At 64.1% G+C, this 57,200-nt stretch carries 51 protein-coding genes, 1 tRNA gene and 1 pseudogene (2 of these 53 running past the window's edge); 26 read left to right on the forward strand and 27 right to left on the reverse strand.

The genetic code is table 11. The annotated features are described in order from the left end of the window. Together tnpB and tnpA are read right to left on the reverse strand one after the other, a co-directional pair. A protein-coding gene (gene tnpB, locus V474_RS03555; RefSeq protein ID WP_059150138.1) for an IS66 family insertion sequence element accessory protein TnpB crosses the window boundary here: on the reverse strand, positions 1–228 show its 5' portion. 126 nt of this gene lie to the left of the window's left edge; 228 of the gene's 354 nt are visible here — the first part of the coding sequence; the start codon lies at positions 226–228; its stop codon lies off the left edge, out of view. Next, positions 212–664 carry an IS66-like element accessory protein TnpA gene (gene tnpA, locus V474_RS03560; protein WP_059150139.1) on the reverse strand — a complete coding sequence of 151 codons (453 nt, stop codon included), beginning with the start codon at positions 662–664 and terminating at the stop codon, positions 212–214. The genes tnpB and tnpA overlap by 17 nt, the downstream gene beginning before the upstream one ends. A gap of 203 nt (positions 665–867) precedes the next feature. On the opposite strand from tnpA, the pseudogene V474_RS24780 reads away from it, so the two are divergent. Both V474_RS24780 and V474_RS26480 read left to right on the forward strand, forming a co-directional pair. Further along, positions 868–999 (forward strand): annotated as a pseudogene (locus tag V474_RS24780) (transposase domain-containing protein); the annotation flags it as partial. A gap of 561 nt (positions 1,000–1,560) precedes the next feature. Continuing rightward, positions 1,561–1,953, forward strand: coding sequence for a helix-turn-helix domain-containing protein (locus V474_RS26480; RefSeq protein ID WP_236710602.1), 393 nt, complete (start codon positions 1,561–1,563; stop codon positions 1,951–1,953). Positions 1,954–2,041: 88 nt separating this feature from the next. Here V474_RS26480 and V474_RS03570 read toward each other — a convergent pair whose 3' ends face one another. Both V474_RS03570 and V474_RS03575 read right to left on the reverse strand, forming a co-directional pair. After that, positions 2,042–3,190, reverse strand: a complete 1,149-nt coding sequence (locus V474_RS03570) for a tyrosine-type recombinase/integrase (RefSeq protein WP_059150140.1) — start codon at positions 3,188–3,190, stop codon at positions 2,042–2,044. Positions 3,191–3,376: 186 nt separating this feature from the next. Continuing rightward, positions 3,377–3,466: transfer RNA gene (locus V474_RS03575), tRNA-Ser, on the reverse strand. Between the two features lie 235 nt (positions 3,467–3,701). Here V474_RS03575 and V474_RS03580 point away from each other — a divergent pair. The 10 genes from V474_RS03580 to mazG all read left to right on the forward strand — a co-directional run bounded on the left by V474_RS03580 (position 3,702) and on the right by mazG (position 12,831). Next, positions 3,702–4,658 (forward strand): lytic murein transglycosylase, encoded by a 957-nt coding sequence (locus V474_RS03580; RefSeq protein WP_201785999.1) that lies wholly within the window; start codon positions 3,702–3,704, stop codon positions 4,656–4,658. Then, positions 4,642–5,718 carry an SPOR domain-containing protein gene (locus V474_RS03585; protein ID WP_059150142.1) on the forward strand — a complete coding sequence of 359 codons (1,077 nt, stop codon included), beginning with the start codon at positions 4,642–4,644 and terminating at the stop codon, positions 5,716–5,718. The genes V474_RS03580 and V474_RS03585 overlap by 17 nt, the downstream gene beginning before the upstream one ends. Before the next feature lie 63 nt (positions 5,719–5,781). Then, entirely contained in the window at positions 5,782–6,939 is a 1,158-nt protein-coding gene (locus tag V474_RS03590) for a D-alanyl-D-alanine carboxypeptidase family protein (protein ID WP_059150143.1), read from the forward strand. After that, positions 6,936–7,586 carry a dTMP kinase gene (gene tmk / locus V474_RS03595; RefSeq protein WP_059150144.1) on the forward strand — a complete coding sequence of 217 codons (651 nt, stop codon included), beginning with the start codon at positions 6,936–6,938 and terminating at the stop codon, positions 7,584–7,586. Before V474_RS03590 ends, tmk begins: the two co-directional genes overlap by 4 nt. Further along, positions 7,583–8,551: an AAA family ATPase gene (locus V474_RS03600; RefSeq protein ID WP_059150145.1), complete on the forward strand. Its 969-nt coding sequence runs from the start codon at positions 7,583–7,585 to the stop codon at positions 8,549–8,551. Before tmk ends, V474_RS03600 begins: the two co-directional genes overlap by 4 nt. Positions 8,552–8,644: 93 nt before the next feature. Continuing rightward, a complete protein-coding gene (gene metG / locus V474_RS03605; protein WP_059150146.1) occupies positions 8,645–10,204 on the forward strand; it encodes a methionine--tRNA ligase in 1,560 nt (519 codons plus the stop codon). After that, positions 10,204–10,995 (forward strand): TatD family hydrolase, encoded by a 792-nt coding sequence (locus V474_RS03610; protein ID WP_059150147.1) that lies wholly within the window; start codon positions 10,204–10,206, stop codon positions 10,993–10,995. The genes metG and V474_RS03610 overlap by 1 nt, the downstream gene beginning before the upstream one ends. After that, the gene (locus tag V474_RS03615; RefSeq protein ID WP_059150148.1) at positions 10,992–11,774 is read left to right on the forward strand and encodes an MBL fold metallo-hydrolase; all 783 of its coding nucleotides are present in this window, start codon (positions 10,992–10,994) and stop codon (positions 11,772–11,774) included. The genes V474_RS03610 and V474_RS03615 overlap by 4 nt, the downstream gene beginning before the upstream one ends. Continuing rightward, the gene (locus V474_RS03620) at positions 11,771–11,956 is read left to right on the forward strand and encodes a hypothetical protein (protein ID WP_059150149.1); all 186 of its coding nucleotides are present in this window, start codon (positions 11,771–11,773) and stop codon (positions 11,954–11,956) included. Before V474_RS03615 ends, V474_RS03620 begins: the two co-directional genes overlap by 4 nt. Before the next feature lie 95 nt (positions 11,957–12,051). Beyond that, the gene (mazG, locus tag V474_RS03625; protein ID WP_059150150.1) at positions 12,052–12,831 is read left to right on the forward strand and encodes a nucleoside triphosphate pyrophosphohydrolase; all 780 of its coding nucleotides are present in this window, start codon (positions 12,052–12,054) and stop codon (positions 12,829–12,831) included. A 50-nt stretch (positions 12,832–12,881) separates the two neighbouring features. On the opposite strand, the gene hflX is transcribed toward mazG, so the two are convergent. From hflX to dusB, 7 genes are all read right to left on the reverse strand, one after another. Continuing rightward, positions 12,882–14,291 carry a GTPase HflX gene (hflX, locus tag V474_RS03630; protein WP_236710612.1) on the reverse strand — a complete coding sequence of 470 codons (1,410 nt, stop codon included), beginning with the start codon at positions 14,289–14,291 and terminating at the stop codon, positions 12,882–12,884. Positions 14,292–14,318: 27 nt separating this feature from the next. Continuing rightward, positions 14,319–14,924 (reverse strand): RNA chaperone Hfq, encoded by a 606-nt coding sequence (gene hfq / locus V474_RS03635; RefSeq protein ID WP_059150151.1) that lies wholly within the window; start codon positions 14,922–14,924, stop codon positions 14,319–14,321. A 185-nt stretch (positions 14,925–15,109) separates the two neighbouring features. Continuing rightward, positions 15,110–16,513, reverse strand: coding sequence for a nitrogen assimilation response regulator NtrX (gene ntrX, locus V474_RS03640; protein ID WP_059150152.1), 1,404 nt, complete (start codon positions 16,511–16,513; stop codon positions 15,110–15,112). A 64-nt stretch (positions 16,514–16,577) separates the two neighbouring features. Further along, positions 16,578–18,755, reverse strand: a complete 2,178-nt coding sequence (locus V474_RS03645) for a sensor histidine kinase (RefSeq protein WP_059150153.1) — start codon at positions 18,753–18,755, stop codon at positions 16,578–16,580. Between the two features lie 111 nt (positions 18,756–18,866). Continuing rightward, positions 18,867–20,336: a sigma-54-dependent transcriptional regulator gene (locus V474_RS03650; RefSeq protein WP_407938310.1), complete on the reverse strand. Its 1,470-nt coding sequence runs from the start codon at positions 20,334–20,336 to the stop codon at positions 18,867–18,869. Continuing rightward, positions 20,333–21,466, reverse strand: a complete 1,134-nt coding sequence (locus V474_RS03655; protein WP_059150154.1) for a two-component system sensor histidine kinase NtrB — start codon at positions 21,464–21,466, stop codon at positions 20,333–20,335. Before V474_RS03655 ends, V474_RS03650 begins: the two co-directional genes overlap by 4 nt. Further along, entirely contained in the window at positions 21,463–22,506 is a 1,044-nt protein-coding gene (dusB, locus tag V474_RS03660) for a tRNA dihydrouridine synthase DusB (RefSeq protein ID WP_059150155.1), read from the reverse strand. Before dusB ends, V474_RS03655 begins: the two co-directional genes overlap by 4 nt. A gap of 80 nt (positions 22,507–22,586) precedes the next feature. Between dusB and V474_RS03665 the strand changes: the two genes are divergently transcribed. The 3 genes from V474_RS03665 to V474_RS03675 are packed head-to-tail and all read left to right on the forward strand — an operon-like array spanning position 22,587 to position 24,844. Further along, on the forward strand, positions 22,587–23,768 hold the full coding sequence (locus V474_RS03665; protein WP_059150156.1) for a bifunctional 2-C-methyl-D-erythritol 4-phosphate cytidylyltransferase/2-C-methyl-D-erythritol 2,4-cyclodiphosphate synthase: 1,182 nt from the start codon (positions 22,587–22,589) through the stop codon (positions 23,766–23,768). A 15-nt stretch (positions 23,769–23,783) separates the two neighbouring features. Next, on the forward strand, positions 23,784–24,311 hold the full coding sequence (locus tag V474_RS03670) for a hypothetical protein (protein ID WP_059150157.1): 528 nt from the start codon (positions 23,784–23,786) through the stop codon (positions 24,309–24,311). A gap of 32 nt (positions 24,312–24,343) precedes the next feature. Further along, entirely contained in the window at positions 24,344–24,844 is a 501-nt protein-coding gene (locus tag V474_RS03675) for a CinA family protein (protein ID WP_059150158.1), read from the forward strand. A 165-nt stretch (positions 24,845–25,009) separates the two neighbouring features. On the opposite strand, the gene V474_RS03680 is transcribed toward V474_RS03675, so the two are convergent. Together V474_RS03680 and lipA are read right to left on the reverse strand one after the other, a co-directional pair. After that, the gene (locus V474_RS03680) at positions 25,010–25,456 is read right to left on the reverse strand and encodes a type II toxin-antitoxin system RatA family toxin (RefSeq protein ID WP_059150159.1); all 447 of its coding nucleotides are present in this window, start codon (positions 25,454–25,456) and stop codon (positions 25,010–25,012) included. A 4-nt stretch (positions 25,457–25,460) separates the two neighbouring features. Next, positions 25,461–26,414, reverse strand: coding sequence for a lipoyl synthase (gene lipA, locus V474_RS03685; protein WP_043973160.1), 954 nt, complete (start codon positions 26,412–26,414; stop codon positions 25,461–25,463). A 96-nt stretch (positions 26,415–26,510) separates the two neighbouring features. Here lipA and V474_RS03690 point away from each other — a divergent pair, with 96 nt between their 5' ends. After that, complete coding sequence (locus tag V474_RS03690) at positions 26,511–27,152, forward strand: carbonic anhydrase (RefSeq protein ID WP_059150160.1); 642 nt, start codon at positions 26,511–26,513, stop codon at positions 27,150–27,152. An 87-nt stretch (positions 27,153–27,239) separates the two neighbouring features. On the opposite strand, the gene V474_RS03695 is transcribed toward V474_RS03690, so the two are convergent. Beyond that, a complete protein-coding gene (locus V474_RS03695; RefSeq protein WP_059150161.1) occupies positions 27,240–28,586 on the reverse strand; it encodes an outer membrane protein assembly factor BamD in 1,347 nt (448 codons plus the stop codon). Positions 28,587–28,900: 314 nt separating this feature from the next. On the opposite strand from V474_RS03695, the gene gyrA reads away from it, so the two are divergent. Both gyrA and V474_RS03705 read left to right on the forward strand, forming a co-directional pair. Then, on the forward strand, positions 28,901–31,672 hold the full coding sequence (gene gyrA / locus V474_RS03700; protein WP_059150162.1) for a DNA gyrase subunit A: 2,772 nt from the start codon (positions 28,901–28,903) through the stop codon (positions 31,670–31,672). Next, the gene (locus V474_RS03705) at positions 31,669–32,016 is read left to right on the forward strand and encodes a DUF952 domain-containing protein (protein WP_059150163.1); all 348 of its coding nucleotides are present in this window, start codon (positions 31,669–31,671) and stop codon (positions 32,014–32,016) included. The genes gyrA and V474_RS03705 overlap by 4 nt, the downstream gene beginning before the upstream one ends. 462 nt (positions 32,017–32,478) lie before the next feature. On the opposite strand, the gene V474_RS03710 is transcribed toward V474_RS03705, so the two are convergent. Continuing rightward, entirely contained in the window at positions 32,479–33,159 is a 681-nt protein-coding gene (locus tag V474_RS03710) for a hypothetical protein (RefSeq protein ID WP_236710615.1), read from the reverse strand. Between the two features lie 75 nt (positions 33,160–33,234). On the opposite strand from V474_RS03710, the gene trmFO reads away from it, so the two are divergent. Further along, complete coding sequence (gene trmFO, locus V474_RS03715; protein ID WP_059150165.1) at positions 33,235–34,611, forward strand: methylenetetrahydrofolate--tRNA-(uracil(54)-C(5))-methyltransferase (FADH(2)-oxidizing) TrmFO; 1,377 nt, start codon at positions 33,235–33,237, stop codon at positions 34,609–34,611. Positions 34,612–34,615: 4 nt separating this feature from the next. On the opposite strand, the gene V474_RS03720 is transcribed toward trmFO, so the two are convergent. The 5 genes from V474_RS03720 to V474_RS03740 all read right to left on the reverse strand — a co-directional run bounded on the left by V474_RS03720 (position 34,616) and on the right by V474_RS03740 (position 38,907). Then, a complete protein-coding gene (locus V474_RS03720) occupies positions 34,616–35,071 on the reverse strand; it encodes an EF-hand domain-containing protein (protein ID WP_059150166.1) in 456 nt (151 codons plus the stop codon). A 72-nt stretch (positions 35,072–35,143) separates the two neighbouring features. After that, entirely contained in the window at positions 35,144–35,752 is a 609-nt protein-coding gene (locus V474_RS03725) for a hypothetical protein (RefSeq protein WP_236710617.1), read from the reverse strand. Positions 35,753–35,946: 194 nt separating this feature from the next. Then, positions 35,947–37,341, reverse strand: a complete 1,395-nt coding sequence (locus V474_RS03730) for a pyruvate dehydrogenase complex E1 component subunit beta (RefSeq protein ID WP_059150168.1) — start codon at positions 37,339–37,341, stop codon at positions 35,947–35,949. Position 37,342: 1 nt separating this feature from the next. Next, complete coding sequence (pdhA, locus tag V474_RS03735) at positions 37,343–38,425, reverse strand: pyruvate dehydrogenase (acetyl-transferring) E1 component subunit alpha (protein WP_059150169.1); 1,083 nt, start codon at positions 38,423–38,425, stop codon at positions 37,343–37,345. Between the two features lie 170 nt (positions 38,426–38,595). Continuing rightward, a complete protein-coding gene (locus V474_RS03740; protein WP_059150170.1) occupies positions 38,596–38,907 on the reverse strand; it encodes an FtsB family cell division protein in 312 nt (103 codons plus the stop codon). Between the two features lie 243 nt (positions 38,908–39,150). Here V474_RS03740 and V474_RS03745 point away from each other — a divergent pair, with 243 nt between their 5' ends. Next, entirely contained in the window at positions 39,151–41,031 is a 1,881-nt protein-coding gene (locus tag V474_RS03745; RefSeq protein WP_059150171.1) for an ABC-F family ATP-binding cassette domain-containing protein, read from the forward strand. Further along, positions 41,028–41,489, forward strand: coding sequence for a GreA/GreB family elongation factor (locus tag V474_RS03750; protein ID WP_059150172.1), 462 nt, complete (start codon positions 41,028–41,030; stop codon positions 41,487–41,489). Before V474_RS03745 ends, V474_RS03750 begins: the two co-directional genes overlap by 4 nt. Positions 41,490–41,599: 110 nt before the next feature. On the opposite strand, the gene V474_RS03755 is transcribed toward V474_RS03750, so the two are convergent. Both V474_RS03755 and V474_RS26485 read right to left on the reverse strand, forming a co-directional pair. After that, entirely contained in the window at positions 41,600–43,393 is a 1,794-nt protein-coding gene (locus tag V474_RS03755; RefSeq protein ID WP_059150173.1) for a DEAD/DEAH box helicase, read from the reverse strand. 170 nt (positions 43,394–43,563) lie between these two features. Next, complete coding sequence (locus V474_RS26485; RefSeq protein ID WP_236710619.1) at positions 43,564–43,965, reverse strand: hypothetical protein; 402 nt, start codon at positions 43,963–43,965, stop codon at positions 43,564–43,566. Between V474_RS26485 and V474_RS03765 the strand changes: the two genes are divergently transcribed. The 3 genes from V474_RS03765 (at position 43,964) to V474_RS03775 (ending at position 49,567) form a co-directional block, all read left to right on the forward strand. Beyond that, positions 43,964–45,742 carry a tetratricopeptide repeat-containing sulfotransferase family protein gene (locus tag V474_RS03765; RefSeq protein ID WP_059150175.1) on the forward strand — a complete coding sequence of 593 codons (1,779 nt, stop codon included), beginning with the start codon at positions 43,964–43,966 and terminating at the stop codon, positions 45,740–45,742. The genes V474_RS26485 and V474_RS03765 overlap by 2 nt on opposite strands. A gap of 131 nt (positions 45,743–45,873) precedes the next feature. Further along, positions 45,874–48,267, forward strand: coding sequence for a TonB-dependent receptor (locus V474_RS03770; RefSeq protein WP_169795002.1), 2,394 nt, complete (start codon positions 45,874–45,876; stop codon positions 48,265–48,267). Positions 48,268–48,271: 4 nt separating this feature from the next. Beyond that, positions 48,272–49,567 (forward strand): APC family permease, encoded by a 1,296-nt coding sequence (locus V474_RS03775; RefSeq protein ID WP_059150177.1) that lies wholly within the window; start codon positions 48,272–48,274, stop codon positions 49,565–49,567. Here the strand turns inward: V474_RS03775 and V474_RS03780 are convergent. Next, the gene (locus V474_RS03780; RefSeq protein ID WP_059150178.1) at positions 49,564–50,175 is read right to left on the reverse strand and encodes a TetR family transcriptional regulator C-terminal domain-containing protein; all 612 of its coding nucleotides are present in this window, start codon (positions 50,173–50,175) and stop codon (positions 49,564–49,566) included. The two genes, V474_RS03775 and V474_RS03780, sit on opposite strands and share 4 nt — an antisense overlap. Positions 50,176–50,211: 36 nt before the next feature. Here V474_RS03780 and V474_RS03785 point away from each other — a divergent pair, with 36 nt between their 5' ends. Both V474_RS03785 and V474_RS03790 read left to right on the forward strand, forming a co-directional pair. Next, a complete protein-coding gene (locus tag V474_RS03785; RefSeq protein WP_059150179.1) occupies positions 50,212–51,399 on the forward strand; it encodes an aromatic ring-hydroxylating oxygenase subunit alpha in 1,188 nt (395 codons plus the stop codon). Further along, positions 51,396–52,997, forward strand: a complete 1,602-nt coding sequence (locus tag V474_RS03790) for a phytoene desaturase family protein (protein ID WP_059150180.1) — start codon at positions 51,396–51,398, stop codon at positions 52,995–52,997. Before V474_RS03785 ends, V474_RS03790 begins: the two co-directional genes overlap by 4 nt. Before the next feature lie 13 nt (positions 52,998–53,010). On the opposite strand, the gene V474_RS03795 is transcribed toward V474_RS03790, so the two are convergent. The 4 genes from V474_RS03795 to V474_RS03810 all read right to left on the reverse strand — a co-directional run. Further along, positions 53,011–54,111 (reverse strand): glycosyltransferase family 2 protein, encoded by a 1,101-nt coding sequence (locus V474_RS03795; protein ID WP_082699583.1) that lies wholly within the window; start codon positions 54,109–54,111, stop codon positions 53,011–53,013. Positions 54,112–54,325: 214 nt separating this feature from the next. Then, positions 54,326–55,618 carry a Xaa-Pro dipeptidase gene (locus tag V474_RS03800; RefSeq protein ID WP_407938311.1) on the reverse strand — a complete coding sequence of 431 codons (1,293 nt, stop codon included), beginning with the start codon at positions 55,616–55,618 and terminating at the stop codon, positions 54,326–54,328. Next, a complete protein-coding gene (locus V474_RS03805; RefSeq protein WP_059150181.1) occupies positions 55,615–57,015 on the reverse strand; it encodes a M20/M25/M40 family metallo-hydrolase in 1,401 nt (466 codons plus the stop codon). Before V474_RS03805 ends, V474_RS03800 begins: the two co-directional genes overlap by 4 nt. Positions 57,016–57,155: 140 nt before the next feature. Beyond that, a protein-coding gene (locus V474_RS03810) for a hypothetical protein (RefSeq protein WP_059150182.1) crosses the window boundary here: on the reverse strand, positions 57,156–57,200 show its final stretch. Its footprint extends 363 nt past the window's final position; only the last 45 of its 408 coding nucleotides appear in the window; the start codon falls outside the window, past its right edge; its stop codon occupies positions 57,156–57,158.

Raw genomic sequence — 57,200 nt, forward strand, 5'->3', positions numbered from 1 at the left:
GAACTTGTCCTCCGTCAGCGCCTTGAGCACCAATACAAAGCCCGACCGGTCAAAAAACAGGAGCTTCATCCGGGTCCGGCGCCGGTTGCAGAAGGCGAACGCCGCGCGCTCGAACGGATTGAGGCCCATCGACTGCTCGACCAGGATCGCAAGGCTGTTGATCCCACAACGGAAATCGATCGGATCCCGGTGGAGATAGACGCGCAGATCTTCAGCGAGCCGGAACATTGCAATGCCCCAGCGCATCGATCATCACCGCCAGTAACTGCGCGTCACACCCCTCCAGCGTCAGCGATACGCCATTTGGCATCGACGCCTGCAGCCGCACTGACGGTACCAATCCCGCAGACCGGATCGCGATCCCACCAGTGTGTCGCTCCGCAGGCGCCAGAGACGTCTCCACCCGGATAAACGCCGACGGATCCGGCAACGGCCCCGTGCTCCGCTGCCCCTTCGCACTCTGCCGCTCCTGATACTTCCTGACCCATTTGCGCAGTTGGTTGGCGTTGACACCATGCTCCAGCGCAAGCCTCGCCACCGATATGCCCGGCTCGAGGCACGCCTCGACCAACCGTGACTTCCCCGCCCGACCATAATAGCGCCGGCCGTTACTCGTCACCCTTACAACCTCAAGCCCATAGGAGCCCATCGGTGCCATCTCCATGTGTCCACCTCTTCCTTGGTGGACACATCCTTCACACCGCGTCACTCAACCGAACAGGTGCGCGGAATTTCGCGCTTACAACTGAGGCGTGTCACTCAGACCTCGGCAAAAGCTCGCGTCAGGAGCCAGCTACGATATCCGACCTGCGACGGCCACCGCCTTCTTTGCGAATTCCAATTGAAGCCGGCCATGGATTCCGACGCGATCCGCATGCGTGGCTCGCATACGTCATCGCGACGATCTCCGATCATCCGCAGACCCGCTTGCACGAACTCCTGCCATGGAATTGGAAAGCGCGTCAGGCCAACCTTCACGCCGACGCTCAGGCAGCCTGACCCACTCTCAGCAAGGCTCAGGCCAAACCTGAAGGGTCTTCACCGAACGCATACGATCATGCTGATCAGGCGATCGGCTTTAACCGACGCCCTTGGGGAGACGGCACCCACCGGCTTTGCTGGTTGCTCGTCCGCAGCAGGGGCTCCCGTTGCCTGCAGGGCCAAGAACACATTTTAATGAGCGAACTCAGCGCTTCCGGTGCGACGAAGTTGTGGCTGACATGCGCAGCGACGATGTTTGCGGTCAAAGCGATCAAATTGCCCGTGTCGGCGGCCAATGCAGGCTCCTGATGTAAAATACCGTACCGCCGAATGCCTCGTTGCCGTGACCCTGTCGAACCGCGACCATTTGGCCTTGGATTACCATTCGCCGAGCGGCGAAACGACCTACGTAGCCCAGTTAAGCGCCGAACCATGGCCGACAACATACGCCATGCCTTGTTTTTGCACGCCGCTCTGCGACGAGGTAGCGAGACCCCTCGCACGCCCCAACCATCCGGGGATACAAGGTCCGCAACCCGCCTGCAACGCGGATTTGCACTTTGGAAATGGAGGAAGAACTTGCGGACGAGCGACTTCAAGCGGTATGCTTCGCTACCCACGGATAAACCCCTGCAGCCCACAATCGAGCACCTGCGGGGGACAGCCAATGTGGGGCCCGCGAATGAGTTTCTCCGGACGGGCTCAGCCCGCACCATTCCTCCACCGTCATGCAAGGCGGTGTCGGTAAGAATTCCAACTGCCGCCGCGATGCTGGGTATTGGAAAGACCAAGCTGTACGAGCTGATTTCCACCGGTGAAATCGATATGATCAAGATAGGCAAGGTCTCACTCATTGCTGTGAACGCTTTGGAAGCGTTCGTCGAAAGACAACGGCGTACGAACGATACGCCGCGGTGCCGTCCTGCCAGCCGAGGTCGCCCTCGCAAATCCTTCACCGAATTGATCCGCTGAGGAGATCGGGCAGATCGCAATCGTCGTTACCGCTGAAGGCGTCAAACCGCTGCGGCAATGAGGATCAATCGCTTTCAGCCCATCGGTGTCACGAGCAGCAGTAGTCTGCCCAGTCCTGCATCAGCACCTGCCGCTTTTTGAAGAAATCCGTTCGCAGATAGGCAGCCTTGGTCTTGTCCCCAACGCTGTGAGCGAGGGATGCCTCCGCCACCGCTTCCGCCACATCCGTCTCTTCCGCCGCCCAGTCGCGAAAACTGGATCGGAACCCATGGACGGTTACCCCGTGGCCCATGCCGCGAACCAGCTGCAGAAGCGCCATATCCGACAAGGCCTTTCCAGATCTGGAGTTCGGGAAAACGAGGTCATTGCCGTCAATGCGAAGCGCGCGGGCCCTGCGAAAAACGTCAGCCGCCTGCGCAGAAAGCGGGACGACATGCTCGACCCTCATCTTCATCCGATCTTCCGGGATCGTCCAAAGCGTAAGATCCTCATCAAACTCGGACCAGGTGGCCAAGCGAAGTTCTCCGGAGCGCACAACTGTCAGGATCACGGCCTCTAGCGCCAGGGTGCTCGCGCAGGCGACTTTTGCCCTTAGTTCGACAATGAACTGCCTGACCTGTGTATGCGGTAGTGCGGCGAAGTGCCCCTTCTTTCTGGATTGTCGAGGAAGCCCTTTCGAGATCGAGCGCATGGGCGCTTCGGTCTCGCGAAGTCCGTTGGCATAGGACCAATCCAGCACGGTGCCGATCCTCTGGCGCACTCGGCGCGCCGTCTCCGGAATATCGAGCCAGATTTCCGCCAGGGCATCGCGAATCAGCGGCCCGTCGATCTTGTCGACCTTCAGCTTGCCGAGCTTCGGGTAGGCGTAAAGCTCAAGGGTCTTGAGCCACTGCTTGGTGTGCTTGCGGTTCTTCCAGCTTTTCAACATCTCGGCGTGCACCGACTTGGCTGCCTGCTTGAACGTTGGAATCACCCGCGTGACCTTGCGGCGCTCTTCGAGAGGGTCGATCCCCGCAGCCGCCAGTTTTTTGGCTGCAGCGGCCTCCAGACGGGCCGTGCGAACGGGAATATGCCTGGCGTCACCAAGGCCGATGTCGCGCCGGGTCCCGTTCACTTGGATGCGCAGCACCCAGCTCTTGCCGCCGGATGGCGACACTTTGAGATAGAGCCCTTCACCGTCCGGATATCGGCCGGGATCAGCGAGCTCTTTGATGATCGTAGCGGTGAGCTTTCCCATGGCCACGAATCTACCACCGAATCGCGATTATCTGAAGCCCCTCGCTCGGCTCCAGTCCCACACCCAGTCCCACATTTGTTTTTGGACGACGCCGAATGAGGGCGGTCGACGTTGAACAATTGTCGTTGATTATCGGGCGTTTAGGCCAATTTTCCGGTCAGTGGCGAATGTCAGTGAAGGGGTTTTTGGCGGACAGGGTGGGATTCGAACCCACGGTGAGCTTGCACCCACGGCGGTTTTCAAGACCGCTGCCTTAAACCACTCGGCCACCTGTCCGCTCGGTTTTGCGCATAGCTCAATGTGGCGCTGGCGCAAGGGGGGCAATGCAAACCTCGTGTTCTTCGGTGAAGGGCACTGCATATGCGATGGCTGTCCACGGGTGAGCGCGGCGCCCCATTTGCAACCGGTAATCTTTGTGCGAAGTTCCCCTGTAATGACCTTCAGATCCCTTCTGCGTTCGCTGCGTATTCCATCCATGGCGCTTGGCCTCATCCTGGTGCCGATGCCGGCGATGCAGGTATCCGCCCAATCGGAGAGTTTTCCTGCCTATCTCCAGCAGGTCGCCTCCCATGCCCGTAGCCAGGGAGTGAGCGAAACCGCGATAACCAGCGTCTTGAGTGGGCTGACGCCGAACGAGCGGGTTATCGCTCTGGATACCGCACAGCCCGGTCGGCAGACCGCGCCGCCCGCGCTTGCCCCTTACATCTCTCAGCATGTCGGCAGTTCAATCATCGGCCGGGGCCGCGCGCGCTATACTTCGCTGGCTTCGATCTCTGCACAGATCGAGCGGCGCTACGGGGTGCCTGCGCCGATTCTCTTCGCGATCTGGGGACACGAGACGAATTTCGGCAGTTATACCGGAGACTTCGACCTTGCCCGCTCGCTTGCGACGCTGGCTTGGGAGGGGCGCCGCCGCGCCCTGTTCGAAGGTGAGTTGATCGCGCTGATGAAGATGGTCGACCGGGGCGTGCCGCGCTCGCAGCTCAAGGGCAGCTGGGCAGGGGCCTTCGGCTATCCGCAGTTTTTGCCAAGCGTGTACCTTCGCCTTGCAGCAGACGGCGACGGTGACGGGCGGGCAGACATCTTCAACAGTTCCGCCGATACGCTGGCGTCAATCGCCAACTATTTCCGCGATGCCGGATGGCGGCCTGGCCAGCCCTGGGGCGTGCGTGCGAGCGTGCCGGGCGGATTCAGCGTCGACAGCTATGCGACCAAACTGGCCGCTCCCAGCTGCGACCGGGTGCATGCCCGCCATTCCCAGTGGAAGACCGTCTCGCAGTGGCGCGCGCTGGGCGTCTCGCCGCAGGGCGCGATTGGCGGCAATGTTCTTGCCTCCCTGTTCCAGCCTGATGGGCCGGGCACACCGGCATATCTGTTAACCGGTAATTATCGGGTTATCCTCCAGTACAATTGCTCGAACTACTACGCCATGTCCGTGGGGTTGCTTGCAGATGAGATTTCCCGTTAACCACGCCCTGCCGCTTGCGGCGCTGATCCTGCTGGGAGCCGCTGGCGGCGCCTTTGCCGCAGACCGGAGGCAGCTGCCGCCCGATGTGCCGGTAACGGGCCCGGCTGCCGATTATCCCGTTGTGGTGGGCGAGCCTTTCACTATCGGCAGCACTGTTTGGACCCCTGTAGACCAGCTCAATTACGACGCGGTCGGCATGGCCATCGCGGGTGAGGGCGCTGGCGTCAGCGGAGCGCACAAGACCCTGCCGCTGCCCTGCTATGTGGAAGTGACCGCGCTCGATTCCGGGCGAACGATCCTCGTGCGGCTGGAACGGCGGGGGCCGATGACCAACGATGCACTGGTGGAACTGTCCCCCGATGCGATCGCGCAACTGGGACTGCCACCGGGCGGGCGCGGATCGGTGCGTGTGCGCCGGGTCAACCCGCCGGAGCAGGAACGTGCGCTGCTGCGCAGAGGCGGGCATGCTCCTGACCGGATGGAGACGCCGGAAGGGCTGCTCAAGGTATTGCGCCGAAAGTTGGCCGAACAGTCGCCGTTGCTGCCTCCGCCGTCCACCCCGCCAACCCCTCCGTCCTTGCCTGCCGGGGAGGCGGCCTCGCCGCTCAAGCCCGCGCCGGTGAAGCACGAGCCGGTGAAGCCTGCGCCGGCGATGAGTAAACCGGCGAAGACACCGACTGCCAAGCCGCCGTTAGCGGCGCCGTCAGTGCAGCCTCCCAAACGACCGGCACCGGCTGAGCCCAAGCTGCCGACAAAGCCCACGGCAAGCAGCACTGCGGCCCTCAAAGCGCCAGCGCCCAAACCGCCAGTGGCCAAGCCCCAGGCCGCCGGTCCGACCGCTACTGCCGCGAAGGGATCGTTCGTTGTCCAGGTAGCTGCATTCTCGTCCGAACCTTCTGCGCGCAAGGTTGCCGGGCAGCTTGGCGCAAGTGTCTCACAAGCCGGAAAATTCTGGCGCGTGCGCCTGGGTCCTTACAGCAACCGTGCACAAGCTGCGCAGGCGCTGGAGAAGGCAAAGGGTGCGGGTTATAGGGACGCACGAATCCAGAGCGCGGAGTGACCTTCATGGCTCCCGCGCGATAGAAAGCCAGGCGTCCGGTGGACGCGCGGGAGAATACGGGTCTTGAAGTCCAGTCTGAATGCTCTGAAGCTCGTCCTTGCCGCCGCGCTGCCCGCCAGCGCCGCCGGGGCCGCCGTTCCCACGCCGCCAGCCCAATTGGCACCGATCCCGGTCAGCATCCTTGTTGACCTCGGATCGGGCCAGGTGCTGGAACAGCGACACGCGGACACGCCTTTCTTGCCCGCCTCGGTGACGAAGGTGATGACCGCCTACGTCGCCTTCGAGGAGATCGGCGCGGGCCGCCTCAGCATGGAGCGCAAATTCAACGAGCGGCCTGAGACGGAGCGGGAATGGTTCGCGAAAGGTACGAATATGTACCTGACAACGAAAGATTTTCCGACAACGCGCGACTTGCTCCACGGCATCATGACCGCATCGGCCAACGATGCAGCAGTCGTGCTGGGCGAAGGCTATGCGGGCAGCGTGGCGGGATGGGCGGCAAAGATGAACGACGCCGCTCGCCGGCTCGGTATGACGCGCAGCCATTACAATACACCCAATGGCTGGATGGACGGCGGCAACACTTACGTCACCGCCAGCGATCTGGTGCGGCTGGCTGATGCGATGATCACCCGCTACCCCGACCTTTACCGTGAGTTTTCCGGCCACAAGCGCTGGCTCTGGCGCGATGTCGTCATGCGCAGCCATGACCCGACGGTAGGCGTGGTGCCCGGCGCGGACGGCATCAAGACCGGCTACACCCGCGAGGCGGGCTACAACTTCCTCGGCACTGCCGAGCGTGGCGGCCGCCGCATCGTCATGGTGCTGGCCGGTTCACCGTTGCCCAAGGTGCGCGATGATGCTGCGAAGGCGCTCCTCGAATGGGGCTTCGCCGCGTGGGATACGCGCCATCTGTTCGATCAGGGGCAAACCGTGGCGCAGGCCCGCATCCAGGGCGGAGACGCGCGCACTCTGCCGCTCGTCGCCAATCGCGAGGTTCATGCCACCATCGCGCGCGGTAGCCGGCCCAAAATCACCCTCGCGGTCCATTATCGCGGTCCGATCGTGGCCCCGGTCCGCAAGGGTGAGCAGGTTGGCGAACTGGAAATCCGGGTCGCTGGCCTCGCGCCGGGCCGCGTGCCGCTTTACGCCGGGCGCGATGTCGGCAAGGCCGGTACGCTGGACAGGCTGTGGAACGGGTTTATCAACCTCTTCACATGATGCAGGGAAGATTCATCGCGCTCGAAGGCGGGGAGGGGGCTGGCAAGTCCACGCAGGCCCGGCTGTTGGCTGACGCCCTGCGTGAACGGGGGCTGGAAGTCGTGACCACACGGGAGCCGGGCGGCACGCCGGGGGCTGAGGCGATCCGCGCCCTGCTCCTCAACGGTGTCGAGGGCGATCAGGGCGAAAGCTGGAACCCGCGCGCAGAGGCGCTGTTGTTCGCCGCTGCCCGTTCGGACCACGTCCACCGCCTGATCCGCCCGGCATTGGCACGCGGCGCCTGGGTTATCTGCGACCGTTATCTCGATTCGAGCCGGGCCTACCAGGGCGGCGGTAGCGGATTGTCCGACGCCGATATCGGCCTGCTCCACCAGATCGGAAGCGAGGGCCTCCTGCCCGACCTTGCCTTGCTGGTCGAAGTGTCTCCCGAAGTCGCGGTCCAACGTCTTTCTTTACGCGACACAGACGGATCGGACCGCATCGGCGGCCGTAACAGCGCTTACCACGCCCGCGTCGCCAGCGCCTTTTCGGCTTTTGCGACGTCCGAACCGGAGCGATTCGCCCGCATTGATGGCAACGGCGACCCGGCATCGACCCATGCGCTCGTGCTTGCCGCGCTCGAAGCATTGCTGACCGGGGACGCATGAACGCTGCTTTTATCGGCCAGGACGCGGCGTGGCAGGAATGGCTGTCTGCTATCGCCTCCGTGCGAATGCACCATGCCTGGCTGCTGAGCGGCGCCAAGGGACTGGGCAAGCGCGCCTTCGCCCGCGCTGCTGCCGCTGAGCTGGTTCGGATACCGGGCCAGTCGGTGCCCGAGGTTGATGGCCATCCCGATATCCTGATCCTCGAACACCTTCCCGCCAATGACGACGAGGCGAAGAAGAAGGCCGAGGGCAAGCCCTACCAGACCAAGCGCAACATCACAGTCGATCAGGTGCGGGCGATGATCCGCCGTCTCGTCACCAAACCTACGCTGGGCGAGAAGCGAGCGATCATCATCGATCCGGCCGACGACATGGAGAAGGGCGCCGTCAACGCTCTGCTTAAAGCGCTGGAAGAGCCGCCGTTCGGCACCTACTTCCTGCTGCTGACGCACCAGCCCGGGCGCCTGCTGCCGACCGTCCGCTCGCGCTGCCGGGTTTTGCGCTTCGCCGCGCTGGGCGCGGGGGAACTCGACACGATGATTCAGCAGGGCGCGCCCCATGCGGACGCCGCTGCACGCGCCGCCGCCATCGCCGCATCACACGGCTCGCCCGGCGTCGCGCTTGATTTCGTCGAACATGACCTTGGCGGCATCCACCGGCTGATGCTGCGTATTTTGCGCGAGGGCGACGCCCAGTTCCACTTGCGCGGTTTACTTGCCGACGAGATGGGCGCCCGCCCGGCCCGGGACCGCCAGATCGCGACGCTCGAACTGGCGCGCTCGGTGCTGGTCCACCAGCTTCGCGATGCTTCCCGCGCCCGGCAGATGAAAATCATCGAAGCGCACGGCGTGCTGACGAAGTTGTCGACTCAGGCCTCCACCTACAATTTCGACGCCGGGCTCCTCATAATGGAAATTGGCGGGTTGCTGGCCTCGACCGCGATGCCTAGAGAAGCGGCTCGCTAGCGTATTTTTGCGATGGGCCGAATGATGCGGCACCTTCTTCAGAAAATACATGAGCTTTGTACATTAAACATCAGATAGAAAGCGCGACGCCGCATGGGCGAGCCCTATTACATCACGACCGCGATCAGCTACCCGAACGGTAAGCCGCACATCGGCCACGCCTACGAGGCAATTGCCGCCGACGTCATCGCCCGCTTCAAGAAGGCGGAAGGTTTCGACGTCCGCTTCCAGACCGGCACGGACGAGCATGGCCTGAAAATGGCCCAAAAAGCGCGCGAACTGGACACGACGCCTGCTGACCTCGCGACGGAAATGTCTCAACATTTCCGTGATATGTGCGATACTCTTAACATCGGATACGATGTTTTCATCCGCACCACCGAACCGCGCCACCACGCTGCAACACAGAAATTGTGGAAGCGTATGGAGGCTGCCGGCGACCTCTATCTCGACCGCTACGAGGGCTGGTACTCGGTGCGGGACGAAGCCTACTACGACGAAAGTGAACTCGTCGCAGGCGAGGGCGGCGAAAAGCTGTCCCCCCAAGGCACGCCAGTGGAGTGGACCGTCGAGGAATCGTGGTTCTTCCGCCTTTCCAAATATCAGGACAAACTGCTCGAACTCTACGGATCGAGCGATTTCATCCGTCCCGACAGCCGCAAGAACGAGATCCTGCGTTTCGTCGAAGGCGGCCTGCGGGACCTCTCGGTATCGCGCACCAGCTTCGACTGGGGCATCAAGGTGCCCGGCAGCGACAACCATGTGATGTATGTCTGGGTCGATGCCCTGACGAACTACATCACTGGCCTCGGCTTCCCCGAGGAGGACGGCGATTACGCGAAATTCTGGCCCGCAGATCTGCATCTGATCGGCAAGGATATCGTACGTTTCCACACGGTCTATTGGCCGGCCTTCCTGATGAGCGCCGGACTGCCTTTGCCCAAGCAGGTCTTCGGCCACGGTTTCCTGCTGAACCGCGGCCAGAAGGAATCGAAGTCCTTGGGCAACGTCACCGATCCCATCGGTTTGGCTGAAACTTTCGGCGTTGACGCGGTGCGTTACTTCCTCCTGCGCGAAGTCGCGTTCGGCCAGGACGGTTCGTGGTCGCACGAGGCCATCGTGACGCGTGCAAACGCGGAACTGGCCAACAGCTTCGGCAACCTCGCGCAGCGCAGCTTATCCATGATCTTCAAGAACATGGATGGCGAAGTTAAGGCCGACTTGCCAGAAACCAAAGCCGACGCAGCACTGTTCGCTGCTGTCGACGAGGGCATTGCCGGACTACGCGCCGCCTTCGATGCACTCGACTTCAGCAACGGCCTGGACGCTTGGATGCGTGCGGTGTTCGCATGTAACCAGTACGTGGACGAACAGGCTCCCTGGACGCTGCGCAAGACTGATCCGTCCCGCATGGAAGCGGTCCTGATGACGCTTTTTCGCGTCGTGCGCGACCTTGCCATCGCCGTGCGCCCCGTGGTGCCCGCATCAATCGACGCCCTGCTCGACCAGATGGGGCTGGTCCCCGAAGCGCGCGATTACGCCGCGCTGGCGGACAAGGGCTGGTTGGCCGCACTGGTCGCCACGGGGTATAAGGTCGACAAGCCCGTGGGAGTCTTCCCCCGCCTTGAAATGCCGGAGGTGGCGCCCGTCTGATGCTGATCGATTCGCACTGCCATCTCGAATACGAAGGCCTCGTTGAGGATCAGCAGTCCGTGCTCGCCCGCGCCCGCGCAGCCGGAATTGCCGGGTTTCTCAACATCTCGACGCGGCAGCGCGAATGGGACCGCGTGGTCGCCACCGCCGCGCGTGAGCGCGACGTCTGGGCGTCGATCGGCATCCATCCGCATGAAGCCGATCAGCACGCGGATCTGGGCGAGGGCGCTTTGCTTGAAGCCGCAGCGCACCCCCGGGTGATTGCCATCGGCGAGACAGGGCTCGATTACTATTACGATAAGTCCGACCGTGCCGTGCAGCAGGCGCTGTTTCGCACTCACATCGCCGTGGCGCGCGAAACCGGCCTGCCGATCATCATTCACACGCGTGATGCCGAGGACGATACCGCCAGTATCCTCAAGGATGAAATGGGGAAGGGGGCGTTTCCGGCGCTGATCCACTGCTTCACCGCCAGCGCCGAATTCGGCCACAAGGTGCTCGATCTGGGGCTGACGATCAGCATTTCGGGCATCGTAACTTTCAAGAACGCCAAAGATTTGCAGGAGGTCGTGAAGGTGATTCCTGAAGACCGACTGCTGGTGGAAACCGACTCGCCGTTCCTGGCGCCGATCCCGCATCGCGGCCGCAAGTGCGAGCCGGCTTTCACCGCCGACACCGCGCGCTTTGTTGCAGACCTGCGCGGCGTGACCCTGGAGCAGCTGGGCGAAACAACCACGCGCAATTTCTTCGGCCTGTTCACCAAGGCAGCTTACGCGGACAGTCCCGCGTGAAACTGACCATCCTCGGAAGCGGTACGTCCACGGGTGTACCGCGTCTTGGCGGCGAGGACGGCAAGGCCGATTGGGGGCTGTGCGATCCTGAGGAGCCCCGCAACCGCCGCACCCGTGTCGCCATCATGGTCGAAAGCGACGCTGGTTCGCGGATCCTGGTCGATACCCCGACGGACTTGCGAGCGCAGCTTCTGGCGAACGAATTCCATCGCATCGACGCGGTGTTTTGGACCCACGACCACGCCGATCACTGCCACGGAATCGATGACCTTCGTCCCCTGCGCTACGGCCGTGCAGGGCCGATCCCGGGCTTCGCCGCATCGGAAACCGTGCGCAGGCTGCGCCAGCGTTTCGGCTATGTCTTTGCGGGCCAGTTCGGTTATCCCACATTGGTTTCGCTGGATAATCTTGACACTCTCCGGCTGTGCGAAGGTTTTCGGGTAGGCCATACCCAGATGCCTCACGGCCCAGCCGAATCCACCGGTTTTCTCTTCGATGCTGACGGAAAATCAATCGGTTACGCAACGGACTTCAGCGAGATCACCAAAGGCATGGTAGACTTGTTCTACGGCTGCGACGTGCTCGTCATCGACTGCCTGCGCCGCGAACCGCATCCGACCCATTCGCATCTGGCCATGTCGCTCGAACTGGCTTCCGTCTGCCGGGTCGGCATGGCGGTGTTGACCCATCTCGACAAGAGCATGGACTATGCAACGCTGAGCGCGCAGGTTCCCGAGAATGTCCATATTGCCTACGACGGGTTGGTGATCACGCCATGAGCCAGACAGCCATGTTCATGTCGGCTATCTCATTGATTGGTTGCCTGATCCTGGTGACGCGCAATTCCCAGCTTCACTCGCTTGGTGCGGGCAAAACAATGCGGCTTGTTGCGATATGGGCGGCGATCATCATCGGGCTTGTGCTGATCATCCAGTTGTCCGGTTTCCGGATACAGCCTTGACGGCGCTTCTCGGAACAATCGTGAATTTAACATAAGATATATTATCGGTTTCATCTGAGCCGGCAAGAACAGCGTTTTCTAATGGGCAGGAACAGATGACTGACAGCCGTCACCAGCAAATCGACCGCCTCCTTGCCATCATGGCTCGTCTGCGTGATCCGCAGACTGGCTGTGAATGGGATCGCGAGCAGACTTTCGCCACGATCGCCCCTTATACGATCGAGGAAGCCTACGAAGTGGCCGAAGCGATTGCCCAGGCTGATCTTGCATCGCTGCGCGACGAACTCGGCGATCTGCTGCTCCAGGTCGTATTCCATGCCCGCATGGCCGAGGAGCTTGGCCATTTCACCTTTGCCGACGTTGCTTCCGCGATTTCGAACAAGCTGGAAGCCCGTCATCCGCACATCTTCGGTGACGACGTATCCGGCGATGCCCAGACCGAGCGCTGGGAGGCGATCAAGGCTGAGGAACGTGCTGCCAAGGGTGCGACCAGCGCCATAGACGGCGTGGCGATTTCGCTTCCGGGTCTGATGCGCGCGGAGAAGCTGCAGAAGCGCGCCGCGAGAGTGGGCTTCGATTGGCCTGACCCCAGCGGCGCCGCTGACAAGGTCCGCGAAGAGATGGCGGAACTGGATGAAGCTTCGGCGGCGGACAAGCTGGAGGAAGCGGGCGACCTGCTGTTCGCGGCGGTCAACCTCGTGCGCCTGAACGGTATCGCCCCGGAGGACGCTTTGCGTGCGGCGAACACCAAGTTCGAACGGCGTTTTCGGGGTATGGAGACGTTGGCAGCAGGCGACGGCGTCGATTTTGCCAGCCTGTCGCTTGAGGAACAGGAAGCCTACTGGCAGGCAGTCAAACGTGCTGAAAAGGCGTGATTTGAAGTGAGTGCCCTCCCCATCGCTTCGCGACAGGGAGGGTTTGGGGCTCAAAGTGACGTAAAACGGCCCAGTTCACGCTCGGAGAGACGCGCCTGGATACGCAGCAGAGGCCCCTCCTCTCCTTCGCCCGCATCTTCCTCGGCCACGACTTCGCCGCGGGCGTGGAGGAAGGCAAGGCGCTGGCCATCGGCGGCCGGGATCACGAAGCTGTAGACCTTCGAACCCAGCGTCAGCGTGCGGCTGACGACGGCCAGCATATCGTCACAGCCCTCTCCGGTCAGCGCTGAGACGGGGATGATAGTCTCGCCGTCACGGTGCGACATCGCTTCGCGCAGCGCTTCGATCTGCTCGGGAGCAAGCAGGTCCCACTTGTTCCAGACCTCGATGATCGGGATCAAGGGAGCGGGCCCCTCCTCTTCCTCATCGTCGCGGCCCCAGCCTATGACGCGGTCATCCTGTTCCTTGCGGCGCAGGGCCCGTTCGTCGATCTTCGGCTCCATCACGCCAAGGTCGGCAAGAATGTCGAGAACCTGACGTTTCTGGGCCTCGGTATCGGGATTGGCCATGTCGCGAACGTGGACGATGACGTCAGCGGCGGTCACTTCTTCCAGGGTAGCGCGAAAAGCGGCGACGAGCTGGGTCGGCAGGTCCGAGATGAACCCCACGGTGTCCGACAGGATCGCCTTTTCGAGACCCGGCAGACGGACTGCGCGCATCGTCGGGTCCAGCGTGGCGAAGAGGAGGTCTTCCGCCATGACTTCCGCGCCGGTCAGGCGGTTGAACAGGGTCGATTTACCGGCATTGGTATACCCGACCAGGGCGACGATCGGCCAGGGCGCCTTCTCGCGCCTGTCGCGGTGCAGGCCGCGCGTGCGGCGGACCTGTTCCAGTTCGCGGCGGATCTTCGCCATGCGGTCGCGGATCAGGCGGCGATCCGCCTCGATCTGGGTTTCGCCCGGGCCGCCGAGGAAGCCGAAGCCGCCGCGCTGACGCTCAAGGTGGGTCCAGCTGCGAACAAGGCGACCAGCCTGGTAATCGAGGTGAGCGAGTTCGACCTGCAGACGGCCTTCCGCCGTCGCCGCGCGTTCGCCGAAGATTTCCAGGATCAGCCCGGTGCGGTCGATGACCTTACGCTTGAGCTTTTCTTCCAGATTGCGCTGCTGGATCGCGGTGAGCGAGCCATCGACGATGATCAGCTCGGCTTCATGCAGCGTGCAGGCGACCGAGATGTTCTGGATCTGGCCTTCGCCGAACAGCGTGGCGGCGCGCGGTTCGCGGATCACGATGGCCATCGCTTCGACCACTTCCAGCCCGATCGCAAGGGCGAGGCCCTTTGCTTCTTCCAGCCGGGCATCAACATCAAGGTCGGCCATCTGGCCCCGAGGGCCACGCATTTGCGGATAAACGACGAGGGCACGCGCACCGCGCGTGACCTCATCCATAAGTTCGTCGTTCAAATCAGTTCAGCTTCCAGAGTCGCGACGTCAATCGTCGGCTTCCTCATGCGCCTGAAGGTCGACCGGAGTCACGGGCTGAATCGTCGAAACGGCATGCTTGTAGGCAAGCTGTACGTACCCTTCGCGTTCCAGCAGCATGCAGAACAGGTCGTATGCTGCGACGCGGCCCTGAAGCATGACGCCGTTGATGAGGAACATCGTCACCTGCACGCCGGCGTTGCGGATGCTGGAAAGGAACACGTCCTGCAGGACACGCAGCTTCTTCGCGCTTTCCGAGCCGTTCGAGAACTGGCGCGCATCGACCGGGGTCGACGGCATGATGGTCGAGATCGCATGCTTGTAGACGAGCTGAGACTGGCCGTCGCGGCGCAGCAGGATCGAGAAATTGTCGAACCAGGTAACGATGCCCTGGAGCTTCACGCCCTTGACCAGAAACATGGTGACCGGGGTCTTGTTCTTGCGCAGGAGATTGAGGAACTGGTCCTGAAGGTTCTGTCCCTTGCCTGCGGCGGGCGCTGCAGGTGCCGACGTACCGGCGCTTACCGGAACTGCGGCGTTTACAGCGACTTCAGCCGGCTCAGCGGCAGGTGCCGGAGTGGGCTTGGGGCGCGCCGTGAGAGTTCGACCAGCCATTGTATTCTCCTTCTTTTTGGCGGCCGCTTATGCGGTCCGCGATCTGGCGCCGGATTCCCGGGCGCCGTTCTCGAATCAGAAACTACCGATTTGCTGCAGTGCAGTAAACGGCATTTTTGTAGCAAAAATGTTACAGCGCTAAAATTATCGTCCTGAAGGGCGCACTGATTGCAGTTTCCGAATCGTCAGAGCGCTTCGTCAACGTCTGTTTCGTCCTCGCGGCGTTCCGACATGCCAAGTAGCTTGAGCTTGCGATGAAGCGCCGATCGCTCCATCCCGATGAAGGCGGCCGTTTTAGAGATATTCCCTGAAAACCGCCGGATCTGGACGCGCAGGTATTCGCGTTCGAAGCTTTCGCGGGCTTCACGTAGCGGCGCGCTCATCATCACGGTGGCGCCGGCGTCCGCCCCTCCCCGGCTGTTGAAAATTTCCGGCGGCAGCATGTCGCCCTCGATCCGCGCCAGCTTTTCGCGCGGGGCCATGATGACGGTGCGTTCCACCACATTGCGCAACTGGCGCACGTTGCCAGGCCATTCGTAAGCCTGAAGCGCGGTCATCGCCTCGCTGCTGACCTGCGGCGGGGCCACGCCCTGTTCGTTGGCATAGCGGGCGAAGAAGTGGTCGATCAGTGCGGGAATGTCGTCGCGGCGCTCACGCAGTGCGGGAATGGAAACCGGGACCACATTGAGGCGGTAGAACAGATCTTCGCGGAAGCGGCGTTCGGCGATCTCTTTCTCGAGGTCGCGCGAGGTGGAGGAGACCACGCGAACGTCGACACGGATCTGGCGGCTGCCGCCAACCCGCACGAAGGCCTGATCGGTCAGCACGCGCAGGATGCGCGCCTGGGTGGAGAGCGGCATGTCGGCCACTTCGTCGAAATAGAGCGTACCGCCGTCCGCCGTTTCCAGCAGACCGGGGCGGATCAGGGCGCCGTCCGCCTCTTCACCGAACAGTTCCTGCTCGAAGCGTTCGGGGGTGATGCGAGCGGAATTAACGCTGACGAAGGCGTTGTCGGCGCGCGGGCTCCAGGCGTGGAGAAGGCGTGCGGCCACTTCCTTGCCCGAACCTGCGGGGCCGGTGATCAGCAGGCGGCTGCCGGTGTTGGCGATGCGCTTCAGCGTGGCGCGGACCTGGTTGATCGCGCCGCTGGAGCCGGTGAACTCCTCCGATCCGGTGAAGCCCTGACCCTGCTTGAGCTGCGCGTTCTCCCGGCGCAAGCGCTCGGTCTCGGTAGCCCGGCCGACGAGGTGGAGCAGTTTCTCGGCTTCGAACGGCTTTTCGATGAAGTCCACCGCGCCGCGGCTGATCGCGGCGACCGCGGTGTCGATGTTGCCGTGGCCCGAGAAGATGATGACCGGCAGTTCGGGTTCGCGCGATTTGATCGCGTCAAGTACCTCAAGGCCGTCCATCGGGCTGCCGTGAAGCCATACGTCAAGCAGGACGAGCGACGGGCGGCGCGCGTCGACCGCGGCAAGCGCAGCCTCGCTGTCGCCGGCAGTGCGGCATTCGTAGCCTTCGTCGCTCAGTACGCCGGCGACCAGTTCGCGGATATCGCGTTCATCGTCGACGATCAGGATTTCGAGTGCCATGGGCTTTTCTTCTTCGTCTTGAGGTCGTTTGTTACGGGGCTGGCAAGTACCGGAGTGCGGGCCGTCATTGCGCGGCCTCTGTCTTGCGGCCTTGGTCGAGGGCCATCGGATCGTGGGCGAAGCGCATCGTCACTGTGGTGCCGCCGCCTTGCGCGGCGGTGAACGTCATTTCGCCGCCGTGTTCCTCGATGATCTTGTTGACGATCGCGAGGCCCAACCCAGTGCCTTTTTCGCGGGTTGTCACGTAAGGTTCGATCAGGCGCTCCTTGTCCTGCGACAGGCCGATGCCGTTATCGGTGACCCGCACCAGGATCGAGTGGTCGTGATCGACAACTTCTACCGAGACCGCGCCGCGATAATCGCCCTCAGCCGTTTTCGATTTGGCTTCAATCGCTTCCACGGCATTTTTGAGGACGTTGGTCATCGCCTGGCCGAACTGGTGGCGGTCGCAGTCGATCGTCCCAATGTCACGGTCGCTGCTGAAAGCGAAATTGATGTCCGGGCGGGCGACTTCTTGCAGGAACAGTGCCTGGCGGGTGAGCGCGGCCGGGTCCTCGGCGCGGAACACCGGCTTGGGCAGGCGCGCGAAGGACGAGAACTCATCAACCATCTTGCGCAGTTCCCCGACCTGCCGGATGATCGTGCGGGTAAGGTCCTGGAACAGCTCGGGATTGTCGGTGATCTGCTTGAGGTATCGGCGGCTCAGGCGCTCTGTCGCAAGCTGGATGGGGGTGAGCGGGTTCTTGATCTCGTGGGCGATGCGCCGCGCCACGTCGGACCAGGCGGCGGTGCGCTGGTCCAGTAGCTGGCGGGTGATGTCCTCGAAGGTGATGACATGGCCGGTGGCGTCACGGCTCGTCTTGACCGCGAGCGTGAGCAGGTCGCCGCCGCGATTGTACTGGACGATACCATCCGACGAACCCTGCTCGACCAGAGCCGCGATCGGGGGCGCCAGTTCGCTGATCGGCATGCCTTCGGGCACTTCGCCGCTGCGGTCGGTCAGAAGCTTCTGCGCGGTGCTGTTCATCAGCAGTATCCGGCCCTGGTCGTCGAGCGAGACGATGCCCGAAGTGACCGATTCCAGAACCGCTTCGATAAACAGGCGGCGCTCATGAAGCTGGCGGTTTGCGCCCAGCAGAGCCTGGGTCTGCTTTTCGATCTGGCCGGTCATGCGGTTGAAGGCACGGTTGAGCAGGCCGATCTCGTCGGCGCCGGTGCGCCCCTCGATCCGCAGGGCATAATTGCCCGCGCCCACCCGCCGCGCCGCATCGACAAGCTCGTAGAGCGGCGCAACCTGGCGGTCGGCGAAGCGCAGCGCGACCCACACGGCAAGTCCGACAAGCGCCAGCGAGGCCACGAACAGCGCGACGTTGAAGCGCAGCTGCAGAACGCGGGCGCGACTGGTCAAAACCTCATAGGCCTGCACGATGTTTTCGGCCCGCTCGCCCTGGCCAAGCGAGAGCAAGTCGGAACTGCGGATGACGAGAAGGTAAACGCCGGTAGACCGATCAATCGGGCTCGTCGCGACGATCCGGTTGTCTTTTGCGTTCGCGACGTAGGGCTCACCCCTGCCCAGCTTGGCGAAATTATCGGCGCTGATGCGGTTGTTTTCGGCTTGGTTGGCGGGATCAACGACGATCAGCGTGCGCTGGTTGCCATCGGCATCGATCTGGATCAGCGCTGCAAAGGCCAGATTTCGGCGGACGACCTGCTCGGCAAGGAAAATCTGGAATTTACGGCTTGCGACCGGGTTGGTTGCCAGCACCTCACGCGAATCCTGTGCCATGGCGACGGATTCATAGCCGACGTCGCGCATGGTCTGTTCGTAGTACCCACGCGCCAGCTTGTTGGCGTTTTCCAGCAATCCGCGCGAACTGTCGGAGAACCAGAACTCGACGCCGGACTGAAATAGCCATGACGCAAAGACGACGACCAGCAATGTCGGCACGGCGGAAATGAGCGAGAAGATGAACACCAGGCGCACGTGCATCTGTCCGGTGCCACCAATGCTTTCGGCTGCGCGGCGCAGCGCCATGCGGCGGCCCAACAGTACCAGAATCGCCATCGCCGGCACCAGCGTGCCGATGAGCAGACTGGCCGTGAGGTTCGAGGGCAACAGTTCGCCCTTGTCGCCGCCGTTGTTCAGGGCGACCCATGTCGCCGCAGTCATCGTCAGGAACGCGGCAACCGAAAGCACTTCCATGAAGGCGAAAATGTTCGCCCGGCGCGCAGCTACCTGCATGCGCCGCCACCAGCGCGGCCAAGTGCGTTTCTGGGGTGAACTATCCGTCATCGTTGCAGCGTTACAACAGCACTGTGGCCGGGCTGCAAGAGGGAATCCACCAACTCGATATTACGGTCGACGAGTGAATTCCTCAGGATCGAGCGAAAGTTCGCCAAGGCGCTTGCGCAAGGTGTTGCGATTGATCCCCAGTGCCTGCGCGGCGCGCAGCTGGTTGCCTGCGGTTTCCTTCAATACTTCCGCGAAAAGCGGGCGTTCGAAGGCGGCCATGGCGCTGTCGTAGATTGTGCCGCTGGCCGGGCGAGTGGCCGAGAGCCACTGTGCGACCGCTACGGCGATGTCGCCCGGGCCATGAGCGTGGCCGTTCATCGGTTCGCCTTGATCGACGCCCTCGCCCATGCCGGACGCAGTGGCCGACGGTTCAGGTGTCAGCAGCGGCACGACCTGATCGACGTCGATCAGGTCCTCGCGCGCCAGCAGGGCCATGCGATAAATGAAATTCTTGAGTTCGCGCACGTTGCCGCGCCAAGGCTGGCGGCTGAGCAGTTCGGCGGCCTCAGCCGTCAGCTGGCGGCGCGGCAGGCCTTCATTCGCGGCGTGCTGAAGGAAATGGCGCGCCAGAACGTCGATGTCATCGCGCCGGTCGCGCAAGGGGGGCATGTGGATCGGCACCACATTGAGCCTGTAGTACAGGTCCTCGCGGAAGCGGCCGGCGGCGATTTCCGGCTCAAGGTCCTTGTTGGTCGCGGCGACGATGCGGGTATCGAGCTGGATTTCGTCGCGCCCGCCGACGCGGCGTACCGAGCCGGACTGGAGCGCGCGCAGCAGGCGGGTCTGGGCCTGCATCGGCATGTCGCCGATTTCATCGAGGAACAGAGTGCCGCCTGCCGCTTGTTCGAATTTGCCGACATGGCGCGCGACGGCGCCGGTGAAGGCGCCCTTCTCGTGGCCGAACAGTTCGCTTTCGATCAATTCGGCGGGGATCGCGGCGGTGTTCACGGCGATGAACGGACCGCCGCGGCGATTGCCGAGCTGGTGAATCGCCTCGGCGACAAGCTCCTTGCCCGTGCCCGATTCGCCCAGGATCAGCACTGTCAGGTCGTTGCGCAGTACCCGCGTGATCATACGGAAGACCGACTGCATCGCGGTGCTGCGGCCGACAAGCGGGAGGCCATCGGCAACCGGCTCTTCACCTTCCAGCGGGCTGTGTGTCGCCCCAGCTGCCTGGCGCACGGTGCGCGCCAGTTCGTCGATGTCGAAGGGCTTCGGGAAGTATTCGAAAGCGCCGGTATCGGTGGCGCGCACGGCGGTATCGAGGGTGTTCTGGGCCGAGAGGATCACGATCGGCATGTCGGGATGAAGCACGCGGACGCGGTCGATCGTCTCGATGCCGTCGCCGTCGGGCAGCATCACGTCGGTGACGAAGGCGGCGAAGCTGTGATCGGCCAGCTGCCGGTCGCGTTCTGCGATCGTCTGGCAATGGACGACGGCAAAGCCCTCGTCCTCCAGCGCGGCCGTGATGACGATGGCGATGGACATGTCGTCCTCGAGCAGCAGGACGTGCTGCGAATGGGGCATCATGCCGGGTCCCTTTTGACGCGGGTGCGTGTTTCCCGCGCGAGCGGCAAGTGGATACGAAAATGCGTCAGCCCGGTCTCATCGTCGCGGTCGTGGGTGATGCGGCCGTTCATGTCTCGCACCAGTTTGCGAACCAGCGGCAGGCCCAGCCCCTGCCCGGACTTCTTGGTGGTGACGAACGGTTCGAAGATGTGATCGCGCATGGCGGGGTCGATGCCGGCACCATTATCGCTCACCCGCACCTCGATTGGAAGGCGCAGCGGCGCGTCGGAATTGCCGGTCTGTAGCTGAAGGCCGCTGGCGAAACGGGTGCGGATAGTCACGCGCGGTTCGCCGCCGTCCCGCGCCGCATCCTGACAGGCTTCGGCGGCGTTCGAAAGCAGGTTTATCATGACCTGCACCAGGCCATCGGGGCTGCCCAGCACGGAGGGGAGCGACGGGTCGAACTCCTCGATCAGGCGGAACCGGCGCGCCCCCTCCCCATTCGCGGCGTCCAGCACGTCGATCGCGCGGCGGGCGGCCTCATGGAGGTTGCATGGCTCGACCGGAGGGGTGGTGCGGCCGCTGAGCTTCTGCATACGCTCGATCAGGGCGGCTATGCGGTCCACCTCCCCGGTGATGAGGTCGGTCAGCGCGCGGTCGCGTTCATCCAGCTTGCGGGCAAGAAGCTGCGCCGCGCCGCGAATGCCGGCGAGCGGGTTCTTGATCTCGTGCGCCATGATCTCGGGGCCGCGCAGGACCGCATTGTCGGGGCCGCCGGAATCGTCGCCCAGCGCATCGGCGGCGGTGTTGTCGTGGATGGTCAGCAGCCGCCAACCGGGTGTGTCCGCCACCGGCGCCACATTGATGTCGACCCGGCGCGCACCCTTGCCCTTGAGTTCGACGACGACTTCGCGTGCGGAAACCGGTGTTTCGTAATCGTCGAGGCGGTCGACCAGACGGCGGTCGGAAATCGATACGATCTCACGCAGGGGCACGCCGATAAGCCGGCGTGCGGACTGGCCGAAGAACTGCTCCGCCGCCGGGTTGAGCGCAGCGATTTTCAGACCCGGCTCCAACAGCACGACAGCTTGCGGCAGGCTGGCAAGCAGCCGCTGGGCTTCAGGGACGGACGTGCCGAGGTCCAGGCTCATGCGGCGTGAAGCTGCCCGTTACCGGATGCATCGCCGCCGTCGCGGTACGGCGCGTAGAATTCCGCGAGTTCGCGAAGGACTTCATCGGGATCGCTGATGAAGTTCACCTTGTTTCTGAACTCGGCAGAGCCGCGCACGCCCTTGATGTACCAGCCAAGGTGCTTGCGGGCCATGCGCACCCCGGTGTCGGCGCCGTAATGGGCCAGCATGTCCTCGTAATGGGCGCGCATGATCTCATACTGCTCGGCAATGGTGGGGTCGGCGGCGACGTCGGCGCCGCGCCACCATTGCATCACCTGCGCAAGGAACCACGGGCGGCCATAAGCGCCGCGCCCGATCATGAGGCCATCCGCGCCGGACTGTTCCAGCGCCTTGGAGGCATCTTCCACCGTGCAGATGTCGCCGTTGACGATGACCGGGATCGAAACCGCGTCCTTCACGCTTCGCACGAAGGCCCAATCGGCCTCGCCCTTGTACATCTGGTTGCGGGTGCGGCCGTGGACGGTAATCATCTGCGCGCCCAGATCCTCGGCGATCCGCGCCAGTTCCGGGGCGTTGAGGCTATCATGGCACCAGCCCATGCGCATCTTCACGGTAACCGGCACCTTCACCGCCTTGACGGTGGCCTCGATCAGCTTGGTCGCCAGCGGCACCTGCCGCATGAGCGCGGAACCGGCGTCGCCATTGACGACCTTGCGCACCGGGCAGCCCATGTTGATGTCGATGATGGCAGCGCCCTGCCCTTCGACCAGCTTGGCGGCTTCGGCCATCTGCTCGGGATCGCAGCCGACAAGCTGCATCGCGACGGGTTCCTCGATCACGTCCCACATCGCCTTTTGCAGCGACACCCGCGTCTCGCGGATGGCCGCGGGGCTGGCGATCATCTCGGTGACGTTGAGGCCCGAGCCGAAGCCGCGCACCATCCGGCGGAACGGCAGGTCCGACACGCCCGTCATCGGCGCGAGCACGACCGGGCAGTCGATCGTCACGGGACCGACCTGAATGGGCTTTAGTGCCGGGGGATTGGGCAAGTGAGTCATGGTTCGCGCAATACTGCCTAAAAAACAGGCAGCGCATAGTGGATTGCCCTTGTGCGGGCAAGCGATTACCGGCGAGAACAATGTCGCAATTCGTTTCAGAAGCCCCGAAACCTACGGGAGAGCGCGCGGTGGCAGCCGTTGCCGCGCTGGTCGTCGCCGCCGGGCAAGGCCTCCGCGCCGGTCAGCCGGTGCCCAAGCAGTTCGCCCTGTGGCGCGGCAAGCCGGTGGTCCGCCACTCGGTTGAAGCGCTGGCGGCGGCGGGTTGTTCGCCGATCCTGGTGGTCATTCCGCAAGGCGCGGACGCGATCGCGCGTGAGGCTCTGGCGGGGATCGCAGGGGTACAGTTTACCGCCGGCGGGGCGACGCGGCAGGAATCGGTGCGGCTTGGCCTTGAGGTGCTGGTCGCCGCCGCGCCGGACAGCGTGCTGATCCATGACGCCGCCCGGCCGCTCCTGCCCGGCGAGGTCGTCACGCGGCTGGTAGAGGCGCTGAACCATCACAAGGGCGCGATCCCGGTGCTGCCGGTGGTCGACAGCCTCGCCCACGCAGAACACGGCGATGTCATGGGCGCCCCTGCCCGTCGCGAGGATCTGCGCCGGGTGCAGACTCCGCAGGCGTTCCGTTTCGAGGATATTCTCGCCGCTCACCGCGAATGGGACGGCGCTGCCGCCGCCGGGGACGATGCGCAAGTGGCGCAGGCCTGGGGCATGGAAATCGCCTTCGTCGAAGGGGACGAAATCTTGCACAAGCTGACTTACGCCGCCGACTTCGCTCCCTTGCAGCCGCTGGTGCGGGTGGGCACCGGCTATGACGTTCACGCGCTGGAGGAAGGCGAGGAACTGTGGCTCTGCGGCGTGCGCGTTGCGCATACCCACGGTCTTTCCGGCCACAGCGACGCCGACGTGGCGATCCATGCACTGGTCGATGCGATGCTTGGCGCGGTGGGGGCGGGCGATATCGGCCAGCACTTCCCGCCCAGCGACCCGCAGTGGAAAGGCGCGGCCTCCGACCGCTTCCTTGGCCATGCCGGGAAGCTGGTGGCGGAGGCGGGCTATAGCCTGGGCAATGCGGACGTGACGATCATCTGCGAAGCGCCCAAGATCGGGCCGCACCGCGAGGCCATGCGCGCGCGGCTCGCGCAGGTGCTCGGCGTTGACATCGCCGCCATCAGCGTGAAGGCAACCACCACTGAGAAGCTGGGTTTCACCGGAAGACGCGAAGGCATCGCCGCACAGGCCGCCGTCAGCCTGATCCGGCTTTAGAACAGGACCATTTCCATGCACGCATTCGTCAGGACCATCGCCTTCGCGGCCAGCATGACGCCGGGCCTTGCCATGGCCGCCGAGCCGGTGTGCATCACCAAGAAGGAGGCGACCGCGCTGATCGCCTATGCCCTGCCGCAGGCCATCAACGGCACCGCCAAGCGCTGCGCCCCCTCCCTGCCCGCCGATGCCTTCCTGCGCCGTCAGGGGCCGCAGCTGGCCGCGCGCTATTCCGGGCAGAAGGACCGATACTGGGCGCAGGCCCGCCCCGCCTTCATGAAGACGCTGGGCGCCGAAGGTAATGGTTCGGCCGACATGGTGCGCAATCTTCCCGATGAGACGGTGCGCCAGCTGGCCGACGTATTCGTGGAAGGGTTCGTTTCGCAGCGCATCGCGCTCAAGTCCTGCACCAAGCTGGACCTCGCGATCGACCTGCTCTCACCGCTGCCGCCCGAGAACACCGCGGGCCTCATCGCGCTGAGCCTCGAAGTCGCCAGCGCGGCCGATCCCAAGCTGGGCAAAGTCGCGCTTTGTCGCAGCTAAATTCTTGGGCCGCAGCTAATTTAAGGACCACCATGGCCACCAACCCGTTCTTCCCCGAAGACCTCTTCGCCCTCGCCCAGCGCGTGATCGACGAGAACAAGGCGCTGGGCCGCACCGTGGCGCTGGCGGAAAGCTGCACCGGCGGACTGGTCTGCGCGGCGCTGACCGAGATTCCTGGCTCTTCCGCCGTGCTCGATCGCGGTTTCGTGACGTATTCCAACGAATCGAAGATGGAGATGTTGGGCGTCCATGCGGACATCATCGATTCGTTCGGCGCCGTATCCCCGGCGACGGCCTGGGCGATGGCGCAGGGCGCGATCAAGAAAAGCAAAGCCGACGTGGCAGTCGCCATCAGCGGTATCGCCGGCCCTGAAGGCGGCAGCGAAATGAAGCCGGTGGGAACGGTCGTCTTCGCCTGCGCACGCCGCGGCGAGGAAGACGTCAACGCCGAGCAGAAATTGCTCGAAGGAAAGACCCGCGCCGAAATCCGGCATCAGGCGGCGATTATCGCGCTGGAACTGCTGCTGCCCTGAGCGGGGACAGCTACCTGCCTGCAACATACTCCAAACCCCGCTCAGCCTGAGCTTGTCGAAGGCCATGCGCCCGGTCTCGGGGTCTTCGACAAGCTCACGCTGAGCGGGGCGGAGAGATTGTGGGGGGTATAGAGGATTGTTGCAGACGTGATGCGGGGCGCGCGCTCAGCCTTCCTGCGGAACCCCGTAAAGCTCAGATGCGCGCGTTTCGAACGCGGCGACCATCTTGCGGAAGGCCTTGTCGAAATATTGCCCCGCCAGTTTCTCGAACAGCGCATTGCGGAACGAGAACTTCACGTCGAATTCGATATCGCAGGCGTGATCGCTCACCGGATGGAAGGTCCAGCGGTTATCGAGATCGCGCATCGGGCCGTCGACATAATGGACGCGGATCTCGCGCGGGCGTTCCTTCTCGACGCGCGAGGTGAACTTTTCGCGCAGCGCCTTGAAGCCGACGAGCATGTCGGCGACCATCTCGGTGCCATCGTCCGATTTCACGCGGGTGGCGACAACCCAGGGCAGGAATTCCTGATAACGGCCGACATCGGCCACCAGGTCGAACATCTGCTCGGCGCTGTAGGGAAGGCGGTAGACTTCATGAATGCCGGGCACGGGATCAGGCCTTCACGCCGACCTGCGCCGCTTTTGCCAGCTTCGCTTCACGCGCCGCGCGCATTTCGGCGAAATCGGCACCGGCGTGATAGCTGGAGCGCGTCAGCGGCGAAGCGGCGACTTGCAGGAAGCCCTTGGCGCGGGCGATGGCGCCGTATGCCTTGAATGCCTGCGGGGTCACGAATTCCTTGACCTCGGCGTGCTTGGGCGTCGGGCGCAGGTACTGGCCCATGGTCAGGAAATCGATGTCGGCGCAGCGCATGTCATCCATCACCTGATGGATTTCGAGCCGCTCCTCACCCAGACCCAGCATCACGCCGGACTTTGTGAAGATCGACGGATCGTGGCGCTTCACTTCTTCCAGCAGTCGCAGCGAAGCGTAGTAACGCGCGCCGGGGCGGATCGTCGGGTAAAGGCGCGGCACGGTTTCCAGATTGTGGTTGTAAACGTCCGGGCGCGCCATGACGATCGCTTCGACGGCACGCTGCATCTTGTTGCGGAAGTCCGGCGTCAGGATCTCGATCGTGGTCGAGGGGGTCGCGGCGCGGATCGCCTCGATCACCTTCACGAACTGCGAGGCGCCGCCGTCGGGCAGATCGTCGCGGTCGACGGAGGTGATGACGATGTGCTCAAGGCCGGTCTTCAGCGCCAGTTCGGCGACGTTCGCGGGCTCGGCCGGATCGACGCGGCCGGGCATGCCGGTCTTCACGTTGCAAAAAGCGCAAGCGCGCGTGCAGGTATCGCCCAGGATCATCACCGTGGCGTGTTTCTTGGTCCAGCACTCCCCGATATTGGGGCAAGCGGCTTCTTCGCACACGGTGGTCAGCTTGAGGTCGCGCATGAGCTGGCGAGTCTCACCGTAACCTTTGCTGGTCGGCGCTTTCACGCGAATCCAGTCCGGCTTGCGCTGGCGCTGCGGTGTTTCTTCGGGGGTCGGCACGGAAGAAAGATCGTTCATGCCGTTCAGATAGTCACATGTGCGCGCGCTTGCCAGTGCGAATATCCGGGGTATGGGAAAGCGTAAAGTGTTCCCGCCCCGCAGGAGGCCCTATCCATGACCGAAGTGCTGAACCATCTTCTCGACGGCTACCACCGCTTTCGCACCACCGGATGGTCGCACAACCGGGAGCGCTGGGACCAGTTGGGCCAGGGCCAGGCGCCCGAAGTGATGGTGATCGCCTGCTCCGACAGCCGGGTCGATCCCAGCCAGATCTTTGACGTCGACCCCGGCACCATCTTCGTGGTCCGCAACGTGGCGGCGCTGGTGCCTCCCTTCGAGACGACGCCCGGCCATCACGGCGTCTCCGCCGCGCTGGAATTCGCGGTGCAGGTGCTCAAGGTGAAGGAAGTGGTGGTGATGGGCCACGGACTTTGCGGCGGCTGCAAGGCTGCGCTGACGCAGGACCTCAAGGGCGCCGAGGTCGGCCAGGGCGGCTTCGTGGCGGACTGGATCTCGATGCTCGACGACGCGCGCGAGCCGGTCGCCGAGGCTTACGGCACTACGGGCCGCGAGGCCGAGCGGGCGATGGAGCAGGCGGCGGTGAAGGTGAGCCTCGACAATCTGATGACCTTCCCCTGCGTGAAGAGCAAAGTGGCCAAGGGTGACCTCAAACTGCGCGGCGCGTTCTTCGCCATCGCCGACGGCGTGCTTCACCTGCTGGACGAAGATAGCGGCAAGTTCGCGCCGGTGGATTGAGGAGGTAGCTCCGCCCCCTTCACCCTTGCAGGCAAACAAAAAGGGCGGCGGTTTCCCGTCGCCCTTTTCGCTGGTGATCGAAGAAGATCAGTTGGTGGCGGCAGGCGCCGTGGCAGCAGCCGGAGCCGACTTGCTCTTGGCATAGGCCGACCACAGCTTGGCGACGGGCTGGCGGGTGCCGGTGACCTTCGCGAAGTTGGTCTGCGCATCAGCGTACTTGCCCGAAAGCGTCTGCGACATGCCAAGGCGCAGCGCGACCTTGTTGGCATCCACGCCAGGCATCGAGATCGCCTTGGCATAGAACGTCTCCGCCTTGGCGGGCTGGTCGTAGCTGAGGAACACGTCGCCGGCCGCAACCACCGTCGCGGCGGTGGCACCGGCCTTGTTGGCATCGCGCTCGGTGGCGGGCAGCGAGGCCTTGTCACCCGCGACGCGGCCCTGCGAGTTCGTCAGGTCGGCGCCGATTTCAGCCTGGGTCAGCTTGCCCTTGGCAAGGCCGTCCTGCATCACCTTGACCGCTTCGCCCGGGAAGGCGCGCGGGTCGACGTTCTCGATGTACTCGAAATAGTCGCGCTTTTCAGCCATGCCGCCGGTGACGAACATCAGGCGCATGAGATCGAGGTTCTGGTCGCGCGGCAGCGATGAAAGCTGGCGGACGACCGAGATCGAGGTGCCCCAGCTCGACGGATAGTACTGGCCGAGAAGCGCAGCATACTCGGTCGAGGGCGCAAGCTGCTTGGCGGTGTAGGTCTGCTGCAGCACGTTGCGCAGCGCGGTTTCCGAAGGCGCGGTGCCCTTGGCCTGAGCTGCGGCCACATCGTCCTTGGCCATCTGCAGCGCGGCTTCGGGGTTGTTGTTGCGCTTGTAGGAATCGGCGAGGACGAGGTCCAGCTGGCCCGACGTATCGGTATATCCGCCATCCTTGGCAGCCTTGAGGTACTTCGCCGCGTTGGCATAGTCCTTGAGCTGGTAGGCGGTGATGCCCGAATCGTAATTGGTGGTGCCCAGAGCGGCCGCATCGAGCTTGCCGCTTTCGAGCAGCATCATGTTGCCCTGCTGCTTGAGCGCGAGGTCCTTCGAAATGATGCCGAAGTTGCGCATCATCGAGCCAAGCGCGTTCTTGTCGTCCGGCGTGGTTGCGGTGGGGACAGCTGCCTGAAACGCGGCCTTGCCGTCACCGCCCGCGGCGGTGTCGAACGCCTGCTTGGCAGCAGCCATCGCTTCGGGGGTCTGCTGACCGCCCAGCGCGGCAACCGCAGCTTCCATGGCCTTTTGAAGCGGCTGCGCGACCTTTACGAATTCCGGCGAGAACTTGCCGCCTGCGGCTGCCTTCTCTTTCTTTGCAGCCATCGCGGGCGTTGCGGCCATGGCAACCAACCCGCTCGAAAGGGCGACGGCGAGAGCGACACGGGAAACAAGGAACTTGCGAGCCATCTAGGCTAACTCCTCTCAAGACAAAACAAATCCTGCGGTAGGCAGGCAATATCCTGCCCGAAAGCAGGACGAAAACGAGCGCCGCAGGGTTTGGCGGCGAATTGAACGATTGGCAACCTGCCCTGCGAAATAGGTGAGCGCCGTTGAACGCTCCTTGAATGCAATTCGTCGCACCCGTTCAGGGTTCCCGTGCATATGTGTGGAAAACGCCAGGCTGCCCCGCCCCGGCGGTGTGGTTCAGGTGGCATTCGCTCCGCGCATGTCCTAGGGCGGTCCATCACCCCTTTCCCATAGCAATCTGGCGACAGCAACGCGTGAGCGACGAGACCGACATCACCGAGCACACCGGCCCCGAGGGCGAGTTCACCCGCGTCGACATCGTCGACGAGATGAAGACGAGCTATCTCGATTACGCGATGAGCGTGATCGTGAGCCGCGCGCTTCCCGACGTGCGTGACGGACTTAAGCCGGTCCACCGCCGCATCCTGTTCGCCAGCCAGGAAGGCGGCTTCGTCGCCGGGCGGCCCTATCGCAAGTCGGCGAAGATCGTCGGCGACGTCATGGGTAACTACCACCCCCACGGCGACAGCGCGATCTACGACGCTCTGGCACGCATGACCCAGGACTGGTCGATGCGCCTGCCGCTGATCGACGGTCAGGGTAACTTCGGTTCGATGGACCCCGATCCGCCGGCCTCGATGCGCTATACCGAAGCGCGTCTGGCCCGGGTCGCCAATTCGCTGCTCGACGATCTCGACAAGGATACCGTCGATTTCGTCGACAACTACGATGGTTCGCGGCGCGAGCCCTCGGTGTTGCCCGCGAAATATCCCAACCTGCTGGTCAACGGCGCCGGCGGCATCGCGGTCGGCATGGCCACCAACATCCCGCCCCACAACCTGGGCGAGGTGATCGACGGCTGCTTCGCGATGATGGACAATCCCGCCATCACCGCGGAGGAACTGTTCCACATCATCCCCGGCCCCGATTTCCCGACCGCGCCGTTGATCCTGGGCCAGCACGGCGCGCGCAACGCGTCGTACACCGGACGCGGCTCGATCGTGATGCGCTGCCGCCACCACGTCGAAGAAGCACGCGGCGCCAGCCGGGGTGCCCGCTCGATCGTGCTGACCAGCATTCCCTATCAGGTCGGCAAGTCCAACCTGGTGGAGAAGATCGCCGAAGCCGCCAAGGACAAGCGGATCGAAGGCGTCTCGGACATCCGCGACGAATCGAACCGCGAAGGCATGCGCGTCGTCGTCGACCTCAAGCGCGATGCCTCGCCTGAAGTGGTGCTCAACCAGATCTGGCGCAGCACCCCGGCGCAGTCCAACTTCGCCGCCAACATGCTGGCGATCCGCGGCGGTCGGCCCGAGATCATGTCGCTGCGCGACATTCTCCAGGCTTTCATCCAGTTCCGCGAGCAGGTCATCACCCGCCGCACCAAGTTCGAACTGAACAAGGCCCGCGAGCGCGCGCATATCTTGCTCGGCCTGGTGGTCGCGGTCTCGAACATGGACGAGGTCGTGAAGATCATTCGCGGCGCGTCCAACCCGGCCGACGCGCGTGCCAAGCTGATCGCCAAGGAATGGCCGATCGGCGATATCGCGGCCTACATCCGCCTCGTCGAGGCGATCGAACCCGATGCCGAGCAGGCCGGCGGGACCTACCGCCTGTCCGAAGCGCAGGTGAAGGCGATCCTCGACCTGCGCCTCCACCGCCTCACCGCGCTGGGCCGCGACGAGATCGGCGACGAACTCAAGGAACTGGCGGTCGCGATCGCCGGATACCTCGAAATCCTGGCCGACCGCGTCAAACTTTACAATGTGATGCGCGGCGAACTTCAGGCCGTGCGTGATGCTTACGCCACCCCGCGCATCTCCGAGATCACCGCCGCTTTCGACGGGATCGACGACGAAGACCTGATCGAGCGCGAGGACATGGTGGTGACCGTCACCATGGACGGCTACATCAAGCGCACCGCCCTCTCCACCTTCCGCGCCCAGAACCGGGGCGGCAAGGGCCGCGCCGGCATGGCGACGAAGGAAGAGGATGCCGTGACGACGATGTTCGTCACCTCCACTCACAACCCGGTGCTGTTCTTCTCCACCGCAGGCAAGGTCTACCGCCTCAAGGCTTATCGCCTTCCAGAGGGCGGACCGACCACGCGCGGCCGGCCGATCGTCAACCTCCTGCCCGCGCTGGACAAGGACGAGACGATCCAGACCGTGCTCGCCCTGCCCGAGGACGAGACCGAGTGGAGCAAGCTGTCGGTCGTGTTCGCCACGGCCAAGGGCAACGTGCGCCGCAACTCGATGGATTCCTTCGCGAACATCCCCAGCAACGGCAAGTTCGCGATGCGTTTCGACGAAGGCAGCGACGATCGACTGATCGGCGTCGCCCTGCTCGCGGCGTCGGACGACGTGCTGCTCGCCACCCGCAAGGGCCGGGCGATCCGCTTCGCCGGCGATGATGTGCGCGAATTCACGAGCCGCACGTCCACCGGCGTTCGCGGCATGACGCTCAAGGAAGACGACGAGGTCATCTCGCTGTCGATCCTGCACCGCGTCGGCACTGACGGCGAGGAGCGCGAACAGTACCTGCGCTTCGCCCCGTGGAAGGGCGAGAAGGAAGGCGAGTCCACCCTCGCGCCCGAACGCATGGAAGAACTGGCCGCGCGCGAGCAGTTCATCCTCACCGTGTGCGCCAACGGCTATGGCAAGCTGTCCTCGGCCTACGAGTATCGCCGCACCGGACGCGGCGGCCAGGGCATCACCAATATCGACAACATCGGCCGTAACGGGCCGGTGGTGGCCAGCTTCCCGGCCACCCGCGCGCAGCAGCTGATGCTGGTCACCGACCAGGCCAAGCTGATCCGCCTGCCGCTCGATTCGCTGCGGGTCATCGGACGCGGTTCGGCAGGTGTGCGCCTGTTCACCGTATCGAACGACGAGCATGTCGTCAGCGCCGTGCGCCTCGACGAAGAGCCTGAAGTCGACGCCGTCGCCGCGCTTCCCGTGGTAGAGGGTGCGGCCGAAACGGAAACGCCAGACACCGAAACCCCCGAAGCCGAGGGCGACGAGTGAGCGCGGCGGATACCGTCGCCTACAAGATCCTGACCGGCGAGCAGCTTGCAAGGCTGCTCGCCGACGGAACGTTCGCCGGCGCTCCGGTGGATATCGCGGACGGGTATATCCACCTGTCCGCCGCACCCCAGGCGCAGGGCACCCTGGACAAGCATTTCGCCGGGCAGGACGACCTGCATATCGCCGTGGTCGACCTGACCGCGCTGGGCGATGCGGTGAAGTGGGAAGTCTCGCGCGGGGGCGCGTTGTTCCCGCACATCTATGCAGACCTGCCGCTCTCGGCAGTCCTGTCGCACGCCCCGGTATCGCGGGACGATGCCGGAACGCTGCAACTCCCTCATTGACAATTATAACCAATTAGGTTATAAGCTCCGACATCCGCAGCCCCGACGCGTAAGGGGAAGCGGTGTATCGGGTCGGCGCCGTGGGCCGGACGCGTGCGCAAGCCGTGGACCACGCCACCAGCGTCTGACCGGATCGGTTCACATACCCAGGTCCCCGCAATCGGCCCGCCTCCCACGAAGAGGGGGCTTCCCGGACGACCTTTTCGAGGCAGCGGCTTTTGCGAGTCCGCGTCGCCGCTTCGAACCGATCCGCAGGACCGAGCCGGGCTGTAGCAGCCACTAACCGGCCGTTCGCACTAAAGGCTGCCCTCCCTCGCGTCCTTGCACAGGACGCCCCGACGCCGACCCGATGATCCCTCTTCGGCATCCGTGTTTTCTTTCGGCGTTACTCCGCGCTCGCCAGCGGACGATCCCCCACGCCCGGTTGGTCCCCGCGCCTGTGCCGGGGAGGCGGGAAGGCAATTACAAGAAATCCTCGCGCATCCGCAACTCGCCGGTAACCCCCGTCGCCAGCACCAGGTTGCCCAGGTAGAACAGCGGCCACGCCGCCAGCGCCGCGGCCGGCCCCGAACCGCCTGACGCACCGCCAAGCGCGGCGATCCCCAGCACGTTCCCGGCCACGATCAGCGAAGCCCCCAGGCCTACCCGGGAGCGCGGGAACGTGCTGATCCACGCCGAAGCCGCCATGCCGCCCAGAGCCAGGCCCAGGAACAGCGGCACGCCAACCCCGGCCCGTTCCGCCGCGAAGTAGCACAGCAGAGGTGTCCCCAAAGTCAGCGCCAGCGCCGAGGCCTTGCGTCCGCCGTCCATTTCCACCCGGCGATGGACCAGGAACATTCCCAGGCCGATCAGATAAGCCACCAGCAGCGCATTCAGCGCGATCAGCGGCATATAGTCCATCAGCGCCGAGCCGATCGCCTGCAACACCAGCATGCCCGCCAGCGACCGCGTATCGTTTCCCCGGTGGCGCAGCACCGCATAGACCGCCAGCAACAGCAGCGGCGCTGCCTTGAGCAGCAACAGGTAAAGCCCCGGCGTCTCGCTGCCTTGCAGCCAGATCCAGGCCAGCGCCAGCACCATGCTACCCAGCAGCCAGGGTCGGCGTTCGATCAGGGCGCGCTTGGGCATCGTGGTCTTTCTCATCGGTTGGGTTCGCCTGCGGCTATGGCAGGTGAGCGGGGCCTTTTCCATGCCCGCCATACCGGCTAGGCGAGGCCCATGACAAAAGACTCCGGTACGACTTACGACGTTCACATTATCGGCGGCGGCCTGGCCGGCAGCGAGGCGGCCTGGCAGCTTGGCCGCCGGGGCTACTGCGTGCGCCTTTCCGAAATGCGCGGCGCCGGTCCAGAATGGCCGGGCGAGCGCAGCCCCGCCCACCAGGGCGACGGGCTGGCCGAACTGGTCTGCTCCAACTCGTTTCGCTCAGACGACAGCGACAAGAACGCGGTGGGCCTGCTCCACCACGAGATGCGCCTCTGCGATTCGCTCATCATGTCGGCCGCGGCCATTGCCGAGGTTCCCGCCGGTTCTGCGCTGGCCGTCGACCGCGACGTGTTCTCCGCCGAGGTGGAAGCCCGCCTTGCCGCCCTGCCCAACGTCGACATCGTGCGCGAACGCATCGACGCGCTGCCCGAAGGCCGCGTCATCGTCGCCACCGGCCCGCTGACCGCCGAGGCGCTGGCCGGGTCGATCGGTCAGGCGACCGGCGCGGACAGCCTCGCCTTCTTCGATGCCATCGCCCCGATCGTCTACCACGAATCGATCGATATGGACGTGTGCTGGATGGCCTCGCGCTGGGACAAGGGCGAGACCAAGGATTACATCAACTGCCCGATGAACGAGGAGCAGTACCTCGCCTTCCACAAGGGGCTGGTCGAAGGCGAGAAGACCTCGTTCAAGGAATGGGAGGCCAACACTCCCTATTTCGACGGCTGCATGCCCATCGAAGTCATGGCCGAACGCGGCGTGGACACCTTGCGCTTCGGCCCGATGAAGCCGGTCGGCCTCGACAATCCGCACTGGGCAACGCCAGAGCATCCGAACGGACGCTGGCCCTATGCCGTGGTGCAGCTGCGCCAGGACAACAAGCTGGGCACGATCTGGAACATGGTCGGCTTCCAGACCAAGCTGAAACATGCCGAGCAAGTGAAGCTGTTCCGCACGATCCCGGGCCTCGAAAATGCCGAGTTCGCGCGGCTTGGCGGCTTGCACCGCAACACGTTCCTCAACTCGCCGGTGCTGCTCGACCGGACCCTGCGCCTGAAATCCGCGCCGCACGTCCGCTTCGCCGGGCAGATCACCGGCTGCGAAGGCTATGTCGAAAGCGCGGCAGTCGGCCTCATGGCCGGGCTGATGGCCTGCGCCGAACTCGCCGGCCAGGAGTGGCAGGCGCCGCCGCGCACGACCGCGATGGGCGCCCTGCTCTCACACATCACCGGCGACGCCGAGGCCGAAACCTATCAGCCGATGAACATCAACTTTGGCCTGTTCCCGCCGCTGCACGATGTGAAGAAGAAGCAGCGCAAGGAAGCCTACACCGGCCGCGCCAAGGAAGAGATCGCGCCGTGGCTGGAAGGACTGACGCCGGCGTAAGCCCTCAGCAGCTGCACTTTGCTTTGGGCTTGGGCGGGGGCGCCGTGCGGCGAAATTCGGCGGGGGTAAGGTACTGGTCGTGGTCGACGTCGGCCTCGGCGAACTTGTCGACCTTGGCGACCGCCCACTCCTCGAAGGTCAGCAGGTTGTTGCCGTCCTTGTCCAGCTTGCGGAAGGCATCGGCGCGGGTTGAGAGCATTTCATTGCGCGATATCCGCTTGTCGCGGTCACGGTCGTAGCGGAAGAAGCGGCGCTGTTCGCGGCTGAGTTCGGTTGCTTGCGGCAATTCCGGACCGACCATGTCGCCTACATCCGCGCTGGGCAAGGGCGCGGGTCCGATGGACGCGCTGGCGCTGGGCGGAGGGGCGCCGGCTTCCACTTCGGCGCGGCCCTGAAGCCAGAACAGGCCAATCCCCATCATCACGAACACGGCAAGGCCGCCAAGCAGGAAACGGTTCATAGCAAGCCCCTTCATCAAGGCTCGCAGCCTTAGGGGCAGCGCCCATCCTTCCGGAAATTACAACGCTTTAATCTATAAGCCGAGCAGGCCAAGGCGCATGGCCTTGAGCACCGCGGCGGGGGATGTCGCCGCTTCCTCACCCTTGTCGAGACGGCGATAAGCGAGCCCATGAAGCACCATCAACGGGCGCAAGGGCCGCGAGAGACGCACGCCTTTGGCGCGGTCAGCCAGCGCCAGAGCGCGAGCCGTCTCGCGCTCGTTTTCATGGCCAAGGCGCATGGCAAGGTCGGCCAGCGCCCAGGAACGGGCCAGTCGCTGCACGGCGCGAAGTTCACCGTCACGGCCCAGCGCCTGCGCCAAAGTGGCGAAAGCAGCGGACCTTCCCTCAGCCATCAATTCCAGCGCGGATGCGGGAAGCGGCGCGCTTCCGGTCATGGCTTCCCAGCCATTGACGAGGCTGACGAGACCGCCGTGATGTCCATTCCAGGTGCGCAGAAGGGCAAGCAGCGGTTCGCCGTCTGGCCACTTGTCGGCAGGCTGGGACAGCGACTCGCGCCACCATGCCAGACGCAGCTGCGCCATCATCGGTTCACGGGAATTGCGCAGCAGACCAGCGAGCCGGGTATCGAGCGCCAGCAGCGCCAGCGTCTGTACCCGCGCGGACTTCGGCGCATAGGCCAAGGCAAGCCGCGATACCGTGGGCAGCGAGGCGACGAGGATATCCTCGTTCGAGGCGGGTGTCTGGGATGCGGGGGGGCTGGGTTTCGGTCACGCGGCATCCCTAGAGGGTGCGGCGACGGGAATAAACCCATCTTCCGCTCACCGGATCGCCGATAGCGCGGGCGGTGGCATCAACCATCGCCCGCGCCGTCAGATCAGCGGTAGCAGACCTTCTTGACTGCCTCGACGACGCGCTTTGCGTCGATCAGGGCCAGCTTTTCGAGGTTCGCGGCGTAAGGCAGCGGCACGTCCTCGTTGCAGACGCGCACGACCGGCGCGTCGAGGTCGTCGAAGCCTTCCTCCATGCAGATCGCCGAGATTTCGGACGCGATCGAGCAGACGGGGAAGCCTTCTTCCGCAACGACGAGGCGGTTGGTCTTGGCGAGGCTGGCCAGAACCGTTTCCTTGTCGAGCGGACGCAGGGTGCGAAGGTCGATGACTTCGACATCGAGGCCTTCTTCCGCCAGCGTCTCGGCGGCTTCGAGCGCGAGGCCGACGCCGATCGAGTAGGACACGATGGTCACGTCCTTGCCTTCGCGCATGACCCGCGCTTTGCCGATCGGCAGGACGTGGTCGTCAAGTTCAGGCAGTTCGAACGAACGGCCATAGATCAGCTCGTTCTCGAGGAACACGACCGGATCGTCACTGCGGATCGCGGCCTTGAGCAGCCCCTTGGCGTCCGATGCGTCGTAAGGCGCGATGACCACCAGGCCCGGTACGTTGGCGTACCACGGACCGTAGTTCTGCGAGTGCTGCGCACCCACGCGCGAAGCCGCGCCGTTGGGACCACGGAACACGATCGGGCAGCGCATCTGGCCGCCGGACATGTAGTTGGTCTTGGCGGCCGAGTTTATGATGTGGTCGATCGCCTGCATGGCGAAGTTGAACGTCATGAACTCGATGACCGGGCGCAGGCCGCCCATCGCCGCGCCGGTGCCGATGCCGGCAAAGCCGTACTCGGTGATCGGCGTGTCGATGACACGGGTGGGTCCGAATTCGGCGAGCAACCCTTGCGTCACCTTGTAGGCGCCTTGGTACTCGGCGACTTCCTCACCCATCACGAACACGCGGTCGTCGCGGCGCATTTCCTCGGCCATGGCGTCGCGCAGGGCGTCACGCACGGTCGAGGTCTTCATGTTGGTGCCGTGCGGCACTTCGGGGCCGCGAGGCGTCTTGATGTCGCTGTGGAGGTTGGCCGTGCCGCTTTCGGCGGGCTTCTTGTCCTCAGCGGGCTTTTCACCGGACTGGGGCGCTTCGGCAGACTCTTCGGCCTTGGCGGCAGGCGCCTCGACGGAAGATGCGTCTTCGCCTTCGCCGGCCAGAACCGCGATCACGGTGCCGACCTTCACGCCCTCGGTACCTTCGGCAACGAGAATCTTGCCGACCACGCCTTCGTCGATGGATTCGAATTCCATCGTGGCTTTATCAGTCTCGATTTCGGCGAGAATGTCGCCGGAGGAGACCTCGTCGCCTTCCTTGACCAGCCACTTGGCCAGCTTGCCCTCTTCCATCGTCGGGGAGAGAGCGGGCATCTTCAGTTCGATCGCCATCTCAGTAGCTCTCCACCAGAACGTCGGTATATAGTTCGGAAGCCACCGGCTCCGGCGAATTCTCGGCGAAGTCTGCCGACTGGGCGACCTGCGAGCGCACGCGCTTGTCGAGTTCCTTGAGGCTTTCCTCAGTCACGCCCATGCCCATCAGTTCCGCCTTGGCATGCTCGATCGGATCGCGCTTCTCGCGCACGTCCTGAACTTCCTCACGGCTGCGGTACTTGGCCGGATCGGACATCGAGTGGCCACGGTAGCGGTAGGTATTCAGTTCCATGAGAACCGGGCCATTGCCGCCGCGCACGTATTCGAGGGCGACTTCGGCAGCCTTGCGGACTTCCAGAACGTCCATGCCGTCAACCGACATGCCGGGGATCCGGAACGCGGTGCCGCGGCGGTGGAAATGCGTCTCGGCAGAGCCGCGCTTTACCGCGGTGCCCATGGCGTAGCCGTTGTTCTCGATCACGAAGATGATCGGCAGCTTCCACAGGGCAGCCATGTTGAAGCTCTCGTAGACCTGGCCCTGGTTGGCCGCGCCATCGCCGAAGTAGGCCATCGCGACGCCGCCGTCTTCACGGTACTTGTGCGCGAAGGCGAGGCCTGCGCCCAGCGAGACCTGCGCACCGACGATGCCGTGCCCGCCGTAGAAGCGATGCTCCACGGAGAACATGTGCATCGAGCCGCCCTTGCCCTTCGAGATACCGGCTTCACGGCCGGTCAACTCGGCCATGATGACCTTGGGGTCGATGCCGTAGGCGAGCATGTGGCCGTGGTCGCGGTAACCGGTGATGACCGAGTCCTTCGACCCGTCGAGCGCCGACTGCAGACCAACGGCAACCGCTTCCTGACCGATGTAGAGATGGCAGAAGCCGCCGATCAGGCCCAAGCCGTAAAGCTGGCCGGCCTTTTCCTCGAAGCGGCGGATCAGCAGCATCTGCTCGTAAAAGTGGAGCAGTTCTTCCTTGGAAGGTTCGTAACGCTTATCAGCGTCCAGAGCGGCCTGGAGGCTGTGCAGCGCGAAATCCTCGTCAGTTGAGGCGTCTGCGACAGTGGCCGTTTCGGCTACCGGAGTCTTTGCTTTGGGCAACGCTTGCTTCCCATCGTTGGTGCGATCGTTCGGAAGGGCGGTATAGGAACGCCGCTCGAAAAGCGAAAGCGCGGACGATCGAAATTGGCCTGCGAACGTGGACTATTTTGCAACTAGACTTGCAAAAATCGGCATTGTTACGTGCCAGTCACGACAGCGACACGCGCCCGTCAGGGCAGCTGCATCACCATCTCGTCCGGACGCGCGACATTGAGATGGCTACGAACAAGCTCACCTGCAAGGTCGGGGTCCATGTTCTGCGGATTGAGCAGCGCGACGCGATTCTTCAGACGGTCGCGCTCGGCCTGAAGTTCAACGAGCTTGGCGCGGCGTTCTTCGAGCAGATGTTGATTCTCGCCCCAGGCAAGCAGACCACTGGGCCCGGCGACGCAGTAGAGGCCCATGAGCAACAGCACGGCAAGGGCAAGGCCCTGCACGAGTCGCTCTCTGGCAATGTTCGCTTCCTGTCGCACGGTTCGCATGACTTTATAGAATCACATGTGATTCGTCGTTTCAAGCCCATTTCTTACTGGATTTCCGCCATTTGCGACAGGTGGAGGCGCGATCAGCAGTGCCATGGCCGTGGGTATAGGTGTTGATAAGTTTTTGTGTTCGGCCAGTGTGCGCTGCGCGGCGTAAATCCATGCCGTTGTCACCTCCAAATGCTGTGCCCGCAGGGAGGAACGCGGTTTCGCTTAACCGCGCGCCCTGCTAGGCGCAGCGCCATGTTGACCATACGTGACATCACCGTGCGCCTCGGCGGCCGCACCATTATCGACGGCGCGAGCGCGACTCTGCCCCAGAACGGCAAGATCGGCCTCATCGGCCGCAACGGCGCGGGCAAGTCCACGCTGGTCAAGGCGATCATTGGCGAACTCGAACCTGACGGCGGCTCGGTGGACATGCCCCGCCGTGCGCGCCTGGGCTATATCGCGCAGGAAGCCCCTACCGGCACCAAGACCCCGTTCGACGCCGTGGTGGAAGCCGATACCGAGCGTACGCAGCTACTCGCCGAAGCCGAGACCTGCACCGACCCGCACCGCCTGGGCGACCTTCACGAGCGCCTGATAGCGATCGACGCCTATACCGCCCCTGCCCGCGCAGCCCGCATTCTCGTCGGCCTTGGCTTCGACGAGGAAATGCAGGGCCGTCCGCTGGACAGCTACTCGGGCGGTTGGAAGATGCGCGTGGCGCTGGCCTCGCTGCTGTTCTCCGAGCCTGACGTCATGCTGCTCGACGAGCCTTCGAACCACCTCGACCTCGAAGCGACGCTGTGGCTGGAGAACTTCCTCAAGGGCTATCCCAAGACGCTGCTGGTCATCAGCCACGAGCGCGACCTGCTCAACACCGTGGTCGATCACATCCTGCACCTGCAGCAAGGCAAGCTGACGCTCTACCCCGGCGACTACGACAGCTTCGAGCGCATCCGCGCCGAACGCGCGGCCCAGGCCGAAGCGGCGCGCGCCAGTCAGGACGCCCAGCGCAAGAAGCTGTCGGAATACGTCGCGAAAAATTCGGCCCGCGCTTCGACCGCCAAGCAGGCGCAATCGCGCGCCAAGATGTTGGCCAAAATGCAGCCCATCGCCTCGATGGCCGAAGATCCCTCGCTCAGCTTCGACTTTCCCAGCCCCGACGAACTGCGTCCGCCGCTGGTTACGCTGGACCTTGCCGCAGTAGGCTATGAAGAAGACAAGCCGATCCTGCGCCGCCTCAACCTGCGCATCGATCCCGAGGACCGCATCGCGCTGCTGGGCCGAAACGGCAACGGCAAGACCACGCTGGCGCGCCTGCTGGCCCGCCAGCTTGATCCGATGGAAGGGTCGCTGACCTTCTCGCCCAAGATCCGCATCGGCTACTTCACGCAGTATCAGGTGGAGGAACTGCCCAGCAATTCCACGCCGCTGGAACTGATGACGCGGGCGATGGACGGCAAGCCCACGGTCGCCGTGCGCGGCCAGCTTGGCCGTTTCGGCTTCTCGGGCAACCGTGCCACTTCGGTGACCGGTACGCTCTCGGGCGGTGAGCGCGCAAGGTTGGCGCTGGCGCTGGTGACGCGCGACGCGCCGCACATGCTGATCCTCGACGAACCGACCAACCACCTTGACGTCGACGCCCGCGAAGCGCTGGTTCAGGCGCTCAACGCGTTCGACGGCGCCGTCATCCTCGTCAGCCACGACCGTCACATGGTCGAACTGGTCGCGGACCGGCTGGTGCTGGTCGATGGCGGTGTGGCCGAAAACTACGACGGCTCGATGGAGGACTACGTCGACTTCGTGCTGGGCCGCAACCAGCCCAAGTCCGGCGGCGCTGAAGGCAAGGCCAGTGGCGGCGCCAAGAAGTCCGGCGCCGTCGCGCGTGAGGAACTCAAAGCCCTGCGCAAGAAGGTCACCGCCGCCGAAACGCGCATGAAGCGCCAGCAGGCGCAGCTTGCCGAGATCGACGCCGCGCTTGCCAATCCGGGTTCGGGCAAGGGCGACCTCAAGGGCGTGGCGATCGGCGAACTGGGCAAGCGCCATGCCGCTTGCACCGCCGATCTGGAACAGGCCGAGACCGAGTGGCTTGAGGTCAACGAGGTTCTCGAAACCCTGATGGGCCGCGGCAAGTGAGCGTAGCTTTCCGCCGTGACGGGGACGAGGAGCACCTCGAGCCCAAGTTCGAAGTGCCCATCCCGCCGGGGCCGAACCTCGTCACGCAGCGCGGCCTTGAGATGATTGGGTCGCGGATCAGCGAGTTGACGGCCAAAGTTGCCGAGCTTTCGGAAGAAACCGCGCTGAACACCGCCAAGCGCGACTTGCGCTACTGGCGCGCGCGGCGGGATACGGCCAAAGTGCAGCCAGAACCTTCTGGCCCAAAAGCGATGTTCGGCTGCCGAGTGCGTTTCGCCCTCGACGGCAAGGCTCGCGAAATCACCATCGTCGGCCATGACGAGGCCGAACCGGCTGCGGGCCGACTTGCTTTTACTGCGCCGCTGGCCCGCGCGGTGCTGGGAGCGGAAGTCGGCGAATTCGTCGACTTCAATGGCCGGGAAGAGGCGATCGAAGTGCTGGAGATCGCGGTAGGTTGACCCGACCGTCCCGGACCTGATCCGGCACGACGCGATCTACATCAGACATGAAAAGCCCGGCATCACCAAGGTGATGCCGGGCTTTTCATTTAACGGGCCTGCCGGCCTGATCAGTCGCGGCCGCCCTTGCGGGGCTTCTTGTGGAACGGCTTGCCGCCGCCACCGGGTCCACCAGCGGGGCGCGGGCGGAAGGACGACTGACCCTCTCCGCCTTCGCTGCGCGGATAGCCATTGCCCTGCGGACGACGGCCACGCCCCTGCGGACCCTCGCGGTCGCGGCTGCGATGTTTGGCAACGTCGCGGGGTGCTTCGGCCGAACGCTCGATCAGGATGGTCGATTCGTATTCGCCGTCATCATGGCTGGCAGTGCGCTGCACGGATGCGGCGAACTGGTCGGCCAGGGCAACCGGAATCTGGAAGTGCGTCTGATCGGCCGAAATGCGGATCTGGCCCACGGCGTCACGGGTAACGTGACCACGGCGGCAAAGCACCGGCAGAATCCAGCGCGCTTCGGCGTTCTGCTGACGGCCCACATCCATGCTGAACCATACCACGTCGTCGAAACCGGGACGGTGACGCGGCTCGCGGCTTTCCGGCGTATTCCCGATCAGTTCCTCGGGCTGCGGCATGGCGGCGCGGTGCGCGATCACGAGAGCAGCGGCGAGATCCTCGGCGCTGACCTTTTCCAGCAGCACACGGGCGATCTCGCGATCGTCTTCCTCGGCCTCAACGGGGGCGAGGAGCTTTTCCATGAGACGCTCACGGTCCTGCGCACGGATCGATTCCAGCGTCGGCGCTTCGCCCCACTCTGCTTCGATGCGCGCGCCGCGCAGCATCATTTCGACCCGGCGGCGGCGCGGATACGGAACCAGGATCACGGCAGTACCCTTACGACCCGCGCGGCCGGTACGGCCCGAGCGGTGCTGCAGGGTTTCCGCATCGCGCGGAATTTCGACGTGAACGACGAGGGTCAGCGTGGGCAGATCGATACCGCGCGCGGCAACATCGGTGGCGACGCAGACGCGGGCACGGCGGTCACGAAGTGCCTGAAGCGCGTTGTTACGCTCGTTCTGCGAGTGCTCACCCGACAGGGCAACGGCAGAGAAGCCGCGCTCGACCAGGGTCGCGTGCAGGTGCTTCACGTTGTCGCGCGTGGCGCAGAACAGGATCGCGGTTTCGGCGTCGTGGAAACGCAGCAGGTTGACCACCGCGCGCTCGATGTCGGACGGGGCGACGGTGACGGCCTTGTAGGCGATGTCGCCGTGACCACGGTTTTCACCAACGGTCGAGATGCGCAGCGCGTTCTTCTGGTAACGCTGGGCCAGCGCCTCGATCGGGCGCGGCATCGTTGCCGAGAACAGCAGCGTGCGGCGGCCTTCCGGGGTCGCATCGAGGATTTCCTCGAGATCGTCGCGGAAGCCCATGTCGAGCATCTCGTCAGCTTCGTCCAGGACGATGGCGCGCAGGCCCGAGAGGTTGAGCTTGCCGCGCTCGAGGTGGTCGCGCAGGCGTCCCGGCGTGCCGACGACGATGGTCGCGCCGCGTTCGAGCGCACGGCGCTCCTTCACGGGGTCCATGCCGCCAACGCAGGTGACGATGCGCGCGCCGGTCTTGGCGTAGAGCCATTCCAGTTCGCGGCTGACCTGCTGGGCCAGTTCGCGGGTCGGGGCGATGGCCAGTGCCAGCGGACCTTCCGAGTAGGGAATGCGGCCATCTTCGAGCAATTCGTCGGCAATCGCGAGGCCGAAAGCCACGGTCTTGCCCGAGCCGGTCTGCGCGGAGACGACGAGATCGCGGCTGCGTGCTTCGTCCTCGGTCACCGCGGTCTGGACCGGCGTGAGCGTTTCGTAGCCATGCGCTGCGAGAGCCTCGGCGAGAGGCTGGGGGAGGTTTGTAAATGTCATAACGGGCAAATGAATCCTGCCGCAGTAAGCGGCCTAATGGAGCGTAGAAAGGGCTGCGAGGGCACCTTCATACGGCGCCAGTCGGCCGCCCATAGACGAAACCGCGCGAATTTGCGCGCACCAAATTCACTTTCGCGTGAAATCGTTGCTCATGCCCGCCGTGCGGAGGCTCACTTCCACTCCGGCCAGAGGCGCCGGGAAGGCGGTTTTGCATCCGAATCCTTCTCGGGCAACTGGTCGAAACTAGGCTGAAATCCGAGCAGGACGTACATTTCCCGCTCAAGGTACGGCGCCGCGTCGCCCGCGCTCATGTCGACCCGGGCGCATTCGCCCAGACCTGGCAGGATCGTGCGAAAAAGTCCTTTGCGTACAGTGCTTACGCGCATGACAGATACACCCCTGGATTTATTGGCCGGCTCATTGTGCGGGCCGCTAACGATCCGGCGACCGGCGATCAAGCCGGCCGGAAGACTGTCATATTCCCGCAAGAGAGGCAACAGGATAGGCCAGCGCCCCGCAGCGCCACATCCGCTTGAGATCGCCGCCCGTTCATGTCCATAAATATCAGGCATGAATCGTAACCCATCCTCAGCCCCGATCGGGGAACTCGTCGCCGCGGACCCCGCCCGCGCGCTTCCCGTGCTGCGAGATATCCTCCTGCGCGATGGAGATAACGCGCCGGCCTATCGGCTGCTGGGCCGCGCCCTGCGCGCACTGGGCCGGGAAGCGGAGGCTAGGCTGGCGGAAGCGGAGGCTGTGCGCGCTTCGGCGCATGACCCGGCGCTGATCGCCATTGCCCGTGCCATGATCGTCAATGACCTGCCCGCCGCAGAAGGCCTGCTGCGCCAGCGGCTGCGCGAACAGCCTACCGATGTCGCCGCGATCCGCATGATGGCCGAACTGGCGGGCAGAATCGGTCGTTACCGCGATGCCGAGGCTCTGCTGCGCCGCGCGCTGGAACTGGCGCCCGGTTTTGTCGCGGCGCGGGCGAACCTTGCCACCGTGCTCTACAAACAGAACCGCTTCCCCGACGCGGTCAGCGAACTCGACACTGTGCTGGCGCAGGGCGGCGATGATGCGGGTAACCTGAATTTGCGGGCAGCCGCGTTGGGGCGGACTGGCGATTACGAGGAAGCCCGGCGCATATATGCCGAACTGACCGAGACATTCCCCGAGCACGCAAAGCTGTGGATGAGCCATGGCCATATCCTCAAGACGCTGGGAAACCAGGCGGAAAGCATCGCCGCCTATCGCCGCGCACTGGCCATCGATCCGGGCCTTGGTGAAGTGTGGTGGAGCCTTGCCAACCTCAAGACCTGGCGCTTCGGAGACGATGACGTCGCCGCGATGGAGGCCGCTCTGGCTGGCGGCGGGCTTTGCGAGGACGATCGGCTGCACCTCCATTTCGCGCTCGGCAAGGCACGCGAGGATCGCGGCGAAGCGCCCGAATCCTTCGGCCACTATGCCCTGGGCAACCGCCTGCGCCGGGATCAATTGGCATACGCCCCCGAAACGGTGAGCGCGCAGGTAGACACCATGATCGCGGTATTCACGCCAAGCTTCGTAGAGGCCCGGCTGGGGGCCGGCGCGCCATCACCGGACCCGGTGTTCATTCTCGGCCTGCCCCGCGCGGGCTCGACCCTGATCGAACAGATACTTTCCAGCCACTCGCAAGTCGAAGGCACTATGGAACTGCCCGACATCCCTGCCATGGCCATGCGTGAGGCGCAGGCTGCCGGCGGCCGTCCCCGCGACTGGCCTCAGGCGCTGGCAGCGATGCCGCCTGAGCGCCTCTCCGAACTCGGCTCGGAGTTCCTTGAAAGAACCCGAATCCAGCGAAAGACCGGGAAACCGTTCTACATCGACAAGCTGCCTAACAACTGGGCCTACCTCGGCTTGATCGCGATGATACTGCCCAATGCGAAGATCATCGATGCGCGACGCCATCCGCTGGATTGCGGATTTTCCAACTTCCGCCAGCACTTCGCCAAGGGCCAGTCCTTCTCCTACGACCTGGAGCACATTGGACGTTATTACGCCGACTATGTGCGGGCCATGGCGCATTACGATCGCGTGATGCCGGGTCGCGTCCACCGCGTCATCCACGAGCGCCTGCTGGACGATCCCGAAGCGGAGGTACGCCGCCTGGTGGCCTATCTCGGCGTACCGTTCGAGGGGTCGTGCCTCCAGTTTTACCGCAACACCCGTGCCGTTCGAACGGCATCCAGCGAACAGGTGCGCCGCCCGATCAATCGCGATGGCGTCGGCCAGTGGCGAGCGTACGAGGCATGGCTTGGTCCACTAATTTCAGCGCTCGGAGAGTTGCCCGAGACTTACGCGCGGGAGTGAATGTCTGCAGCGCTGAATTGTGGCAGAAATGTCATACATTGCAGCGCACAATCGAGTTTACCCGGCGCTCCTATTGTCAAACCTCATGAATTATGGCGCCCTCCCCATAGAGTAACTACAGGGGGATACGGGTGATTTCTTCGCGTCTGACTTCGCGTCGCAGCGTCACAATCGCGCTGCTCGGCTCATCGGCTCTTGCTGCAGCGCAACCAGTGTTTGCGCAAAGCGAACCTGCCGGGGAGGATAGCAATGTCATCCTCGTCACCGCGCAAAAGCGTACCCAGAACATCCAGGACGTGCCTATCGCGATCACCGCGCTGGGCACTGAAAAGCTACGCGAACTGCAGGTCAAGGAACTGCAGGACGCGGTCAAGTTCATCCCTTCGGTCACCATCCAGACCATCCAGCCCGGCTTCAGTCAGGTCTATTTCCGCGGTGTCGCGTCCGGTGAGAACGCCAACCATTCGGCCGCGCTGCCGACGGTGGGCACCTATCTCGACGAAATGCCGATCACAACGATCCAGGGCGCGCTCGACATCCACGCTTACGATATCGCCCGGGTCGAGGCGCTGGCCGGGCCGCAAGGTACGCTCTACGGGGCCAGTTCGATGGCCGGCACGATCAAGATCGTCACCAACAAGCCGGACTATTCGGGCACGTACGGCGCCACCGATATGGAGCTGAACTCGGTGACCCACGGCGACATCGGCGGCGTGGCCCAGGGCTTCGTCAATCTCAAGCTGTCGGACCGTTCGGCCCTGCGTGTCGTGGGCTGGTATCGCCACGACGGCGGCTACATCGACAACGTCGCCGGCAGCCGCACTTATCCGACCTCTGGCGCAACCCAGACCAACGCCGATCTCGTCGAGAAGAACTACAACGATGTCGATACCTACGGCGCCCGCATGGCTCTGGGCATCGAACTGGACGATAACTGGACCATCACCCCGACGCTCATGGGTCAGGTCCAGAAGACCAGCGGCAGCTTCGCGCAGGAACGCTCCAGCGCGGTCAGCAAGAAGCTCCAGACCGTCCAGTACAACCCTGAAAGCAGCAAGGACGAGTGGTATCAGGCCGCCCTCACCATCGAGGGCAAGCTGGGCAACTGGGATTTGGTAGCGACGGGCGGTATCCTCAACCGCAAGGACCACACCGAGTCCGACTATTCCGACTACTCGTACTTCTATGATGCGGTGCTGGGTTCCGGCGCGTACTTTACCGACAATGCCGGCGACCCGGTCAATCCCAACCAGTACATCCGGGGCAAGGACAAGTATAAGCGCCAGTTCGGCGAACTGCGCATCACCTCGCCGCAGGAGAACCGGATCCGCCTGATGGCTGGCCTTTTCGCGCAGCGCCAGTCGCACCTGATCAGCCAGGACTATATCATCGACGGCATTTCCGATGCGATCACTGTGCCGGGCACCGACAGCGACATCTGGCTGACCAAGCAAAAGCGCGTCGACCGTGACTATGCGGTTTTCGGCGAACTCAGCTTCGACATCACCGACAAGCTGACCGCCACCGGCGGCGGCCGGCTTTACAAATACAAGAATTCGCTGGTCGGCTTCTTCGGCTACAGCGACGGCTATTCCAGCCGCACCGGCGTGGCGGCCTGTTTCGCCGAGGCGGTGATCGCCGGGTCGCCCTGCACCAACCTCGACAAGACGACGTCGGACAGCGGCGCCATCTTCAAGGCGAACCTCACCTATAAACTCACGCCTGACTGGCTGGTCTATGCCACATGGTCGCGCGGCTTTCGTCCCGGCGGCATCAATCGCCGCTCCACCCTGCCGCCCTACGGCCCGGACAAGCTGGACAACTACGAGTTCGGCTGGAAATCGCAGATCGGCGCCTTCCACTTCAATTATGCGATGTACCGAGAGGACTGGAACAACATCCAGCTCTCGTTCCTGGGTGAGAACGGCCTTACTCTGATCCGAAATGCCGGCGTCGCCCAGATCTATGGCGCCGAGTTCGATGTCGGTTATCGCAAGGGCGGCCTCTCGCTCAGCGCCGCGGGCAGTTACAACGACGCCAAGATCCGCAAGGACTTCTGCGCCATCGCCAACGCCGGTTTCGATTGCTCGCTGGCGGGAAGCGACGGGGCCGAGAACGCGCTGCTCGCCAAAGCGGGCACTCGACTACCGATCACCGCCTCGTTCAAGGGCAACGCCGTTGCGCGCTATGAATTCCCGGTCGGCAACTGGCAGGGACACATTCAAGGCGCCGTCAACTATATCGGCAAACGCCGCAGCGACCTTCGCGATACGGAAAACAGCATCAAGGGCAAATTCGCCGCCTACACCACGGCGGATTTCAGCATCGGGATGAAGAACGATATCTGGCGCGTTGAAATCTATGCCAATAATGTGTTCGACAGCAACGGCGTAATCAACAGCTCGGTCCAGTGCCTGGAAACCACCTGCGGCGATCCCGACGGTGTCACCAGCACTGGCGGTGTCTTCTACGACTACGTAATTCGCCCGAGGGTAATCGGGCTGAAGATCGGCAGGGATTTCTGAGCCTTTGAACTTCAGGAGAGAAAAGCACGCCGGGGTGGCCGATGGCCGCCTTGGCCTTGTGGCGGCAATGGCGCTGGTCATGGGCAACATGATCGGCTCCGGCGTGTTCCTCCTGCCCGCAACGCTCGCCCCGTTCGGATGGAACGCGGTGGCCGGGTGGGTCCTGACGACGGCAGGTGCTGTGGTTCTGGCGCTCGTCCTCGCCCGGCTGACCCGCGCCCTGCCCGAAGCCGGCAGCCCGTCGGGGTTCGTGACGGCCGCGTTCGGGCCGACCGCGGGGTTTTTCATCAGCTGGATCTATCTCGTTTCGGTCTGGACCACGGTAGCCACGATCGCGGTGGCGGCGGTGAGCTACCTGTCGAACATGTTTCCTGCTCTTTCGGCACAGGCGTTCCGCCCTGCGCTGGCGGCGCTCGTGCTGGTCTGGGGGCTGGCACTGGTCAATCTTCGCGGCGTGAAGGCGGCTGGGAATTTCCAGATCGTAACGACCGCGGTCAAGATCATTCCATTAGTGGTCGTCATCGCCATCGCCGCCGTGCTGTTCGCCACCGGCAAGGCGCAGGTCTTGCCGGTAGATGCCGTTCCGGTGAAGCCCGCCTCGATCAATGCCGCCGCCACGCTTACACTATGGGCGCTGCTAGGCTTCGAATCTGCTAGCATCGCCGCTGCCCGGGTGCGCAATCCCAAGGTCAATATCGCGCGCGCCACGCTATGGGGAACGGCGTTGACCGGCGGGCTCTATCTACTGGTCTGTTCGTCCATCGCGCTGCTGCTGCCAATGCAGGTGGCGGCGGCATCGCCTGCGCCTTTCGCCACGTTCGTTGCGCGGTACTGGAATCCGGCTGCAGCTGCGATGGTGACTGTCTTCGCGGTCGTCAGCTGCATCGGCGCGCTGAACGGGTGGACCCTGCTGCAGGCGGAGATGGCGCGCGACATGGCGGAGCGCCGCCTGCTGCCGAAATGGTTCAGTGCCACCGATGCGCGCGGAACGCCGTTGCGCGCGATGCTGATCTCGACCGGCATCGCCAGCCTGTTCGTCGCCATGAACGGCTCGCGGTCGATGCAGGGGCTGTTCGAATACCTGCTGCTGCTGTCCACTTCGGCGACGCTGTGGCTTTACCTCGCCTGCACGCTGGCTGCCTGGCGCTTGCGTATCGGGCGCGTTCTGGCACTGGTCGGCGCGGTCTATGCGCTGTGGACGCTATGGGGCGCGGGCATCGGTGCCAGCGGCATGAGCTTCATTCTGATGGCGCTGGGTCTTCCGGTCTGGTTGTGGATGCGCTGTCGCGAGCGGATCTAGAGTAATGCGTCGAGCCATTTTTCAACCAGCCCTTCGGCCTCCAGCGGCGTAAAAGGCGCATGGCCAAGGCTCAGTTCCAGCCATAAGCCGTCGATCAGCGCCGTAAGCGCCACCGCCTGAAGCCGCGCATCTGAAAGGTCCGGGCGCAGCGCAAGGATCAGGTCCTGGATACCGCCCCGAAACTCGCCGTAGATTTCGCCGTGAAGCGCGCCGATATCGCCGTCCACGGGCGTCATGCTCCAGAACGCCAGCCATGTTGCCAGCAGTTCGGGATCGGCGATGGGGGAACGAAAGCTGGCGGTTAGATAGGCAAGCAACCGGGCGCGCGGGTCATCGCCCGCACCGGCCACCGCCTCCTCCAGCGCATGCGAAACGCGCAGCCCGGTCCAGCGATAGGCCTCGGCAATCGCCTGCCCCACACCGCCGAAGTAGTGCCGCAGCAACCCCGGCGAGACCCCCGCCGCCGCGCAGATCGTGCGCACCGAAGTACCTCCGGCGCCGTTCTTCGCAAGGCACCGCGCGGTAGCTTCGATGAGGCTCTGCCGTCGCTCGTCCGGATCGGAGCGCCGCCGGAACGTGGGCGCGGTGGAGGATTGATGCTGGCTCATGATCTTGTTATACGACCGTATAGCAAGGAGCCGAAGATGGCAACGAAGGCTGCCCATCACACCATGACCGATCCGCTGGAAGGCTGGAGTCTGCCGGCCTGGACCTACTCCGACCCGGATTTCTTCAAGGCCGAGAAAGAACGGATCTTTGCCCCCAGTTGGCAGGTCGTCTGCCACGAAAGCGACGTGCCGGCCGTAGGTGACTGGCACACCCTCGACTATCTGGACGAAAGCGTCATCGTCGTGCGGGGCGTCGACGGCACCCTGCGCGCCTTCACCAACGTCTGCCGCCACCGTGGCTCTCGCCTGGTCGACGGTGCCAGCGGCTGCACGAAGAAGCTGGTGTGTCCTTACCACGCCTGGGTCTACGACCTTGATGGCCGCCTCTCCGGGGTTCCCGACAGTGCCAGCTACCCCGCCTTCGAGCGCGCCCGGCATGGGCTGTCGCCGGTCCAGATCGACGTGTGGCGCGGTTTCATCTTCGTTCGCCTCGTCGACGACGGCGGCCCCTCCGTGGGCGAGATGATGGCGCCTTACGAGGCGATGGTCGCCCCCTACCGCTTCGAGGAACTGGGAGCGCTGGGCCGCGTCACCCTGCGCGAGCGTGCGGTGAACTGGAAGAACATCGGCGACAACTATTCCGACGGCCTGCACATTCCCGTTGCCCATCCTGGCCTTACCCGCCTGTTCGGCCGCAGCTACGGTGTAGAGGCGAAGGCCAGCGTCGACAGGATGTGGGGCGACCTGATGGACGCCCCTTCGCGGAACTGGTCGGAGCGGATGTATCAGAAGCTGTTGCCGCCCGTGCCGCATCTGCCGGAAGGCCGCCAGCGCCACTGGCTCTACTTCAAGCTCTGGCCCAACGTCGCTTTCGACATCTACCCCGATCAGGTGGATTTCATGCAGTGGCTCCCCCTCAGTGCGACCACAAGCCTGATCCGCGAGATCAGCTATGTCCTGCCGGACGCCTATACTCCCGGCGAAACACGCCGCGAGATGCGTGCCGCGCGCTACCTCAACTGGCGCATCAACCGCCAGGTCAACACTGAGGACACCGCACTGATCACCCGCGTTCAGGCCGGCATGGCCTCGCGCAGTTTCTCGATCGGGCCACTGTCCGACAAGGAAGTGTGCCTGCGCCATTTCTGCGCCCGGATCCGCCACATCATTCCAGAGGCGCGCTCCGAGCACCGCCCTGCCCCCGGCTGGAGCCCTGCAGCATGACCACGAAGTACGACGCGATCATCATCGGCGGCGGCCACAACGGCCTCGCCTGCGCCTTCTACCTCGCCCGTGCCGGACTGAAGGTGCGCGTGTTGGAGCGGCGCGACGTCGTCGGCGGGGCGGCGGTGACCGAGGAATTCCACCCCGGCTTCCGCAACTCCGTCGCCAGCTACACCGTCAGCCTGCTCCAGCCCAAGGTCATCGCCGACATGCGGCTGGCCGAGCATGGCTACCGGGTGATCGAGCGGCCGATCAGCAATTTCCTGCCGCAGGAAGACGGCGGCTACCTCAAGCTGGGCGGCGGACTGGAACGCACGCAGGCAGAGTTCCGCCGCTTCTCGGCACACGATGCGCAAGTGCTGCCCGCCTATTACGACGCTCTCGAAGGCGTGGCGGGGGTTCTGCGCGACCTTGCGCTCAAGACTCCGCCCGAGGCTGGCGGCGGCTGGCGGTCCCTGATTGATGCGGTATTGCAGGGCCGCAAGCTGGCTGGCCTGTCGATCGAGGCGCAGCGCGATGTGCTGGACCTGTTCACCAAGTCCGCGCGCGGCCTGCTCGACGGCTGGTTCGAAAGCGAGGCGGTGAAAGCCGCTTTCGGTTTCGACTCGGTAGTCGGCAATTACGCCTCGCCCGATACGCCGGGCAGCGCGTATGTGTTGCTCCATCATGTTTTTGGTGAGGTGAACGGCAAGAAGGGCGCTTGGGGCCATTCGGTCGGCGGCATGGGCACGATCACCCAGATCATGGCCAAGGTCTGCCGCGACTTTGGCGTCGAAATCAGCCTCGAAACGCCTGTCGAGCAAGTGCTGGTCGATGGCGGCAAGGTAGCTGGCGTACGGCTCGAAAGCGGCGAGGAGATCGCCGCCCCGCGTGTCATCGCCAATGTCGGGCCAGCGCTGCTCTATGGCAGGATGATTGCCGCCAGCGACCTGAACCCGGATTTCGCGCGCCGTATGAAGGGCTTCAAGACCGGTAGCGGCACGTTCCGCATGAACGTCGCCCTGTCCGAACTTCCTCGCTTTACCTGCCTGCCGGAGCCGGGCGAACATCACCGCTCGGGCATCATCATCGCGCCCACGCTCGACTACATGGACCGCGCTTTCATCGATGCGAAGCAGTATGGGTGGTCGAAGGCGCCGATCGTAGAAATGCTCATCCCCTCGACCATCGACGATACTCTTGCGCCCGAAGGCCAGCACGTCGCGAGCCTGTTCTGCCAGCAGTTCGCGCCCGAACTGCCCGGCGGCAGGGACTGGGACGCCGAGGAAGGCAAGGCCGCCGACACGATCATCGATACGGTCGAAGCGCATGCGCCCGGCTTCCGCGCCTCGATCCTGGGCAGGCAGGTGCTCAGCCCCAAGGGCCTGGAGCGCAAGTTCGGTCTTGTCGGCGGAGACATCATGCACGGCAACCTGACGCTGGACCAGATGTGGTCGGCGCGGCCTGTGCTTGGTCATGGCGCTTATCGAGGGCCTATCAAGGGCCTTTACATGTGCGGAGCGGGTGCTCACCCCGGCGGCGGTGTGACAGGCGCGCCCGGCCACAATTGCGCTCACGAAGTCATCGCCGACAAGGGCCGCTTCGCCCGATTCCGCTAAAGATAGCGCCTGCCTAGTGGAACTGGCCTTGCAGCCGCACCGCGCCGCGAAGGATCGGATCGCTGCCATGTGGGAGCGGGACGCGGGTGGCCGCAGCGGCGCTTTCGGCCGAAACGAACTGCCGGGCCCTTGCCGTGCCCGATGAGCCGACCATCCGCTTGTAGGCGCTGCGGACTGCGCGAAGCATCGCGGCGGGGGCGAACAGCATCGGCAGGCCGAGCAACCACAGTCGGGGCATCGCCGCATAACGACCGATCAGGTAGATCGCCGCATCCAGCCTCTCTCCGGAATCTTCCCCGCCTGTCCTTGCATTGACGATGCGGGCAAGGATGTGCGTATCGAACACCCGCTTGCACATCGCCCGGTGTGCGATGCAGTCGCCAGCAAAAAGCAGGTCTGCGATCTCGTCATAAGCACGCACGTCGATTTTCAAGCGCTCCAGCCAGCCGACCCTGCGCTTGAGCTGATCGTTGCCGGATCGGAATCCGATGCAAGGCTCGTTGACGATGCCCCACCCACCGTCAGCGCCCACCGCGCGGCCCAGGATGTAGACCGGCGAGTAGAGGTTCTTCATGGCGCGCGCACTGGGATCGGCGCTGGCCACGTTCCACTTGCGGCGATCCACGACGGTCCCCGATATGTAGCCGAGCAAGTCCGCCGTGCGGCTGAAAACCGCCGCCGCGCCTTCGATCATCTGCGTCCTGGGCATGACTCGCAGGCCGGTGACATGGCGAAGGGTCACGTCGTAATCGACCACACCAAGCGTCAGTCCGACCACTCCCGGCCAGCGCTCGATAGCATCCATCACCCGGCGGGCACCGCCCGGTTCCAGACGATCGTCATCGCCGATCAACCAGATGTAGTCGCCCGTCGCGGCTTCCGTGACGGCCCGAATATTACGGTCGACGCCGATATTGACCGGCTGGTGCAGGAAAGTGAACCGCGCGATCCTCTCGCCATAGCGCCGCGCGAGAGCGGCAGTGTCGTCCGGCGAGCCATCGTCGCTGACGACGACTTCGATCTCGGGCATGTCCTGAGCAATGATACTGTCAAGAAGTTCAGCGAGGTAGTGGGAGCGGTTGTATGTCGGAATGCAGATCGAAAGCGTGGGCATAGAAGCTCCGGCACGACAGCGGGTAATCGCCTGAGCAAAACTACATCACACTCGCGAAATATCGTCCAGATAACTTTCCTTAACAGAAGCATAGGCAAGAGGCATTACTGGCACTTTTCCGGCAATGACGGTGCTATAAACTTATTTTACGTGGAGAATTATCAGGACACGAAATTCGCAAGAATTTGTCTTTGCCAGCCGACCGCTCAGCGCGTCATTTTGCGATCGCGCCGCCCTTCATGACATGAGCCGCGCTTTCCAGCGCACGCACGTCTACCAGGGGGTCGCCCTGCACCGCGATCATGTCTGCGAACTTGCCCGGCTCTATCGAACCCAGTTCCTTCTCATGACCGATCAGCGTGGCGGCGTCGATTGTTGCCGAACGGATCGCCTGCGCGGGCGTCATGCCATAACGGACCATGTAGGCGAACTGGCGCGCGTTGAAGCCGTGTGGATAAACGCCTGCATCGGTCCCGAAGGCCAGCTTGACGCCGCGCTTCACCGCCTTGGCGAAACCATCGCGCTGGACCTGGGTTGTCTCGCGGTTCTTGCGCAGGTATTCCTCGGGCCATCCTTCCTTCGTGCCCTGCTGGTCGATCCAGTCTCCGTCGTAGATATCCATGATGAGCCAGACGCGGGCCTTCTTCGCCATGGCGAGACCCTCGTCATCGATCAGACTTGCATGCTCGACGCTGTGGACCCCGGCGCGGATGGCCGCCTTGATGCCCTCGGCCCCGTGAGCGTGGGCGGTGGCGTAGCTGCCGTGAGCCTTGGCGACCGCGACGACGGCACGCATCTCGTCGTCCGAGAGTTCGACCTTGCCCGGCTCGGTGCCGATGGCGAGGACGGCGCCGGTGGCGATCATCTTGATGAAGTCGGCGCCGTGGGAGAACAGATATTCGGTCCGCTCTCGGGCTTCGCCTGCTCCGCGCACGACGCCAAGGCGCATGTCGGCGGGCAGTTCGTCGTTGCGGACCACGCCGTTGAGTTCGCCGCCGCCGCCGGGCGCGGTGATATAGGCCCCAGCCACGAACATGCGCGGGCCGGGCACCATGCCGCCTGCTATCGCATCGCGCAGGGCGACGTCGGTAAGGCCGCGATAGGTGCCGACATCGCGCACGGTCGTGAAGCCCGCCTCCAGCGTGATCTTCGCATTGTGCGCCCCGATCAGGGCTGTGGCCTGCGGCGAGGTCTTGAGGGGCGCTGCCACGTCCGCGCTCTGGCCGGTGTCGGCAAGATGTGTGTGCAGGTCGATCAACCCAGGCAGCACGGTATAGGCGGACCAGTCCAGCACCTGCGCGCCCGGCGGCGTCGCGGCGCAGGTCTCGACGCGCGCGATGCGATCGTCCTCAACCAGCACGCACTGACCGGTCGTTGCCGTGCCCTTGGCCACGTCGACCAACCGGCCCGCGGCAACGTAGATCGACCGGGCCCCTGCGGTCTGCGCCAGCGCCGTGAAATCCAGCGCCGTCAGGGCCAGGGCGGCGGTCAGCCCGGCGCGTTTCACTTGGCCGTCAAGTCCTTGAGCAGGCTGAGATAGTACGTAACGCCCGGCGCGATGTTCAGCAGGGCAATGCGCTCGTTCAGACCGTGCGAGAAATCGTCTGAGTCCTTGCTCATCGAGGCGCTCGCGCCGTAGCTGGGCACGCCCAGCGCGCGGTACCACATCGAATCCGATGCGCCCGATGCCTGCGTCGGGATGATCGGCACCGGACCCCAGGCCGCCGTCACCGCCTTGCGCGCGGCCGCCACGAAATCGGCACGCATCGGAGAGGCCGGCGCTTCGACGGAATCGTCGCCGGTCACGTCGCTGAATTTCGCAGGCGGCATCGCCGCGACTTTCTCCAGTTCTGCCATGATCTCTGCCCGGGTATGGCCGGGGAAGATGCGGCAGTTGATGTTGGCGGTGGCGCTCTGCGGCAGCGCGTTCTGGGCATGACCGCCCGCGATCATCGTCGGTACGCAGGTCGTCGAGACTTTGCCCACCGTCGCCGGATTGGCCCGCAGTACCGCCAGCGCAGCATCGTCCTGCGGGTTGGCGACGAAGGCCTTCATCGCAGCGGCCAGTTTGGCGTCAGGCTCGATCCTGGCGGCCTGGGTCCAGTATTCACGGGTGATGTCGTTGACTTCGGGCTTGAACTGATACGCACCGATCTTCGCCATCGCCTCGGACAACTGGACGATCGCATTTTCGGGGCGCGGGGCGGAGCTATGGCCGCCGGGGTTGGTGACATCGACCTTGTAGTCGACGTAAGTCTTCTCCCCGCCCTGCCAGCTCCAGTACAGCGGCTTTCCGGTTTCTGCGAGCGTGCCCGACGAACCGTCCACGTTGAGGACGATATCGGCATTCTTGAGGCGCTGCGCGATCACCTTGGAGGTGTCCATGGTGGTTTCCTCGTCGCCGGAATAGGCGATGACGATGCTGCGCTTCGGCTTGAAGCCCTGACGCCGCAGTTCGATCACCGAAGACAAAGCCAGCGCCGCCTCGAACTTGGTATCGCTGGAGCCGCGCCCGAACAGGTAGCCGTTCTCTACGATCGGAGTAAAAGGATCTCGCTCCCAGTCGGCAGGCTTGGCTTCCACCACGTCCATGTGGGCTGAGAGCACCACCGGGCCAAGCGCCGGGTCGCTGCCTTTCCAGGTGGCGATCAGATAGGCTGTGTCGTCCAGCGGGACGATCTCGATGTCCTTCGCGTCCCATCCGGCTTTGAGCAGGGCAGCCTTCAGCACTTCGGCGACCTGCGGCGTCATGTTGCCCGGCCCCCGCACGGACCTGAGCGCGATCGTCTGCTTCGACAGGTCCAGCACCTGCTTCTCCGCCTCGGGATGGCCTTTGGCCTGCACGGCGGTGGAGACCAGCAGGCTGGCCCCCAGCGAGATGAGCACCGGAAGGTTGAAGCGCATGGATAAAGCCCCTGACAGTTGCGTCGCAAAGCGCATCCTGTCCGCCCGCGCGGCACGGCGCAAGGACGAAGCAGCGCGATATCAGAGCCAAATTCAGGGTAGCGTCAAACGCGCCCCGACGTTTCAAAGCCCGCGCGCAATTACCGTGCCCTGGCGGGCATGCAGACGCGCATTTCATCCTTGAT

Source organism: Novosphingobium barchaimii LL02 (genome assembly GCF_001046635.1).
Taxonomy (GTDB): Bacteria; Pseudomonadota; Alphaproteobacteria; order Sphingomonadales; family Sphingomonadaceae; genus Novosphingobium; species Novosphingobium barchaimii.

What these genes read in the sequence shown, in the direction of transcription:
- V474_RS03690 (WP_059150160.1), top strand. Translation starts at nt 26,511, where the DNA reads ATGACCGAAGTGCTGAACCATCTTCTCGACGGCTACCACCGCTTTCGC.
- V474_RS03610 (WP_059150147.1), top strand. Translation starts at nt 10,204, where the DNA reads ATGCTGATCGATTCGCACTGCCATCTCGAATACGAAGGCCTCGTTGAG.
- V474_RS03665 (WP_059150156.1), top strand. Translation starts at nt 22,587, where the DNA reads ATGTCGCAATTCGTTTCAGAAGCCCCGAAACCTACGGGAGAGCGCGCG.
- tmk (WP_059150144.1), top strand. Translation starts at nt 6,936, where the DNA reads ATGATGCAGGGAAGATTCATCGCGCTCGAAGGCGGGGAGGGGGCTGGC.
- tnpA (WP_059150139.1), bottom strand. Translation starts at nt 664, where the DNA reads ATGGAGATGGCACCGATGGGCTCCTATGGGCTTGAGGTTGTAAGGGTG.
- dusB (WP_059150155.1), bottom strand. Translation starts at nt 22,506, where the DNA reads ATGACTCACTTGCCCAATCCCCCGGCACTAAAGCCCATTCAGGTCGGT.
- trmFO (WP_059150165.1), top strand. Translation starts at nt 33,235, where the DNA reads ATGACAAAAGACTCCGGTACGACTTACGACGTTCACATTATCGGCGGC.
- V474_RS03805 (WP_059150181.1), bottom strand. Translation starts at nt 57,015, where the DNA reads ATGCGCTTCAACCTTCCGGTGCTCATCTCGCTGGGGGCCAGCCTGCTG.
- V474_RS03645 (WP_059150153.1), bottom strand. Translation starts at nt 18,755, where the DNA reads ATGCAGGTAGCTGCGCGCCGGGCGAACATTTTCGCCTTCATGGAAGTG.
- V474_RS03745 (WP_059150171.1), top strand. Translation starts at nt 39,151, where the DNA reads ATGTTGACCATACGTGACATCACCGTGCGCCTCGGCGGCCGCACCATT.
- V474_RS26485 (WP_236710619.1), bottom strand. Translation starts at nt 43,965, where the DNA reads ATGCCTGATATTTATGGACATGAACGGGCGGCGATCTCAAGCGGATGT.
- V474_RS03650 (WP_407938310.1), bottom strand. Translation starts at nt 20,336, where the DNA reads ATGATGCCCCATTCGCAGCACGTCCTGCTGCTCGAGGACGACATGTCC.
- V474_RS03765 (WP_059150175.1), top strand. Translation starts at nt 43,964, where the DNA reads ATGAATCGTAACCCATCCTCAGCCCCGATCGGGGAACTCGTCGCCGCG.
- V474_RS03600 (WP_059150145.1), top strand. Translation starts at nt 7,583, where the DNA reads ATGAACGCTGCTTTTATCGGCCAGGACGCGGCGTGGCAGGAATGGCTG.
- V474_RS03710 (WP_236710615.1), bottom strand. Translation starts at nt 33,159, where the DNA reads ATGAGAAAGACCACGATGCCCAAGCGCGCCCTGATCGAACGCCGACCC.
- V474_RS03795 (WP_082699583.1), bottom strand. Translation starts at nt 54,111, where the DNA reads ATGCCCACGCTTTCGATCTGCATTCCGACATACAACCGCTCCCACTAC.
- V474_RS03670 (WP_059150157.1), top strand. Translation starts at nt 23,784, where the DNA reads ATGCACGCATTCGTCAGGACCATCGCCTTCGCGGCCAGCATGACGCCG.
- V474_RS03580 (WP_201785999.1), top strand. Translation starts at nt 3,702, where the DNA reads ATGCAGGTATCCGCCCAATCGGAGAGTTTTCCTGCCTATCTCCAGCAG.
- V474_RS03620 (WP_059150149.1), top strand. Translation starts at nt 11,771, where the DNA reads ATGAGCCAGACAGCCATGTTCATGTCGGCTATCTCATTGATTGGTTGC.
- metG (WP_059150146.1), top strand. Translation starts at nt 8,645, where the DNA reads ATGGGCGAGCCCTATTACATCACGACCGCGATCAGCTACCCGAACGGT.
- hfq (WP_059150151.1), bottom strand. Translation starts at nt 14,924, where the DNA reads ATGGCTGGTCGAACTCTCACGGCGCGCCCCAAGCCCACTCCGGCACCT.
- ntrX (WP_059150152.1), bottom strand. Translation starts at nt 16,513, where the DNA reads ATGGCACTCGAAATCCTGATCGTCGACGATGAACGCGATATCCGCGAA.
- lipA (WP_043973160.1), bottom strand. Translation starts at nt 26,414, where the DNA reads ATGAACGATCTTTCTTCCGTGCCGACCCCCGAAGAAACACCGCAGCGC.
- V474_RS03740 (WP_059150170.1), bottom strand. Translation starts at nt 38,907, where the DNA reads ATGCGAACCGTGCGACAGGAAGCGAACATTGCCAGAGAGCGACTCGTG.
- V474_RS03790 (WP_059150180.1), top strand. Translation starts at nt 51,396, where the DNA reads ATGACCACGAAGTACGACGCGATCATCATCGGCGGCGGCCACAACGGC.
- V474_RS03655 (WP_059150154.1), bottom strand. Translation starts at nt 21,466, where the DNA reads ATGAGCCTGGACCTCGGCACGTCCGTCCCTGAAGCCCAGCGGCTGCTT.
- mazG (WP_059150150.1), top strand. Translation starts at nt 12,052, where the DNA reads ATGACTGACAGCCGTCACCAGCAAATCGACCGCCTCCTTGCCATCATG.
- V474_RS03570 (WP_059150140.1), bottom strand. Translation starts at nt 3,190, where the DNA reads ATGGGAAAGCTCACCGCTACGATCATCAAAGAGCTCGCTGATCCCGGC.
- V474_RS03585 (WP_059150142.1), top strand. Translation starts at nt 4,642, where the DNA reads ATGAGATTTCCCGTTAACCACGCCCTGCCGCTTGCGGCGCTGATCCTG.
- V474_RS03695 (WP_059150161.1), bottom strand. Translation starts at nt 28,586, where the DNA reads ATGGCTCGCAAGTTCCTTGTTTCCCGTGTCGCTCTCGCCGTCGCCCTT.
- V474_RS03780 (WP_059150178.1), bottom strand. Translation starts at nt 50,175, where the DNA reads ATGAGCCAGCATCAATCCTCCACCGCGCCCACGTTCCGGCGGCGCTCC.
- V474_RS03755 (WP_059150173.1), bottom strand. Translation starts at nt 43,393, where the DNA reads ATGACATTTACAAACCTCCCCCAGCCTCTCGCCGAGGCTCTCGCAGCG.
- V474_RS03675 (WP_059150158.1), top strand. Translation starts at nt 24,344, where the DNA reads ATGGCCACCAACCCGTTCTTCCCCGAAGACCTCTTCGCCCTCGCCCAG.
- V474_RS03785 (WP_059150179.1), top strand. Translation starts at nt 50,212, where the DNA reads ATGGCAACGAAGGCTGCCCATCACACCATGACCGATCCGCTGGAAGGC.
- V474_RS03730 (WP_059150168.1), bottom strand. Translation starts at nt 37,341, where the DNA reads ATGGCGATCGAACTGAAGATGCCCGCTCTCTCCCCGACGATGGAAGAG.
- V474_RS03720 (WP_059150166.1), bottom strand. Translation starts at nt 35,071, where the DNA reads ATGAACCGTTTCCTGCTTGGCGGCCTTGCCGTGTTCGTGATGATGGGG.